A 57,671-nucleotide genomic window follows, 5' to 3' on the forward strand; every position below is an offset into this window, starting at 1 on the left:
CGAAGCGGCTGGCGATCCGGGGGCCGAGCGCGGGCGGGTTCACGGCCCTGCTGTCGCTGACCGGGGACACGTTCGCCTGCGGGGTGTCCTACTACGGGGTGGCGGACCTGCTGGGTCTGGCCGAGACCACGCACGACTTCGAGTCGCGGTTCCTGGACTCGCTGGTGGGGACGTTGCCGGGGTTCACCGAGCGGTACCGGGAGCGGTCGCCGATCAACCGGATCGACGAGATCGACGTGCCGGTGCTCCTGCTCCAGGGGACCGACGACCGGGTGGTCACGCCCGACCAGGCGTTCACGATGGCCACCGCCCTGGGCAAGCGGGGGGTGCCGTACGCGCTGCTGGAGTTCGAGGGCGAGGCGCACGGGTTCCGGTCGGCGGCCTCGCGCGTGCGCGCGCTGGAGGCGGAGCTGGCCTTCTACGCGCGGGTGTTCGGCTTCGACGCGGACGTGGCGCCGCTGACCCTGGAGACCGAACCGCCCGCGCCGCGCCCGGAGCCGGAGGCGCCCGAGTCGGCGGAAGGCGCCGAGGAGCCGGGCGGGGCGCCGGCCGCGGACGAAGCCGGTGCGGCCGGGGACGCGCGGTCCCCGGAAGCCGAGGCGGCTCCGGACACCGCCGACGCGCCGGTCGCGGACACAGCCGCGCCGTCACCGGCCGAGGGCGGCGGGACCGCCGGCTGACGGCTGTCCACAGGCAGGGGCGCGGTCCGGGACCATGCGCCGACTGGCGGCTGTCCACAGGTACGGGCGCGGTCTGGCGGGACGAGCGGACCGCGCCTACGCTCGAATCGGGGGACGTGCTCCACCCGTGGGCGTGTGATGCGCCCCCAGTTCCAGTATCCCCCTGGAGTGCGCCGATCCGCCGAACGAGTTCCGCCCTGTGGACGACCGCGGACGGGCTCCGCCCTGTCGGCTGCTGGGGACAGGCGGCCGTCCCGTCGTGCCGGGATTCCTCAACCGGGCCGGGGAAGGCCGGACCCCGCGCCGCGCGTGGCCCGGTCTCGCCGTGGCCCCGGTGGTGGCCTCCGGAGACGTGCGTGGGATCGGTGGCGAGCCCGTCCCGGCCTGGCAGCGGTCAGAGCTCCGGATCGTCCGATTCGGCCTCGACGCCCTCGCGCTCCAACTCCTCCCGCACCACCCGGTAGGCCAGTCCGGACGAGTACCCCTTGCGGGCGAGCACGCCCAGGGCCCGGCGGATCCGGGTGTCGCGGTCCCTGCCCCGGGACATCTCCAGCCGTCGGCGGGCGAGGTCGCGGGCGGCCTCCACCTCGTCCTCGTCCGACAGGTGGGCGACGGCGTCGCGCACGGTGTCCTCCTCCACCCCGCGGGTGCGCAGTTCCCTGGCCAGGGCCCGCCGGGACAGGCCCCGCCCGTGGTGGCGGGAGGTCACCCACGCGTTCGCGAAGGCCGCGTCGTCGATCAGCCCGGCGTCGCCGAAGGCGCCGAGCACCGACGCGACGGTCTCCTCGGAGAACTCCCGGCGCAGCAGAGCCCGTTCCAGCTGGGCCCGGGTGCGCGGGGAGTGGGTGAGCATTCTCAGGCACAGAGCCCGCGCCCTGGCCTCGGGGTCCTCCCCGGGCGGGCGGGACCCGCCCGGGGAGATCTCGTCCTCGGGTGGCACGGAGCGGTCCGCGGACCGGCGCCGGTCACGCATCAGGGGCGGGCGCCTTGGTGGGCTTGGCCGGGGCGCGCTTGGCCGGAGCCTTGGCGGCGGTCTCCTTGGCCGGAGTCTCCTTCGCCTCGGAGTCCTTGGCGGGGTCGGCGACGTCGGAGGCGGAGGAGCTGTCGTCACCCGCGCCGGGCACGCCCAGCTTCTCCTTGATCTTCTTCTCGATCTCGTTGGCCACGTCGACGTTCTCGCGCATGAACCGGCGGGCGTTCTCCTTGCCCTGCCCCAGCTGGGTGCCCTCGTAGGTGTACCAGGCGCCGGACTTGCGCACGATGCCGTGCTCCACGCCCAGGTCGATGAGGCTGCCCTCGCGGGAGACGCCCACGCCGTACAGGATGTCGAACTCCGCCTGCTTGAACGGCGGCGCGACCTTGTTCTTGACCACCTTGACGCGGGTGCGGTTCCCGACCGCGTCGGTGCCGTCCTTGAGGGTCTCGATGCGGCGCACGTCCAGCCGGACCGAGGCGTAGAACTTCAGCGCCTTACCACCGGTGGTCGTCTCGGGAGATCCGAACATCACACCGACTTTTTCACGAAGCTGGTTGATGAAGATCGCGGTGGTGCCGGTCTGGTGCAGCGCGCCGGCGATCTTGCGCAGCGCCTGGGACATCAGCCGCGCCTGGAGGCCGACGTGGCTGTCGCCCATCTCGCCCTCGATCTCCGCGCGGGGCACCAGGGCGGCCACGGAGTCGATGACGATGATGGAGACCGCGCCGGAGCGGATCAGCATGTCGACGATCTCCAGCGCCTGCTCGCCGGTGTCCGGCTGCGACAGCAGGAGGTTGTCGGTGTCCACGCCGATCTTCTTGGCGTAGGCGGGGTCGAGCGCGTGCTCGGCGTCGACGAACGCGGCGATCCCGCCCGCCTTCTGCGCGTTGGCCACGGCGTGCAGCGCGACGGTCGTCTTTCCGGAAGACTCGGGACCGTAGATCTCCACGATCCGCCCCTTGGGGAGTCCCCCGATGCCGAGCGCGACGTCGAGCGCGATCGCCCCGGTGGGGATCGACTCGATCGGCGGGCGCTCGTCGTCGCCCAGGCGCATGACGGAGCCCTTGCCGAACTGCCGCTCGATCTGCGCGAGCGCTGTTTCGAGAGCCTTGTCTCGGTCACCAGATGCCACGGGGTACCCCTGTTGGGTCGATGCCTTCTTCTTCATGATGCGCACGACGCTACGCGGTCGGTCCGACAAACGAGACGCCCGACCTTCGTCTGTGGACAACCCACCCTACCCGAACCTCTGTTCGATTGTTCGAACGAGTGCCGCGTCCGCCGACGGCCGCTCCCGGGCGGCCTCAGCGGACGGACTGGGGCAGGCCGAACGCCTCGCACACGGCGCGCCACACGTCCTTGGCGGCCACCCCGTCGGCGAGCGCCTGCTGGACGGTCCGCGAACCGAGTCCCTCGATGACGTAGTCCTTGGCCAGGCTCTCCGCGTAGGCCTCGCCGAACTGTTCGTGCATGTTCCGCCAGAAAACCGTGAGTCTCATCGGTCCCAGTATCGGCGATCGGAGCCTCCTTCGCGCCCCTACCGGGGGAACGTCCCCGCCGAGGGGAGTACCGCGCCAAAGGCGTCGCCACCCCTCCGCGCAGCGGCCCCCTGTGCGTCCCGCCGGGGGAACGTCTCCGCCACGGGGCACACTCAACCTATGAGCCACGCCTCACACTCCCTGGACCGCTTCGCGCCCGCGACCCGCGCCTGGTTCGACCAGGCCTTCCCCGCGGGGCCGACCGCCGCCCAGGCCCAGGCCTGGTCCGCCGTCGCCGAGGGCCGGAACGTGCTCGTGGTCGCCCCCACCGGGTCCGGCAAGACCCTCTCCGCCTTCCTGTGGTCCCTCGACCGCCTCTCCTCCACGCCCCCGCCCGAGGACCGCTCCCGGCGCTGCCGCGTCCTGTACGTGTCGCCGCTCAAGGCGCTGGCCGTGGACGTCGAGCGCAACCTGCGCGTCCCGCTCGCCGGGATCTCGGAGCGGGCCGAGGCGGCGGGCGTCCCGATCACCCCCGTCACCGTGGGCGTCCGCACCGGCGACACCCCCGCGAGCGAGCGCCGCCGCCTGGCCACCCACCCGCCGGACGTGCTCATCACCACGCCCGAGTCCCTCTTCCTCGTCCTCACCTCGCGCGCCCGCGAGGGCCTGGCCGGGGTGGAGACCGTCATCGTCGACGAGGTGCACGCCCTGGCGGGCACCAAGCGCGGCGCCCACCTGGCGCTGAGCCTGGAACGGCTGGCGCAGCTCCTCGACCGGCCGGCGCAGCGCATCGGTCTGTCCGCCACGGTGCGCCCCCGCGAACTGGTCGCCGGGTTCCTCGGCGGCGCCGCGATCGTCGCCCCGCCGGACACCCCGCACATGGACCTGGGGGTGGTCGTCCCCGTCCGCGACATGGACGAACCCGGCCCCGCCCCCGGCGCGGGGGACCGCGGGCTCTCGCGCGGGTCGATGTGGCCGCACGTGGAGCGCCGGGTCCTCGACCTAGTGGAGCGGCACACCTCCACGATCGTGTTCACCAACGGCCGCCACACGGCGGAGAAGCTGTGCGCCCGCCTCAACGACCTGCACGCCGAGCGCGTCGGGGCACGGCTGCCGCCCGAGGAGGTCCCCGCACTGGTCATCGCCCAGTCCGGGAAGTCGCGGGGCGCCGAGCCGGTGGTCGCGCGCGCCCACCACGGGTCGATGTCCAAGGCCGAGCGGGCGCTGGTCGAGGACGACCTCAAGTCGGGCCGCCTGCCGTGCGTGGTGGCCACGTCCAGCCTGGAGCTGGGGGTGGACATGGGCGCGGTCGACCTGGTGGTGCAGGTGGCCGCTCCCCCGTCGGTGGCCAGCGGCCTGCAACGGGTGGGCCGGGCGGGGCACCGGGTCGGCGAGGTCTCGCGCGGGGTGTTCCTGCCCCAGCACCGCGGCGACCTGCTCGCGTCGGCGGTCGTGGCCGAACGGATGCGCGCGGGCGGCATCGAGCCGCTGGAGATGCCGCGCGACCCGCTCGACGTGCTCGCCCAGCAGATCGTGGCCATGGTCGCGATGGACGAGTGGCCGGTGGCCGACCTCGCGGCCCTGGTCCGCCGCGCGGCCCCGTTCGCGGACCTGGCGGACCCGGTGCTGGAGTCGGTGCTGGACATGCTGTCCGGCCGCTACCCCTCGGACGAGTTCGCGGAGCTGCGGCCGCGCGTGGTCTGGGACCGGGAGGCCGACGTGCTCCGGGCCCGGCCGGGCGCCCAGCGGCTCGCGGTGATCAGCGGGGGCACCATCCCCGACCGGGGGCTGTACACGGTGCACCTGTCCGACGCGCCGACGGGGTCGCGCGCCCCCACCCGGGTGGGCGAACTGGACGAGGAGATGGTGTACGAGTCGCGGGTGGGCGACGTGTTCGTGCTGGGGTCGTCGTCCTGGCGGATCGACGCGATCACGGCCGACCGGGTGCTGGTCAGTCCGGCGCCGGGGCGGCCGGGGCGGATGCCGTTCTGGAAGGCGGACGCGATCGGCCGCCCTGCCGAGCTGGGCCGGGCGGTCGGCGAGCTGACCCGGGAGCTGGCCGCGGCCGACCCGGCGGAGGCGCTGAAGCGCGCCGCGGCGGCGGGGCTCGACGACTGGGCCGCGGACAACCTGGTGGCGTACGTGGCCGAGCAGCGGGAGGCCACGGGGCAGGTGCCGGACGACCGGACGGTGGTCCTGGAGCACTTCCGCGACCAGGTGGGCGACTGGCGGGTGGTGCTGCACTCACCGCTGGGCGCGCGGGTGCACGCGCCGTGGGCGCTGGCGATCGGCCAGCGGCTGCGGGAGGAGCTCGGGCTGGACGCCCAGGTGGTGCACGGGGACGACGGGATCGTGGTGCGTCTTCCGGACGTGGAGCACGACTCCCCGGTGTTCGCGCGTGAGCTCGCCGGACTGGTGTCGCTCGACCCCGACGGCGTGGAGGCCCTGGTGACGGAGGCGCTGACGGGATCGGCCCTGTTCGCGGCGCGGTTCCGGGAGTGCGCGGCGCGCGCCCTGCTGCTGCCGCGGCAGCGCCCGGACCGGCGGATGCCGTTGTGGCAGCAGCGGCTGCGGTCGGCGCACCTGCTGTCGGTGGCGGGGCGGTACGGGTCGTTCCCGATCGTGCTGGAGGCGGTGCGTGAGTGCGTGCGGGACGTGTTCGACGTGCCCGCGCTCGTGGCGTTGTTGACCGACATCCGCGCGCGGCGGGTGCGGGTGGTGGAGGTGCGCACGGAGTGGCCGTCGCCGTTCGCGCGGTCGCTGTTGATGGAGTACACGGCGGCGTTCCTGTACGAGGGCGACGCGCCCGCCGCGGAGTCGCGGGCGCGGGCGCTCACCCTGGACCCGACCCTGTTGGCCGACCTGCTCGGCCAGGCGGACCTGCGGGAGCTGTTGGACCCGCGTGTGGTGGAGGAGGCCGACGCCCAGCTGCAACGGCTGTCCTCGCCGGTCCGGGACGCGGAGGGGGCGGCCGACCTGCTGCGGGAGGTGGGCCCCCTGACCACGGGCGAGGCCGCCGAGCGCGGTGTGGCCGCGGGTTGGCTGGGCGGGTTGGAGGCCGCCGGGCGGGTGGTGCGGGCCCGGGTGGCGGGCGCGGAGCGCTGGTGCGCGGTGGAGGACGTGGCGCGGCTGCGGGACGGTGCCGGTGTGGAGCCGCCCGCCGGAGTGCCCGAGGCGTTCCTGGAGCCGGTGGCCGCGCCGAGGCGCGACCTGGTGTCGCGGTACGCGCGCACGCACGGCCCGTTCGTCCCGGCGGAGGCCGCGGCGCGTCTGGGGTTGCCGGAGGACTCCGTCGTGGCGGAGTTGCGCGCGCTGTCCTCGACCGGGCGGGTGGTGCGCGGAGGCTTCCGGCCGGGTGGATCCGGGACCGAGTGGTGCGACGCCGAAGTGCTGCGCCGTCTGCGGCGCGGGTCGGTGGCCCGGTTGCGCCGGGAGGTCGAACCGGTCGACCCGTCGGCCCTGGCGCGGTTCCTCCCGTTGTGGCAGAACGCGGTTCCGGGCGAGCGGCTGCGGGGGCCGGACGCGGTGTTCGCGGCGGTGGAGGCCCTGCGCGGCGTGCCCGTGGCGGCGTCGGCGCTGGAGTCGCTGGTGCTGCCCGCCCGGGTGGAGGGGTACGCGGCGACGGGTCTGGACGAGTTGACCCAGGCCGGGGAGGTCGTGTGGGCGGGAGCGGGCTCCCTTCCGGGTGGGGAGGGGTGGGTCGCCCTGGCGCCCGCGGACGAGGCCGCGCTGCTCCTGCCCGACCCGGTGCCGCCCGGACCGGGCACGCTCGCGGACACCGTCCTGGGCGTGCTGCGCGAGGGCGGGGCCCTGTTCTTCCGCGACCTGGCCGACCGGGCCGCGCGCGCGACCGGTGGCGCGGCGCTCGCGGACGCGGACGTGGTGGCGGCGCTGTGGGAGCTGGTGTGGTCGGGCCTGGTGACCAATGACGGCGTGGCGCCGCTGCGGGCGCTGCTGGGCTCGGCCCCCGCTCCCCGGTCGCACACCCGGCGGCGGCCGGGGCGGCCGGGGAGGCCCGTCATGCCCTCGCGTACGGGTCCGCCCACGGCGGCCGGGCGCTGGTCGGCACTGCCGGACCGGGAGACGGATCCGACGCGGGTGGCGTTGGCGCGCGTGGAGGCGCGGCTCCAGCGGTCGGGGGTGTGGGTGCGCGGCCAGCGCCAGGGGGTCCAGGACGAGTACCGGGTGCTGCGGTCGATGGAGGACGCGGGCCGGGTGCGGCGGGGGTACTTCGTCGAGGGGCTCGGCGGCGCCCAGTTCGCGCTGCCGGGTGCGGTGGACCGGCTGCGGGCGCTGACCGGTGACGGGCCCGGCGGGTCCCTGCCGCCGGTGGTGCTGGCGGCCACGGACCCGGCCAACCCGTTCGGTTCGGAGCTGCCGTGGCCCCGGGGCGCGGAGGACGTCCACGTGTCCCAGCGTCCGGGGCGGACGGCCGGCGCCGTGGTGGTGGTCGACGGCGGGCGGCTCACGTTGTTCGTGGCCCGGGGCGGGCGGTCCGTGCTGACCTTCGGTTCCCCTCCCGCGTCGCTGGAGCGGGCCGCCCGGGCGTGGGCGGAGGTCGTGCGCGCGGGCGCGCTCGGTACGGTCACGGTGGAGCGGGCGGACGGCGTGGAGGTGTTCGGCACCCCGCTGGACGCGGCGCTGGTGGCGTCCGGGTTCCACGTCACGCCCAAGGGGCTGCGGATGCGCCCTGGATAGCATCCGAGCGGCCCTCCGCGGGGGAGGGCGGTGCGACGTACGGGAGGTGGACGTGGACGCGGAGATCCGTCCGATGCGGCCGGAGGACGTGCCCGACGTGGTGGCGACGTCGCTGGCGGCCGACACGGTGTTCGCCGACGCCGGTGTGGTGCTGCCGCCGGACGATCCGCGTGAGCTGGTCGGGCACGCCGACCGGATCCTGGTCGCGGGCGAGCCCGTGTGCGGACTGGCCGCCACGGTCACGGTGGACGGTCACACGCACCTGGAGCAGCTGGCCGTGCACCCGGGCCACGGTCGGCGCGGGCTCGGCTCGGCCCTGCTGGAGGCCGTGTGCGCCGAGGCGGTCGGGCGCGGCGACCGGGAGCTGACCCTGACGACCTTCCGCGACCTGCCGTGGAACGGGCCCTGGTACGCGCGGCGCGGGTTCGTCCCGTTGGCGCGCGGGGAGTGGGGACCGGATCTGGAACGGGTGTGGGAGGCCGAGGAGCGCGCGGGGATCGGGGTCCTGCCCCGGATCGCGATGGTGCGCCGACTGGTCTGAACGGGCCGGGGCCGAGGTCTGGGAGGATGGGCGACCATGGGCCCCAACCTCCCCTCAGACCCTGCCGCGAATCGTGAGTCCCCCGCGCGCCGCGGCTCCGTCGGACGGTACGAACTCCGCGCCGAGCTCGGCAGCGGCGGCATGGGCACGGTCTGGCGCGCGTTCGACCCGGCGCTGGAGCGGGAGGTGGCCGTCAAGGAGGTGCACCTGCCCGCCGAGCTTCCGCCGCGGGAGCGGGAGCGCGCCCGCGCCCGGGTGGTGCGCGAGGCGCGGGCGGCGGCGCGGATCTCGCACCCGTCGGTGGTCACGGTGCACGACGTGCTGGAGGTGGACGGTACGCCGTTCATCGTCATGGAGCTGCTCGACGGCGGGTCGCTGCGGGAGCGGCTGCGCCGCGCGGGCCCGTTGTCGGCGGCGGAGGCGGAGCGGATCGCCCGGCCTCTGCTGGGCGCGCTGCGCGCCGCGCACCGGGCCGGGGTGATCCACCGGGACGTCAAGCCGGCCAACATCATGCTGTCCGAGGACGGGCGGCGGCCGGTGCTGACCGACTTCGGCATCGCCAACCTGCACGACGGCGGCGCGACCGCGCTGACGGGGACCGGGGCGATCCTCGGCACCGCCGAGTACGCCGCGCCCGAGCGCCTGGACCGCGACGAGACCACGCCCGCCTCCGACCTGTGGAGTCTGGGCGCCACCCTGTTCGCGGCCCTGGCCGGAACGTCGCCGTTCAAGCGGGAGACGCTCACCTCCACGCTCACGGCCGTGCTCACGATGCCCGTGCCGCCCGCGCCGGCCGGCGGGCGGGTGGGCGCGGTGGTCGGCGGACTCCTGGACCGGGACCCGCGCCGGCGCCTGACCCCGGACGGCGCGCTGGCGCTGCTCGACGGCTCCGGGCCGGGTCTCGCCCGAGGGTCCGCCGGGCCGCACGGGGACCCCGTGCCTCCGACCGCGCGCCCGCCCCGGTCCGCGGCGCCGCTCCCCGCGCCTCCCGTGGTCGCGCCGCCGTCCCAGCGGCCCCCTCGGCCGTCGCCGTCCCGGCGGTCGCCGTGGCGGGTGGCACCGTGGGTGGCCGCGGCGGGACTGGCCGTCGTGTCGACGGGCGCGGCGGCGACCTGGGCGCTCACCCGGGACGCGGCCGGCACCGGCGACGGTGCGGTGGTCGCGGTCGAGAGCGGGGGACCCGCCGCTGGCGCCTCCGGGACCGGGAGCGTCCCCGAGGGGTTCACCGTCCTGGAGGACGACTCGGTCCGCCTCGCGTACCCCGAGGACTGGACCCCCGTGGACGTCAGGGACGGCGACGACGGGAGCACGGCGACCCTGCGCCTGGCCGAGTACGACTTCGAGACGGGCGTGGACACCGCGACGGTCACGGTCAGCGCGACCGACCAGGAGGTCGTCCTTCTCGGCCCCCGGGACTCGCACCTGCGGATGGAGGAGATCCTGACGGACGGGGCGGAGTACACCGAGGTCGAACGCGTCCGTCTGGAGGACGAACCCGCGCCGGAGGGCTTCGAGAGCGCCGTGTACGAGGTGACCTTCCGCCACGGGGAGCGCGAGATCCCCGAACGCTGGCTGCTGGCCCGGGAGATCACCGACCTGGAGGACGCGGTCACCTACCGCGTCACGCTCAACCTCCCGGCCACGGCGCGGGAGACGCACGCGGAGGTCGTGGAGGAGGTCGTGGACTCGTTGGCGCCGACCGGCGGCTGAGCCGGCGGCCGCGCCCCGTCGGGTGAGGGGGCGGGGCACGGCGCGAGGGCTCAGACGGTGGAGGAGAAGACCTCCTCGCGGGCGCGCTCCAGGGCGTGCAGGAGCGCGCCGCGCACCACGGGGCTGCCCTCGACCGTGCCCAGCCGGACCTCGGTCTCGTTGGGGGCGATGCGCGCGGTGGCGGCCTGGATCCGCTCGGCGAGCTTCTCCCCGCCCGCGCGGGCCACGTCCCCGCCCAGCACGACGAGTCCGGGGTCGAGGATCACGCTGACCGCCGCGACACCGCGTGCCAGGCGCTCGGCGAACAGGTCCAGGAAGGCGTCGGCCTCGGCGGTTCCCGCACCGGACGCGGCCGCGACGACCTCGGTGACGTCCCTTCCCCCGACCCCGTGCTCACGGGCGAGCGCGACCACCTGCTTGGCCTTGACCAGGGCTTGGAAGCCGTGCGGGAGCTCTCCCTCCGAGGCCGGAGACTCGTAGCCGCCGGACACGCCGGCCTCGACCGGGGTGGGCGCTCCGGGCACCGGGAGGTAGCCGATCTCGCCCGCCCCGCCGGAGCGGCCCCGGTGGATCCGGCCGTCGATCATGGTGGACATGCCGACCCCGCCCGCGGCGCTGAGCCAGATGAGCACGAACTCGTCCACGCCGGAGGCGGCGCCCGAGTCGTGTTCGGCGAGCGCGGCCAGGTTCACGTCGTTCTCGATCACCACCGAGCGCTTCAGGTCGGCGCGCAGGGCCTCCAGGACGCCCTCGTGCCAGGAGATCAGGTCGAAGGAGAAGCGGATGTCCCCGGTGCGCGGGTCCACCACGCCGGGGGTGCCGATGACGCACGCCCGGACGCGGTCGAGGGGCACCTCGGCCGTGTCGACCAGGCGCATGACGGCCGTGTGGACGAGGGCGACGGGGTCGTCGGAGGCGCTCGGGTCGACGGTGACGCCCCCCACGACCTCGCCGGTGATGTCCGCGATGGTCGCGGTGACGCGGTGCGCGCTGACGTCGAGGGCGGCCACGTAGGCGCTCTCGGGCACGACGGCGTACAGGGCCGCGTTCGGCCCCCGCCCTCCGGCCTGGCTGCCCACGACGCGTACGAGGTCGCGTTCCTCCAGCCGCGCGAGGAGTTGTGAGGCCGTTACCTTCGAAAGGCCGGTCCTCGTCCCGAGCTGCGTCCGGGTCAGCGGACCGGCGGACAGCAGCAGTTCCAGTGCCGCGCGGTCGTTGAGCTGGCGCAGCAGCCGGGGAGTCCCCGGACGTTGAGACATAACCGTGACACCTCACCCTGTTTTTATTAGGAAAGTTTCCTGTTAATTTAGCTCACAACCTCACAGGAGGTCACGTCCCGGCAGGTCCGACCTACGATCGGACTCCCCGGTACCCGCGCCGGCGGGGCGGCCAACGTGCTATCCGAGCACATCCCCCAGTCAAACGTCGAGGCGGCGGGATCAGTCCATGATCCCAGGCCCCCTCGAGCACAGGCGTCGTACCCGGCGCGTCGTGCGAAGGGAGACAGGTACACATGAAGTTCCCGAAGATCGCCGCGGCCACGGCCGCGGTGCTGCTCGCGGCCGCGTGCTCCGGCGGTTCCGACGACGGAGACGGCAGCGGCGGCACGGGCGACGCCCCGGAGACCCTCACCGTCTGGCGGATGGGTGACGCCACCGAGGCCCAGACCGCGTTCATGGACACGGTCTCCGCCCAGTACCAGGAGCAGTACCCCGACACCGAGGTCGAGGTCCAGTGGATCCCGTGGGGCGAGTTCTCCCAGCGGTTCCAGACCGCCCTGGTCAGCGGCGGCCCGGACGTCGTGGAGATCGGCAACGACCAGGTGTCCACCTGGGCCGACGCCGGCGCCCTCTACGACGTCGCCGAGCTCGCCGAGGGCTGGGAGGACCGCGAGGACATCCTCGAGGGCGCCTACGCCAACGGCACCTTCGACGACGCCCAGTACAGCGTTCCGTGGTACAGCGGCGTGCGCGCGCTCTGGTACAACGCCGACTGGCTCCGCGAGCTCGGCCAGGAGCCGCCGGAGACCTGGGACGACCTCGTCGAGGTCTCCGAGGCCATCGAGGCCGAGTACGACGTCCCCGGGTTCGCGGCACCGACGGACTTCATGAACGGCATCGCCAGTTTCGTGTGGTCCAACGGCGGTGACTTCGCCACCCTCGAGGGCAACGAGTGGGTGGGCCGACTCGACTCCGACGCCACCGCCGAGGCCCTGGAGTTCTACGCGGGTCTGACCGTCGACGGCGTCTCCCCGAGCGCCTGCATCGGCCTGAACGAGGTCGACTGCGCCCACGCGGACTTCGCCAACCGCGAGCTGGGCATGTTCATCGACGGCCCTTGGGCCCGCGCCCAGATCGAGGACATCAACGACGAGTACGCCGACCAGTGGGCGACGGCGCCGATCCCGGGCGCCGAGGGCATGGCCCCGGCCTTCGGCGGCGGCTCCGACCTGGCCGTGTGGAACACCACGGAGTACCCCGAGGCCGCGTTCGACTACATCACCACGCTGAACAGCAAGGAGAACGCGCTCCCGTACAACGAGGTCTCCTCGATGTTCCCGACCTACGGGGACGTCCTGGAGAGCGAGGAGTTCCAGACCGACCCGGTCCTGGCCGGCGCCGCCACGCAGGCCGCCGGTGACCTGCGGCTCTTCCCGGAGACCCCCAACTGGGGCCACGTCCAGTGGGAGCTGACCACCGTCCAGACCGCCGTGCAGCGCCTGGCCGAGGGCGAGTCGGCCGACGACGTCCTGCCCGAGTTGAACGAAGAGCTCACCGAGGCGCTCAACCGCTCCACCGAATAGTCGCGTCCGCGTGCCCGGAGCACACGGCAGGGGGGTGGTCGCCGCCGACCGCGGCGGCCGCCCCCGTCCTACCGCCAGGTGAGAACTTCCCATGACACAGACACTGGAACGCCCCTCCGCCGTGAACGAGAGCAGGGGGAACGGGGCGCGTACCGGTGGGCTGGCGACGCGGACCCGCCGCCGGCTCGCCCCCTACCTGCTCATCCTTCCCGCCCTGTTCGTGCTGTCGCTGGTCCTGCTCTGGCCGATCGTGCAGATGGGCTGGATGTCCCTGCACGAGTACGGCCTGCGCCAGCTCCGGGGCGACGAGGCCGAGTGGGTCGGATTCGGCCACTACGCCTCGGTCCTCACCGACACGCGCTTCTGGACGATCTTCCGCAACACCATCGTGGTCTGCCTGGCCATGGTGGTCCTGACGATGGTGCTCGGCACCCTCGTCGGCATCCTCCTCGACAAGCTCCCCAAGTGGGCCTCCACGGTTCTGGGCCTCGGCCTGATGCTGGCCTGGGCGACGCCGGTCATCAGCGCCGCGATCGTCTACCGCTGGCTCTTCGACACCCGGTACGGGCTGGTCAACACGATCCTGAGCGGCCTGCCGGACTGGCTCGTGGGATCGGGCTGGGACGAGTTCAACTGGTTCAACGAACCCGCGACCCTCTTCCCGATCCTCATCCTCACCGTGGTCTGGCAGTCGTTCCCGTTCGTGGCGGTCAGCGTGCTGGCCGGGCTCAAGAGCATCCCGAACGAACTCTACGAGGCCGCGCGGATGGACGGCGCGAGCGCGTGGAAGAGCTTCTGGAACGTCACCGTCCCGATGCTGCGCCCGCTGTTCGCCCTGCTCCTGGTCCTCCAGGTGATCTGGGACTTCCGCATCTTCACGCAGCTGTTCGTCCTCGCCGACGGTGTCGACAACCGCGACGTGGCGCTGCTGCCCGTGTACATCTACCAGCTGGGTTTCGCCTCGACCCCGCCGAACTACGGCATGGGGTCCGCGATCGCCGTGATCATGACCGTTCTGGTCCTCGCGATCACCGCCTACTACCTGCGCGTGATGATCCGCCAGGGGGAGGTCCGATGAACAACGTCTACCGGCTGCGCAGGACCGCCGGAACCATCGGCATGTACGTCGCCGCCGTCGCGGTGTTCGTCTTCGCGGTGTTCCCCGTCTACTGGGTCCTGGCCACCGCGCTGCGCCCCACCGGAGAGATCTTCACCCGCGAGCCCACCGTGCTCCCGCGGGAGATCACCTTCGAGCACTTCGAGCGGGTGATCTCGGGCGTCCTCATCCCGGGGACCTCGTTCTGGTCCTTCCTGGCCAACAGCCTCGTCCTCACCGTCGGCTCCGTGCTCTTCGCCGCGCTGGTGTCGCTGCTCGCCGCCGTCGCCGTCGCCCGGTTCCGGTTCCGGCTGCGCTCGGCCTTCATCGTCATGCTGCTGGTCATCCAGATGGTGCCGGTCGAGGCCCTGATCATCTCCCTGTTCGTCAACTTCTTCCACCTGGGCCAGACCCTGGACGTGGAGCTGATCAACAACCTCTCGGGCGTGTTCGTCGTCTACGTCGCCGTCGCGCTGCCCGTCACCATCCTCATGGTCCGCAACTTCGTGGCCGCCGTGCCCAAGGACCTGGAGGAGGCCGCCGCGATCGACGGCGCCAACGGGTGGACCGTCTTCTGGCGGATCCTCATGCCGCTGGTCGCCCCCGGTCTGGGCGCGTCGAGCGTCTTCGCGTTCATCACCGCCTGGAACGAGTTCCTGGTCGCGTTCACGTTCCTCCAGAACAACCCCGGGGCGTACACCCTGCCGATCTCCCTCCAGTACTACTTCGGCGCGGTGTCCATCGAGTGGGGCTCGATCATGGCCGCCTCCACTCTGCTGACCGTCCCGGTGATGGTCTTCTTCCTGTTCGTCCAGCGACGGATGGTCTCCGGCCTGACCATGGGCGCGGTCAAGGGCTGACCCGCCCGGCTCCCGGCGCGGGCCCGCGACGGCTCCCCGCGGGCCCGCGACGGCTCCCCGCGGGCCCGCGCCGTCCTCCTTCACGTATCGTCCCGCCCTCCTCCCCGCCACACGTCTGCCCTGCCCTGGGCACCCTCGTTCACCGAACGGAGTTCGCCATGCCGAACGACCCGACCCTGGAGCGTCTGGCCAACGCCACCCTCCTGGTGCCCTTCGAGTCCCACCACGCCCCGCGCTGGGTGCTGGAGGGCCTCGCGGACGGCATCGCGGGCGTCTGTCTGTTCCACAACAACCTGGACGGCCCCGCACAGGTGACCGCCCTCAACGCGCGTCTGTCCGAGGCCGCCGACACCCCGCTGATCTCGCTCGACGAGGAGGGCGGCGACGTCACCCGCATCGGGCAGGCCCGCGGCAGCGACTACCCGGGCAACGCCGCCCTCGGCGCCGTCGACGACCCCGACCTGACGCGGGCCACCCACCGCTCCCTGGGCGGGCGCCTGGCCCGGCTCGGCTTCAACCTCGACCTGGCGCCGTCGGTGGACGTCAACGTCGCCGACGACAATCCCGTGATCGGCACCCGCTCGTTCGGCTCGGACCCCGAACTCGTGGCCCGCCACGGCGCCGCCGCCGTCCTCGGCCTCCAGGAGGCGGGCGTGGCCGCGTGCGCCAAGCACTTCCCCGGCCACGGCGCCACCTCCCAGGACTCCCACCACGTCCTGCCCCGTGTGGACGCCGACGCCGACCTGCTGCGCCGCCGTGAGCTCCTGCCCTTCCGCGCGGCGGTGGACGCGGGCGTCCAGGCGGTCCTGACCGCGCACATCGAGGTCCCCGCGCTCGGCGGGCTGGGCCCGGCGACGCTCACCCCGAACGTCGTCACCCGACTGCTGCGCGAGGAGCTGGGCTTCACCGGCGCCGTCGTCAGCGACGCGATGGAGATGCGGGGTGTCAGCGAGCGGATCGGCATCCCCGAGGCCTGCGTGCGTGCGGTGGCCGCGGGCTGCGACCTGCTGTGCCTGGGCCGGTTCGTCTACGCCGACGAGATCGCCGCCGTGCGGGCCGCCCTGGTCTCGGCCGTGCGCGAGGGCCGCCTCCCGGGCGAACGGCTTGAGGAGGCCGCCGCGCACACGCTGCGGCTGCGCGCCTGGATCCGCGAGTCGGCCGTCCACCGCGCCGCGGCACCGGAAGCCGACGGTATCGGGCTCTCGGGCGCCCGCCGCGCGGTCCGGGTCGACGGCGATCTGCCGCCCCTGTCCGACCCGTACGTGGTCGAGGTGGACGCCCCGGCGGGCATGGCCGTGGGCGAGGTGCCGTGGGGCCTGAGCCCGTGGTTCCCCCGCACGGAGCGGGTCTCCCCCGACCCCGCGCACGCCGAGCGGCTGCTCGCCGAGGCGCGGAACCGGGACCTGGTCGTGGTGGTCCGCGACGCGCACCGCTACGCGGAGGCGCGGGAGCTCGTCACGCGCCTGCTCAGCGCCCGGCCCACCGCCGTGGTGGTGGAGATGGGGCTGCCCGTCTGGCGGCCCGACCGCGGCACGCACGTGCGCACCTACGGCGCCGCCCACGTCAACGGGCGCAGCGCCGCCGAACTGCTGGGCGCGAGCGGCGTGATGGACGCCGCCCCCTCCGGCGGCGCGTGACGGCCCGGCCCACCCGGTGGCCGCGCGTGCCGCCCAACCGCCTCCGGACCGGCTCCGGCTTCCCTCCCGGAGCCGGGCCGGAGCCCCGCGCGTCACCCCGCGGCCTCCGGTGACGGGACCGACCTCACGAATGTCCCCGAAAGCCGGTCGGAGAAGTATTCTTAGCGTGTAGCACCCCGGGCGCGGACGGTCCCGTCGGCTCCCGGTGCCCCATTCGCCCTTCTAACCACGGCATAATCACAGCATGCGCCTTTCAGCCCGGGTCGACTACGCGCTACGCGCGGCCGCAGAACTCGCTGTCGCCAGTGAGGGGCCGGTGACGGCCGAGCAGCTCGCACGCGCCCAGGCCATCCCCGGAAAATTCCTGGAGAACATCCTCACCCAGCTGCGCCGCGCGGGTCTGGTCCGCAGCCAGCGGGGCCCGGTCGGGGGCTACTGGCTCGCCCGCCCGGCCGAGGAGATCTCCCTCGCAGACATCATCCGCGCCGTGGACGGACCGCTGGCCAACGTGCGCGGGGAGCGCCCGGAGCACGTCGACTACGACGGGGCCGCACGCAGCCTGCAACAGGTGTGGATCGCCCTGCGCGCCAGCGAGCGCGCCATCCTGGAAGGCGTCAACCTCCAGCACCTGGTGACCAACGAGCTGCCCGAGACCGTCCGCGCCCTGGCTGAGGACCCCGACGCCTGGGTGAACCACACCCACCCCTGAGCCGCGGCGCCGCCCGACACGGTGAAGGAGCCGACCACCCGGGGGTGGTCGGCTCCTTCACGCGGTCACGGTGTTGAACGGATGGATCCGAGGGGGTCAGACCCCCACCATGTCGGCGACGTGGGGAACGCGATCCGGTACCGGTTCGATGCCGAGTTCCTGGGCGGGGACGGGGTCGCTCGGGACCGCGTCCCCCAGGAGCGCGGCCTCCTGGAGCTCAGCGAGGGCGAGCTGGTCGGAGACCTCACGCAAGACCTGAGAAAGCGGGACACCGAGTGCCCCGCAGATCGAGGAGAGCAGTTCGGAGGAGGCCTCCTTCTGCCCCCGTTCGACCTCCGACAGGTAACCGAGGGACACACGGGCATCGGCCGACACCTCGCGGAGGGTGCGGCCCTGGCGCTGTCGCAGCCGCCTGAGCACGTCACCAAGTAGGTGACGAAGCAGGACCATCATTCGCGCTCCCTCCCACCGGTAGCGACCTTCATATACAACACCGTACCTGCCCCCCGCCCGATTCGGGCACCTCTTGCCATCCTGTTCGCTGGAGGGGGAACGGCCACGTCAGGTGGTTTTGTTCCCTCGGAGCGGGCGACGGGAGCCGACCGCGGGGGTCAGTTCCGGGTGTCTCCCGCTCCCCTTCCGCGGACGACCGAGTCCAGGAGCGCCAGGGCGCCCTCGACCGTGTGGTAGCGGATACCCGAACGATCCCCGGTGAAACGGAACTCCCTGACCTCGCAGGTCCCGGAGGGTGCGGCGACGGCCGCGAAGACCGTGCCGACGGGCCTCCCGTCCTGGGGATCGGGCCCGGCGACGCCGGTCACCGCGACCCCGTAGTCGGCGCCCAGCAGGCGCCGCACGCCGAGGGCCATGTGCGCGGCCACGTCGGGGTGGACGGCGCCGTGGGCGGCCAGCAGGCCCCCGGGGACGCCCAGCAGTCCCGCCTTGGTGTCGGTGGCGTAGGTCACCACCCCGCCCCGGTAGGTGTTGGAGGCGCCGGGGACCGAGGTCAGGTGTGCGCCGACGAGCCCTCCGGTGAGGGACTCGGCGGTGGCGCAGGTGGCGTCGGCCTCCAGCAGCGCCCGGTGGACCGCCTCGGCCGCGGCCAGCGCGTCCCCAGCGGGTTCCGGCGCCGCGTCCGCCGCGCTCACTCCGAACTCTCGTCCTTGGCGCGGATGAGCCGCGCGGCGTCGACCACGTAGGCGAGCCCGGTCCAGAGGGTGACCGCCAGGGCCGCGCCCATGACGACGTGGGCGGCCCAGGTGAACACCGCGCCGAACGGCAGCAGAGCCGCCGGGAACAGGTAGAGGCTGATCGCCACGACCTGCAGGACGGTCTTGAGCTTGCCGCCCTTGCTGGCGGGCATGACGCCGTACCGCAGGACGGCGAAGCGCAGTGCGGTGATGCCCCACTCGCGCACGAGGATGGCGATCGTCACCCACCACCACAGGTCGCCCTGGAACGAGAGCACCACCAGCGCCGCCCCGGTGAGGGCCTTGTCCGCGATCGGGTCGGCGATCTTGCCGAAGTCGGTGACGAGGTTGCGGCGGCGGGCGAGCTCACCGTCGATCCGGTCGGTCACGGCGGCGAGCACGAACACCGCGAACGCGGCCAGGCGCCACCACGGGCCGTCCAGGAGCATGAACCACACGAACAGCGGCACCATGACCAGGCGGCTCATCGTGAGGATGTTCGCGATGTTCCACAACGGGACGTGGGGGGCGGGCGACGCCGCGGAATCGTGGGTGCTCATCTGTCTCCGGTTTCCCCGTCCGGCGCGGTGTCGTCCTGCTCCGCGACGAGGTCGGCGCCCGCCGCCTGGATCACGGTGGCCCTGACGAGGTCGCCCACGGCCAGGCCCTCGCCGTACAGGATGGTGCTGCCGTCCACCTCGGGCGCCTGGTGCTCGGCGCGGCCCTCGTACGCGCCGTCCTCCAGGACCGACTCGACCAGGACGGTGACCTCGGAGCCGATCCGCTCCTCGGCCCGCTGGACCATGAGCTCCTCGGCGAGCCGGTTGAGCCGGTCCACCCGCGCGTCGATCTCCTCGGCGGGCAGCTTGCCCTCGTGGCCGACGGCCTCGGTGCCGTCCTCGTCGGAGTACCCGAAGACGCCGATGGCGTCCAGGCGGGCCTCGCTGAGGAAGGCGGCCAGCTCCTCGAACTCCGCCTCGGTCTCGCCGGGGAAGCCCACGATGAAGTTGGACCGGGCTCCGGCCTCGGGGGCGCGCTCGCGCACCGTGCGCAACAGCTCCAGGAAGCGCTCGCGGTCGCCGAAGCGGCGCATCCGCCGCAACAGCGTTCCGCTGGCGTGCTGGAAGGACAGGTCGAAGTAGGGGACGACGCCCGGGGTGGAGGTGAGCACGTCCACCAGGCCGGGGCGCACCTCGGCGGGCTGGAGGTAGCTGACGCGCACCCGGTCCAGACCCTCCACGGCGGCCAGGCGCGGCAGGAGCTTCTCCAGCGCGCGCACGTCGCCGAGGTCCTTGCCGAAGGACGTGGAGTTCTCGCTGACCAGGAAGACCTCGCGCACGCCCTCGCTCGCGAGCCACTCGGCCTCGCGGACGATCTCGTCGGGGTGGCGGGAGATGTAGGCGCCGCGGAAGGCGGGGATCGCGCAGAACGTGCACCGGCGGTCGCAGCCGGAGGCGATCTTGAGGTTGGCGACCGGTCCGCCGGTCAGGCGCCGCCGGGGGACCGCCGCACGGTAGGGCAGCGCGGTGCCCTCGGCGCCCTGTGCGTCGGCGAACGCGGCGTGGCCGGGCACGTGGACGTCGGCGGCGTCGCGGTCCACGGGGCTGATCGGCAGCAGGGTGCGCCGGTCCCGGGGGTCGTGCGGGACGAGCGTGCGCCCGGCGACGACGTCGTCGAGGCGGTCGGTGATGGCCGCGTAGTCGTCGAAGCCGATGACCTGGGCTTCGGGCAGCGCCTCGGCGAGCTCGGAGCCGTAGCGCTCGGCCATGCAGCCCGCGGCGACGACCCTGCCGCCGTTCTCCGCGGCGTCCAGGATCGTCTGGATGGAGTCCTGCTTGGCGGCGTCGATGAACCCGCAGGTGTTGACGACGGTCACGTCGGCGTCGCCGTCCACGAGCTCCCATCCGCCTTCGGAGAGGCGTCCGGCCAGCTCTTCGGAGTCGACCTCGTTACGCGCGCACCCCAGGGTGACGAGCGAGACAGTACGGCGCGATGACATGGCTTCCAAGCGTGTGGGAGAGCTTCGACGTGGTGTGCGGGGCGTGCCACGGCGGATCCGGTCCGGCCCGGCGCGCGGCTCGGCGCCTGACGGCGCCGCCCACGACCCACCACACTACCGTGGACGGCCCACCCGCCCGTACCGAGCACGCTTCGGACCTCCGGGTGCGAGGGCTCCGGAAGGAGCGCTACCCTCCGACGCCGTCGGCGCCGATGGTCACGGACTTGACCTCTCCGGCGAGCCCGAGCGAGCCGAGGTCCTCGCCGTCGACGGCGACGCTGACCACGCCCGCGTTGCCGACCCACAGGTCGATGGTGTCCTCGGTCACGTACTCCTCGGTCTCCCCGTCGAGGAGGAAGCCCGTGAACAGGTCCTCGCCGTCGCCTCCGGTGACCTTGACCCAGCTGCGGTCGGAGGCGGTGAGGGCGATGGTGACCTCCTCGGGTTCCACCGGGGCGGGTTCGTCGAGCGAGGGCCGTTCCGCGGGCGGCGGCGCGTCCGCGCCGGGCGCGGCGACAGCGGAGTCGACGGTGTCCGACCTCGTGTCGAAGGCCGCGCGCAGCGGGTTGGCGCCCTCCCACTCCAGCCAGGCGTGCGCCCCCACCAGGACGCCCAGGAGGAGGATGATCCCCACGACGGCCCAGGGCCAGTGGCGGCGGACTCCGCCGCCCCGCCCGGCCCGGGTGTCGCTGATCGCCGCGCGGGGCCGGGGAGCGGTGTCGGACCGGTTCCGGCGCCGTCCCGCGCCGGAACCGCGCCGGTCCCCCTCGGCGCTGCGACGCGGGCCGGGCACGGCGCCGGCCGCCCGTCCGCGCGGCCGACGGCCGCCGCGGACACGGGAGCGCACGTGCTGCCGGCGTTCGAAGTGGCCCCAGCGCTGCGACGCGTCGGCGGGGTCGTGGTCGCCGCCGATCCGCCGCGGCGCCGTGCCGGCCTCGGCGAGGCCGTCGTCCCAGCCCTGACCGCGCGCGGCCTCCGTCGCGGCGCGGGCGGCCGAGGGCCCGGCGGCGGGGTGCTGCGCCAGCGGGACGAAGGCGCTGTCGTCGCGGTGGGCGTGTTCGCGGTCGAACTCCGCGATGAGCGGGGCGGCGTCCAGCCCCAGGGCCCGGCAGACGCCCCGGATGTGCCCCCGGGCGTAGAAGTCGCCGCCGCACGGGACGAAGTCCTCCTGCTCGATACCGCGAAGCACCTGCATCCGGATGCGTGTACGGGTGCTGAGATCCGTGATCGTGAGTCCCGACGCCACTCTGGCCGCCGCCAGGGTCTGACCGATCGTCGCCATGCGCACTCCCCCGCTACTCTCTGCGCTCACACGGAACCACTCTGCTCTTCCGTGCGCGCACACGCAGGCCACCACGCCCAAGGACGCCCCAAAGATCACGCCAAATCGGACAGATACCCGAGTACCGGTCTCCGCCGGGTAGCGTCAGCCGCCGCGGATGTCGGCCAGGACGGCGGGCAGGTCGTCGGGGGTGACGAGGACGTCGCGGGCCTTGGACCCCTCGCTGGGGCCGACGACGTCGCGGCTCTCCATGAGGTCCATGAGGCGGCCCGCCTTGGCGAAGCCCACGCGCAGCTTGCGCTGGAGCATGGAGGTCGACCCGAACTGGGTGGTGACCACCAGCTCGACCGCCTGCAGCAGCAGGTCGAGGTCGTCGCCGATCTCCTCGTCGATCTCCTTCCTCTTCGTCTCCCCCGCTGCGACGTCCTCGCGGTAGTCGGGTTCGGACTGCTTCTTGCAGTGCTCGACGATCGCCCGGATCTCCTTCTCCGACACCCACGCGTTCTGGAGCCGGATGGGCTTGCCCGCGCCCATGGGGAGGAAGAGCGCGTCGCCCTTGCCGACCAGCTTCTCCGCGCCGGGCTGGTCGAGGATGACGCGGCTGTCGGACAGGCTGGAGGTGGCGAAGGCCAGCCGGGAGGGCACGTTGGCCTTGATCAGCCCGGTGACGACGTCGACGCTGGGCCGCTGGGTGGCCAGCACCAGGTGGATTCCGGCCGCGCGGGCCAGCTGGGTGATGCGCACGACCGCGTCCTCGACGTCGCGCGGGGCGACCATCATCAGGTCGGCGAGCTCGTCCACGATCACCAGCAGGTAGGGGTAGGTCCGGTACTCGCGTTCGCTGCCGGGCGGAGCCTTCAACTCCCCCGTGCGGACGGCGGCGTTGAAGTCGTCGACGTGCCGGTAGCCGGAGGCGGCCAGGTCGTCGTAGCGCCGGTCCATCTCCCCCACGACCCACTGCAGCGCCTCGGCGGCCCGCTTGGGGTTGGTGATGATGGGCGTGATCAGGTGCGGGATGCCCTCGTACATCGTCAGCTCGACCCGCTTGGGGTCGACGAGGATCATCCGCACCTCCTCGGGGGTGGCGCGCATCATCAGCGAGGTGATGAGCCCGTTGATGCACGTGGACTTTCCGGCGCCGGTGGCGCCCGCGACGAGCACGTGCGGCATCTTGGCGAGGTTGGCGACCACGTTGGCGCCCTCGACGTCCTTGCCCAGGCCCACGAGCATGGGGTGGTCGTCGGAGGTGGCCGCCGGTGAGCGCAGCACGTCGCCCAGGCTGACGATGTCCTTGTCGGTGTTGGGGATCTCCACGCCGATGGCGGACTTGCCGGGGATCGGCGACTGGATGCGCACGTCGGCGCTCTTGACCGCCAGGGAGATGTTCTTGGCCAGGGCGGTGACCTTCTCGACCTTGACCGCCGGACCCAGTTCGATCTCGTAGCGGGTCACCGTGGGGCCGCGGGTGAAGCCGGTGACCTCGGCGTCGATGGCGAACTGGGTCAGCACGCCCGAGAGCGCGCCGACGACCTCGTCGTTGGCCCTGGTGCGCGGCTTGGACGGGCTCCCGGGCTTGAGCATGCCCGGGGCGGGCAGGTCGTAGTCGCCGTCGACCACCCGGGAGGGGAGGGACAGCTGCTCGCTCGTGGCGGGCGGCGGCGAGGGGTCGGGGGTCCGTTCCCGGTCGGCCCGTTCGGGCTCGCCCCTCCGCTTCGGACGGGGCCGCTCCCGCGTCTCCTCCTCGTCGCCGAGGGCGGGGGCGAGGGGCACGGCGGCGTCGGGGCCGACCGGCAGGACGGGACTGTCGTAGGGGCGTTCGTGGTCGCCGGCGACGGTCTCCTCGGCCTTCCTCCTCCTCGGCCCGCGGCGCTGCTTGGCGCGGTCCGGTTCGGGGTCGGCGCCCAGGATTCCCAGACCCGAGTCGGGGCCGGTGTCGCGTTCCATGAGGGCTCCGAAGAGCGTCTGGAGCCGTTCGGGGACGCGTCGGATGGGCGTGGCGGTGACCACGAGGACGCCGAAGACGAGGATGAGCGCCAGGAGCAGGCCGGTCAGCCACGGGGTCACGATGGCGCTGAGCGGCCCGGCCGCGACGTAGCCGATGAGCCCGCCGGAGTCCATGAGCGCCTCCAGCCCCTCGGAGGGCTGGGGGACGCCGTGGCCGATGTGGATGAGTCCGAGCAGGCCGAGCATGATCGCGCTGAAGCCGATGAACAGGCGTCCGGCGTCGCCCTCCCGCGCGGTGGAGGGGGTGCGCATGAGTCGGACGGCGATGGGCAGGAAGAGCAGGGGCAGGATCGGCGAGAAGGTCCCGAAGCCGCCGACGACGACGGTCCGCGTGGCCCGCAGCAGCAGCCCCTCGCTCTGCCACCACACCGCCCCGGCAATGAGGACGCCCGCCGCGAGCAGGATCAGTCCGGCGCCGTCCCTGCGCAGGTCGGGGTCGAGATCGCGGGCGCTGCGGCCCACGGCGCGCGCCGCGCCGCCCGCGGTGTGCGCGACGATCTTCCACAGCACCAGCAGGAACTGCCCGAACAGGGTGACGACGAAGGCGATGGGACCGTCGGGCATGCGTGCGGGGGCCGACCTGCGCGCGGCGGGCTTCTTCCGGCCGGAACGCCCGGAGCCTCCGGAGGACTTGGCACGGGCGGCCATCGGGGGGACACCTCCAGGGGTGCGGATCGTTCGGTCCGGCGGGCAGGACGGCACGCCACGGCGGGCAGCCTACTAGGAAGTCCAGGCACGGAGCGGATTTCGGGTCGGCGTGTCGCGGACGGTCCGGAGGCCCGGGACGACGAACGGCCCGAGTGCGCCGGACGCGCCTCGGGCCGTTCGTGGAGTATCAGACCTCGACCAGGACCGGGATGATCATGGGACGACGGCGGTAGGTCTCGTTCACCCACCGGCCCGCGCTGCGGCGGATGAGCTGCCGGAGCTGGTGCGGGTCGTTGACGCCGTCGGCTGCGGCCTTGTCCAGGGCCGCCTGGAGCTTGTCCACGACGTCGTCGTAGGCGTCCGGGGCGATGCCGGCGCCGCGGGTGTGGATCTCGGGTTCGCCGAGGATCTTGCCGGTGGTGGAGTCCACGGCCACGACGACGGAGATGAACCCCTCCTCGCCGAGGATGCGGCGGTCCTTCAGCGAGGCCTCCGAGACGTCGCCGACCGACGAGCCGTCCACGTACACGTACCCGGCCTGGACCGCGCCGACGATCTTGGCCCGGTTCTTGTACAGGTCGACGACGACGCCGTCCTCGGCGATGACGATCCGGTCCTGCGGGATCCCGGTGGCCTTGGCCAGGTCGGCGTGGGCGCGCAGGTGCCGCCACTCGCCGTGCACCGGCATGAAGTTGCGCGGGCGCACCATGTTGAGCACGTACAGCAGCTCGCCGGCGGACGAGTGCCCGGACACGTGCACCAGCGCGTTGCCCTTGTGCACGACCCTGGCGCCCCAGCGGGTCAGGCCGTTGATCACCCGGTTGACGGAGTTCTCGTTGCCCGGGATCAGCGAGGACGCGAGCAGGACGGTGTCGCCCTCCTCGATCCGGATCTGGTGGTCGCGGTTGGCCATGCGGCTCAGCGCCGCCATCGGCTCGCCCTGCGACCCCGTGCACACCATCAGCACCTCGTGCGGCGGCATCTGGTCGAGCTGCTTGGCGTCGATGACGGTGTCCCCGGGCACGCTCAGGTAGCCCAGGTCGCGGGCGATGTTCATGTTGCGGACCATGGAGCGGCCCACGAACGCGATCTTGCGGCCGTGCTTGACGGCGGCGTCGATCACCTGTTGGACCCGGTGCACGTGGGAGGCGAAGCAGGCCACGACGATGCGCTTGTCCGAGGTGCGGAACACCTTGTCGATGGCCTCGTTGAGGTTGCGCTCGCTGACCACGAAGCCCGGCTGCTCGGCGTTGGTGGAGTCCGACAGCAGCAGGTCCACGCCCTCGTCGCCGAACCGGGCGAAGCCGCCCAGGTCGGTGAGGCGCCCGTCGAGCGGCAGCTGGTCCATCTTGAAGTCGCCGGTGTGCAGCACCGTCCCGCCCGGGGTGCGGATGCCGATCGCCAGCGCGTCGGGGATGGAGTGGTTGACCGCGAAGAACTCCAGGTCGAAGGGGCCGAAGTCGTGCCGCTCCCCCTCCTCGACCAGGACCGTCTCCGGCTTGATGCGGTGCTCGCCCAGCTTGGCGGTGATCAGCGCCAGGGTGAGCTTGGAGCCGACGAGCGGGATGTCCTCGCGCTCGCGCAGCAGGAAGGGCACACCGCCGATGTGGTCCTCGTGCCCGTGGGTGAGCACGATCGCCTCGACGTCGTCGAGCCGGTCCCGGATGTAGTCGAAGTCCGGCAGGATCAGGTCGACGCCGGGCTGCTCCTCCTCGGGGAAGAGGACGCCGCAGTCGACGATGAGCAGGCGGCCGCCGTACTCGAAGACCGTCATGTTGCGGCCGATCTCGCCGAGCCCGCCCAGGGCGACGACGCGCAGCGCGCCCTCGCCCAGCGGGGGCGGCGGCCCCAGTTCGGGATGGGGGTGGCTCATACGGACCCCTCCGCCAGACGCTCGACGTTGACGGCGCTGGCCGGGACGGCCTGGTGGGGCGCGAGGCCGATCGGGCCCTTGACGCCCGCCGCGGCGAGGTCCTCGCGCAGGAGGGCCTGGAGCTCGGCGGAGGCGTCGGCCAGCGGTGTGCGCACCGGGCCGGACGGCAGGCCGAACAGGTTGAGCACGGCCTTGGTGGTGATGACGCCCTGGGTGCGGAACATCCCCGTGTACACGGGCGTGAGGCGGCGGTGGATGGCCAGCGCCTGGTTGACCTCGCCCGCCTCGTAGACGTCGATCATCTCGCGCAGGTCGGCGCCGACGATGTGGCCGACGACGCTGACGAACCCGGCGGCGCCCACCGACAGCAGCGGCAGGTTGAGGATGTCGGTGCCGCAGTAGTAGGCCAGGTCGGTGCGCTCCATGACCCAGGAGCTCGCGCCGACGTTGTCCTTGGCGTCCTTGTTCGCGACGATGCGCGGGTGCTCGGCCAACCTGACCAGGGTCTCGGAGGCGATCGGCGTCCCGGTGCGGTGCGGGATGTCGTAGAGCATGACCGGCAGCCCGGTCGCGTCGGCGATCGAGGTGAAGTGCCGGATCAGGCCTTCCTGCGGGGGCTTGTTGTAGTAGGGGGTGACGGCCAGCAGACCGTGCGCCCCCGCCTTCTCCGCGGCCTTGGCCAGGCGGATGCTGTGGCGGGTGTCGTTGGTGCCGACTCCGGCCACGATGGTGGCGCGGTCGCCGACGGCCTCCAGGACCGCGCGGAGCAGTCGGTCCTTCTCGTCGTCGCTCGTCGTGGGCGACTCACCGGTCGTGCCGCTGATCACGAGACCGTCGTTGTGCTGCTCGTCCACCAGGTAGGTGGCGAGTCGGGCCGCGCCCTCGTAGTCGAGTTCGCCGTCCTCGAGCATGGGCGTGACCATCGCGGTCAGCATCTTGCCGAATGGGCGGTTCTTGGTGTCCACCATCGCTGTGAAAGGCGTTCGGGCCGCCGCTGCGGGGCGGGCGGTCCCGGGTGTGCCCCTCCTCCTCTCGGTGTGCGTCAACAGCTGGACGTGCCCGCGGTCCGGACGTGTCCGGGCACGGGCGGGCGGCGCTTCGCGTCCGCCACCGCGACCGGCGGAAACCGTTCCGGTCGCGGGAAAGATCTGGTGTGCCCCGCGCGGGGGTCACGGGGTCAGGCCTGCGCGGGCCGCCGTCCTCGTGGGTCGAGGTGGATGGCCCGGAATGTGAACCTACCCTTCCCGGACCCGCGCCACGCGGGCGGGTCCGGGGTCCGCTCGCAGGTCAGCGCGGCGGGACGGGGGTGGACGGTCAGTCGTCGGCGCCGTCGGGGAGGAACAGGCTGGCCAGCCAGCTCACGATCGAGATGACGAGCGCCCCCCAGAACGCGGGCCAGAACCCGTCGATGCTGAACGGGAGATCGAAGAGTCCGGCGATCCAGTTCGTGAGCAGGAGCAGCAGCGCGTTGACGACGAGCCCGATCAGTCCCAGGGTCAGGACGTAGAACAGGCACCCCACCGTTTTGACGATCGGTTTGATGACCGCGTTGACCAGGCCGAAGATCGCGCCGACACCAAGGTAGACGAGGATCTGCTCGGTGGTGTCCCGGGTCGCGACCTCGATCCCGTCGATCAGGAAGACAGCCGCCCAAAGGGCGAGCGCGTTCACGATAACTCTGATAATGAGGCTCACGACGTAGATGTTCCCATGCCATGGCAAGGTCCGGAAACTCCGGCGTTGGTCATCTTGCCGATCGAGGAGGCCCGACCGTGTCCCGTGCCCAGTTCGTCCGCCCCGCCCGCACCGCCGATGTGGACGCCGTGGTGGCCGTCCAGGTGGACTCGTGGCGGGCGGTGTACGGGACGCTGCTGCCCGACGACGTGCTCGCGGAGATGGCGGGCGAGGAGGCGCGCGGCACGTTCCGGGAGCAGTGGACCGCGGCGCTGGCGTCGCCGCCGACCTCGCGGCACCGGTTGGTCGTGGCCACGGACGAGGAGTCCGGGGTGCGGAGCGTGGTGGGCTTCGCCGCGTTCGGCCCCGCGGGGGACCCGGACCTGTGGCCCGGCAAGGACGCGGAGGTGTTCGCGTTGCACGTGGCCCCGGAGCGCACCCGCCAGGGGCACGGGAGCCGGTTGCTGAACGCGTGCGTGGAGCAACTGGTCGAGTCCGGTTTCGGGACCGTGTACGTGTGGGTGCCCGAGTCCGGCAACGCGTTGCGGGCCTTCTTCGAGTCCTCCGGATGGCGTCCGGACGGGGCCCGCCGGGAGATCGACCTGGGACGGCCGCTGACGATGGTGCGCCTGCACGCCGCGATCGGCGCGTAGTCCCCGGTCCTGCGCCTCGCTTCGGCCCGCCCGCCGCCGCCCCGGGGAGTCACCCCTTCGGGCCCCGAACCCCGGGCGGCGGCGCGACCCGCCCCGGGTGGGGACTACCGTGGGGAGGCGGTGCGCCCGGCGGGCGGGCGCCGTCGAGTGTGGAGGGACCGCGCGTGGCCACGGTCAGTGAATGGGTCTCGGGGACGCGCCCCCGTACGCTGCCGAACTCGATCGTGCCGGTGGCGGTCGGCACCGCCCTGGCGTTCGCCCTGGGCGGGTTCGTGTGGTGGAAGGCGCTGCTGGCGATGGCGGTGTCGCTGGCGCTCCAGGTGGGTGTGAACTTCGCCAACGACTACAGCGACGGCGTCAAGGGGACCGACACCGCCGAACGGACGGGCCCGGTGCGGCTGACCGCGAGCGGGCTGGCCCCCGCCAGGCAGGTGCTGTCGGCGGCGCTGGCGAGCTTCGGCTTCGCGGCCGCGGTGGGCCTGGTGCTGGTCGCGACGTCCTCGTGGTGGTTGCTGCTGGTGGGCGCCGCCGCGATCGCCGCCGCGTGGTACTACACGGGCGGGCGTTCGCCGTACGGGTACCGGGGCCTGGGCGAGGTGTCGGTGTTCGTGTTCTTCGGGCTCGTGGCCGTCGTGGGCACCGTGTTCGTCCAGGTGGGCTCCGCGCCGTGGCAGGCGTGGGTGGCGGCGGTACCGGTGGGTCTGCTGTCGTGCTCGGTGCTGGTGATCAACAACCTGCGGGACATCCCGACCGACCGGGAGACGGGCAAGATCACGCTCGCCGTACGGTTGGGCGAGGCGGGCACGCGCCGTCTGTTCGCGGCGGCGATCGCGGCGGTCTACGTCGTGGCGCTGGTTCTGACGCCGGTGTTCTGGTGGGTGCCGCTGGTGGTGCTGTCGGCGCCGCTGGCCGTGCCGCCGATCCGCCGTGTCCTGGCCGGTCAGGTCGGCCGCGACCTGGTGCTGGGGCTGGGCGAGACCGGAAAGCTCCAGCTGGCCTTCGGCGTGCTGTTCTCGGTCGGACTGGCCCTGGGCTGAGGGGCCGGGCTCTCCGGCGTCCCCGGGGGACCGGGGCGGGTGCAGGGCATGGCCTAGGGTCGGGGGCGTGACCGAGGAGGAGTTCTACGCGAACCTGCCCGCGACCCGGGGCGCCGCGGGGGCCGTGATCCGCTCCGCGAGCGGCGGGGTGCTGCTGGTCGAGCGCACGTACGCCCCCGAGCGCCCCTGGGGGATCCCCGGCGGGATCATCGAGGCGGGCGAGTCGCCGCTGGCGGCGTGCCGGCGCGAGCTGCGCGAGGAGTTGGGCGTCGAGGCCCGCATCGCGCGCCTGGCGGTGGTGGACTGGGTCCCGGCGCGTCCGCCGCGCACGGCGGCGCTCCACTGGCTGTTCACCGCGGACCTGCCCGAGTCCGCCGAGCTGCGGCTCCCCGAGGACGAGCTGTCGGGGTGGGCGTGGCACGAGCCGGACGACCTGTACCGGGTCCTGTCCCCGCACGTGGCCCGGAGGATGCTCGCGGCGCTGACCGTGGCGGACGGCGGGGGGCCGCTCTACCTGGAGGACGGCGGGCCGGTCCTGCCGCCGACCGGGTGACCGCGGGGCCGGGCCGCCCCGTGTCCGGCGCGGCCCGGGACACCGCGTGCTACTCCAGGCCGAGCAGGGGCTCCAGGCCCAGGGTCAGCGGCTCGGGCAGGTCGGCGACCCTCCGGACGCCCAGGAGCACGCCCGGCATGAAGGACGTGCGGTTCATCGAGTCGTGCCGGATCTTGAGGGTCTCCCCGTCGGTGCCGAACACGACCTCCTGGTGGGCGATGAGCCCGGAGATGCGCAGCGCGTGCACGCGGACGCCGTCGACGTCGGCGCCCCGGGCGCCCGGGATCTCGGAGGTGGTGGCGTCGGGCATCGGGGCGGCGCCCGCCTCGCGCCGGGCCTCGGCGACCAGTTCGGCGGTGCGGTAGGCGGTGCCGCTGGGCGCGTCGGCCTTGTTGGGGTGGTGCAGCTCGATGATCTCGGTCGAGTCGAAGTACGGGGCGGCCTTGCGCGCGAAGTGCATCATCAGCACGGCGGCCACACCGAAGTTCGGCGCGATCAGGACCTTCGCGCCCGGCTTGGCCTCCAGCAGGGCCCGCACCCGCGCGAGCTTGGCCTCGTCGAACCCGCTGGTGCCGACGACGGCGTGGATGCCGTGGCCGATCAGCCACTCCAGGTTGTCCATCACCGCGTCGGGGTGGGTGAAGTCGACGACGTAGTCCGCCCCCAGGACCGCGTCGCGGTCGGCGGCGCGGTCGATCCCCGCGACGAGTTCCATGTCGTCGGCGCCCTGAACCGCCTTGACGACCTCTGATCCCATGCGCCCATCGGCGCCGAAAACTCCTACCTTGAACACGGCACAACCGTACCGGAGTCGCTGACCGCCCCCGGCCCGGCCACGTGCGACGATGACGCCATGGCACGGCCAGGACCCGAACCCGGGCCCGACGGGGCGGACGGGAAGCAGAAGCGGCTGGGGTCACTGCTGAACCGTCTGCGCGCGGCGGTGCTCGGCGCCAACGACGGCATCGTCTCCATGGCGGGCCTGGTCGTCGGGGTGGCCGGAGCGACGCCGAACCGCGGGGCGCTGCTGATCGCGGGGGTGGCCGGCACCATGGCGGGGGCGTTGTCGATGGCCGCCGGGGAGTACGTGTCGGTCAGCACGCAGCGGGACACCGAGCGGGCGGCGATCGCCCGCGAACGCCGGGAGTTGGCCACCGATCCGGTCGGCGAGCTGGAGGAGCTGACCGGTCTCTACCGCGCCCGGGGTCTGGACGAACGGCTCGCCCGCGAGGTGGCGCGGGCGCTGACGGCGCACGACGCGCTCAGCGCCCACGCCGAGGTGGAGCTGGGCCTGACCCGCTACCGGGTGGACCCGTGGCAGGCGGCCGGGTCGAGTCTGGTCGCCTTCGTGCTGGGCGCCCTGGTGCCGCTGTCCGCGATGCTGCTCAGCCCGGACGCGTGGCGGTTGGCGCTCACGGTGACGGCGGTCCTGGCGGCCACCGGGGCGTTGGGCGCGGTCAGCGCGCGGCTGGGCCGTGCGGCGCCGTCGCGGGCGGCGGTGCGGTCCATGGCGGGCGGGGCGTTCGCGATGCTGGTGACGTACCTGGTGGGGTCCCTCCTGGGGAGGATCACGGCGCTGTGAGCCGTCAGCGGGCGGTGGCCAGGGCGAGGGCGAAGTCGTCGGCGGGGTCGGTCCACCAGTGCGTGGGGGTGAACCCGGCGGCGACCAGCTCCCCTCCCAGGCGCTCGCGGCGGAACTTGGCGGAGATCTCGGTGCGCATCTCCTCACTGGCGCGGAAGTCGACGGTCAGGTCGAGGTCGGCGACGTGGACCCGCTGGTCGACCAGGGAGCGCAGGCGCATCTCGATCCACTCCTGTTCGGCGTCCCACAGGGCGACGTGGCCGAAGGCGTCGGGATCGAAGTCCGCGCCGAGCTGCTGGTTGATCACGGAGAGGACGTTGCGGTTGAAGGCGGCGGTGACGCCCCGGGCGTCGTCGTAGGCCGTGACGAGGCGTCCGGGGTCCTTGACGAGGTCGGCGCCCAGCAGGAGGGAGTCGCCCGCGTGCAGGACGCCCCGGATGTCGCGGAGGAAGGCGGCCCGGGCGAGGGGTTCCTGGTTGCCGATCGTGGAGCCGAGGACGGCGAGGATCTGGCGGCCGCGGTCCTCGCTGACGGGCAGCAGACCGAGGTGTTCCTCGAAGTCGCCGACGACGGCGTGGACGTCCAGGCCCGGGTAGTCCTCGGCGAGCCCGGAGGCGGAGGCGGCGAGGAAGTCGCCGCTGACGTCCACCGGCACGAACCGGGTGAGGCGGCCGTGGCGGCGCATCGCGTCGAGCAGGAGCCTGGTCTTCACTCCGGATCCGGAGCCGAGTTCGATGAGCGCCTCGGCGTCGGCCGCGTCGGCGATGTCGTCGGCGCGTTCCTGGAGGATCGACCGCTCGGTGCGCGTGGGGTAGTACTCGGCCAGCCCGGTGATCTCCTCGAAGAGGGCGCTGCCGCGTTCGTCGTAGAACCACTTGGGCGGGAGCTGCTTGGGCCGCGCGGTGAGCCCCTCGGCGACGTCCCTGCGGAGTGCCTTGTCAAGATCGTCAGCGGTCAAGTTTCGGTCAATCCGGAACATGCTGCCTCCTGTGTCCCTAAGTGGTGTACCCAGGGCGCGAGGTGACGGTGGGGGTGGAGTGCCGCTGGAGTCCGCTCAGCGGAGCGGCGTGGTCTCGGTGCCCTCGGCGGTGGCCACGACCAGCGCGTCGTCGGGGATCGGATGCCATCCCGGCTGGTCGTCGAAGGGTTCGGAGGCCAGGAAGACCCCGCCGCCGGGCTCGCGCAGGGTGAACAGGGTGTCGCCCGCGGCGGTCCCGACGATCGACCGGCCGTCGCTGGCCAGCAGGTTGTACCGGCCCTCGGAGTGCTCACGGGCGTGGGCGACCACGGCCGCGAGCGTGCCCGGCAGGTCGCCCGAGGAGCGCCACAGCCGGACGGTGTGCGCGAACAGCGGCGCGGAGTCGACCGGTGAGCGCGCGTCCAGTGCTCCGGCGGGCGGGGGCGCGGCGAGGGCGGCGGTGAGCGCCTCGTCGTCCTTGACCGCACCGTTGTGGCTGAACAGCAGGCGGTCCGCGCGGAACGGTTGGGCGCCCGACTCCTCCGAGCCGAACCCGACGGTGGCGTCCCGGACGGCCGCCACCACGCATCCGGAGGTGATCGCCCGGGCGGCGTCGGCGAACGACGCGTCACCCCAGATCGGCATGGCGCGCCGGTAGCGGAGGGGTTCGGGCGCGTCGCCCCGGGGGTACCAACCGACCCCGAACCCGTCCGCGTTGACGGTGCCGTACCGCTGGCGGCGCGGCGCCCAGGACTGCGTGTGCAGCGAGTGGGGCGCCGCGTACAGCAGCTCGTGCAGCGTGCGCGCCGGCCCCAGGTAGGCGAGATGGCGGCACATCAGACGGGCTCCGCGTCGCGGGCGCAGCGGATTCCGCTGAAGATCTGCCGGCGGATCGGGTGGTCCCAGTTGCGGAACGTCGAACGGACCGCCGTGGGATGGGTCGCCCACGAACCGCCGCGCAGCACCTTGTACCCCTCGTCGAAGAACACCTCGGAGTACTCCCGGTACGGGAAGGCCCGGAACCCCGAGTAGCCGCCGAAGGTCGTGGACGTCCACTCCCACACGTCGCCGATCAGCTGCTGCACACCCAGCGGGGAGGCCCCGTCGGGGTGGCGCCCGGCCGGGGAGGGGCCCAGGCGGCGCTGGCCCAGGTTGGCGTGGCGGGGTTCGGGTTCCCCGTCGCCCCACGGGTAGCGCGTCGACCGCCCGGTGGCGGGGTCGAAGCGGGCGGCCTTCTCCCACTCGGCCTCGGTGGGCAGGCGCTTGCCCGCCCAGCGCGCGTAGGCCTGCGCCTCGTGGAAGCTGACGTGCTGGACGGGTTCCTCCGACGGCACCATCTCGTGGCGGCCGAACCGGCGGCGGGACCACTCCTGCCCCTCACGGTTCCAGAACGCCGGGGAGACCGCGTTGCGCCGGTGCCGCCACTCCCAGCCCTCGCGGCTCCACCAGTGCCGGGTCTGGTAGCCGCCGTCGTCCATGAACCGCAGGTACTCGGCGTTGGTGACGAGCCGGGTGTCGATCCAGAAGGCGGGGAGGTCGACGGTGTGTGCGGGGCGCTCGTTGTCGTAGGCCCACGGATCGTCGGTGGCGCCCATGGTGAACGGCCCCGCGGGCACGAGCACCTCGGGCGCGGCGGGCGGGCTCAGCGGGGCGACGTCCCCGGACGCGTCCAGGAGCACCGGTTCGCCCTTGCGCAGCTGGTGGGTGGCGAGCATGGTCTCGTCGTGCTGGTGTTCGTGCTGGATGACCATGTGGAAGACGAACCCGGAGTCGAGCAGGGCCCGGTGGACGTCGGAGCCGTCGGGCTGGCGGGGCACGGCCGGGGAGATGTCGACCGCGTCCAGGACGTCCAGGACCTGGCGGCGGACCCGGTCGTTGTACTCGGCGGCCTCCTCCGGGGTGAGCAGCGGCAGCGTGACCCGTTCGGCGCGCGGGTTCTCGAAGGCGTCGTAGAGGTGGTCGATGTCGGGGCGCAGGGACTCCCGGCCACCGGCGGCCCGCAGCAGCCACTGCTCCTCGTAGTTGCCGATGTGCGCGAGGTCCCAGACCAGCGGCGACATGAGCTTGGAGTGCTGGGCGAGCAGCCCCTCGTCGTTCAGGGCGTCGAGTGTCAGACCGTTGCTGCGCCGGCGGCTGCGTTCGAGTTCGACGGCGATGCGCTCCTTGGCGAGCTCCTGTTCGTGGTTCACCGCGCTCCTCCACTGGGCTCGGAGTGGTGTGTCGGGTCCGGACCCGTCCTGGACGCCCCGGCGCCCGCGCCGCGGGGACCGGGGATCCGCGGACCGTCGTCGGCCGGGGACAGCCCCCGCCGCGTGTACCGGTCCGCGTAGTCGTCGACGAGGGAGGCCAGGTGCGCGGCGCCCATCCGGGGCAGGGCGCGGACAGCCGCGTCGACGCAGGCGTTGGCGCACTCCGCGACGTCGGGGTCGGCCATGCCCCGTTGGGCGGACCGCAGCCACAGACGGGGGACGGGGACTCCTGGTCCGCACAGCCGCTCCACGGCCTCCTCCGCGGTGGAGCGGGCCGCCGGGTCGTCGAGCAGGGCGGCGGTGAGGGCCAGGGGGACGGGCCACCAGCGGTGGGGCAGCGCGTCGATCATGCGCAGCTCCCACCAGCCGCGCGGGCGGACGGGCGGGAAGAGCGTGCTGAGGTGGAACTCCAGGTCGGCCAGGGTGGCCGCACGGGGTCCCGTGCCGTCGAGCCACTCGGCGAAGGTGAACCCGGGGTCGGCGGTCCAGCGGCCGTCCCCGCCGGGGGTCTCGGGGATGGCCATCACCCGGGCGGCCAGCGCGTACTCGGCCCAGGCGGACGCGGGGTCGGGCCGGCGAGCACCGTCCAGGACCGGCCGGGTACGGGAGGCGTCGGTGGCAGCCCAGATCACCCACCGGGTGGACTTCCATCCGGTCGGGCGGCCCCGCCAGTGGGCGGAGTTGGCGAACGCGGCGACCAGCACCGGGCCGAGGCGGTGTGCGAGTTCCCAGCGGGCGCGCAGGTCGGCGCCGTCGGAGCCGGTGTCCAGGCACACCTGGACGGAGGCGGTGCTGCACATCATGGTGCGGCCGCTGGTCTGGCCGTGATTGGCGAAGAAGCGCTCCATCGCCGCGTAGCGGGGCGAACGGAGCTGGCGGCGGGGCGGACGGACCGGGTCGAGGGCCGCGCCGGAGAGCTGGAGTCCGGCCTCGGCGAGGTTCTTGGCGACGTGGTCGAGGTCCGCGGCCAGGGCCTCGTGGGCCCGGGCGGGGCCGGGTAGGGCGGGAGAGCTGAGTTCGAGCTGTCCGCCGGGTTCGAAGGTGACCCTGCTTCCCTCGGGCAGGGTCGTCGTGGTGTCCAGCGCACCCGCGAGGCGGTCGAGCCGGACGCTTTCGGTCGGCCGGGCGGGGTCCGTGACGAGCCATTCGGTCTCGACCCCGACCTTGCCGGGAGGTCCGGTCTTGAAGCAGACCCCGTTGATGTAGTCGTGTACGTCGTCCGTGGTGATGCCTGCCATGGGACGCCCCTCTCGGTGCACCGAGCCTCGATGACACCTCAAGGGTCCTGCCCATCAGTCAGTGAGGTCGAACATGGGAAATGACCAGAAATCAGATGAACAATCCGCATACGCCGCACCACGTCCGATCAACCTCTGACGACACGCCTGGTGACTCCGGGTGCCGCGACGCATGCGGAGAGCGCACATTCTGAGCGTGACGTACGTCACTCCTTGGCGAACTCCCGGAGGCGCTCCTCGACGACGGCGCGCTCCTGGGCGTCCAACCCGATGCCGAACACCTCGTCCAGGACGTCGGCGGCCTCCTCGACCGGCACCTCACGGTCGACGACGGAGCCGTCGGCCGTGGTCGTGGTCAGCCGAGTGTCGACGAGCACGTGCTGGACTCCCGGGGCGATGCGCTGCGCCATCAGGCGCCCTTTGAAGGGCGAGCGGGGGTGGCTGGTGAGGTAGTGGCTGAAGACCGTGTAGTCCTGGGGCAGCTGCGCGGTGGTCGTGAACGAGTACATGACGCGCCACTCCCTCCCGTTGTGGGAGCGGAGCAGCCACTCGTCGGCGCCGACCACCTCGGTGCGGTCGAGACGCAGCGGCCATCCGCCCTGGACCTCCTGGTGGCCGTCGGCGAGAGGGAAGGGCTCCAGCAGCCCGCCCCCGCCGAAGCCCACGTCCGCCAACCACGGTGAGCCCTCCAGGTCCACCTTCAACAGGGCGTGCGTGGCGGGCCGGGCGCTCCCCTCGGCGCCCACCAGGACCCGGGCCGCCAACGCCGTGAACGTGAACCCCAGGCGATCCAGCACGGCGGCGAACAGCAGGTTCTGCTCGTAGCAGTAGCCACCGCGACGGTTCCTGACCATCTTGTCCGTCAGGGACGCGATGTCGAGCCGGACGGGTCGGTCCAGGACGATCTGGAGGTTCTCGAACGGGATCGCCGCCAGGTGCGCACGCTGGAGCGCGCGCAGCGTGTCCAGGGTGGGGGGAAGCTCGCCCTCCAGGCCGACGCGCTCCAGGTAGGCGTCGAGGTCGAGCTCCCGACCGTGCCAGAAGTCGCGTTCGGTGACGACCGGTCCAGGCGCGGGCGCCGCGGGGGCGGGTGCGGTGCGGTCGGCGCTGTCCGGGGCGATGTGAAGAGGTGTCATGATCACCGGGAACCAGCCCGTGCCACGCGTCATTCCATCGCTTCACACGCTCCCAGGTGGCCGGATCCGGCCACTGTTGGCGGCACTCCAGTGGCACGCGACGTGGTAGCCTTCGCGACCCGCCAGGACCCCCGGATCCGCAGTCCGGCAGCGGTCGGCCACCCCCGCGCGCTCCGCCTCGCCCGAGGCCAGCACCGGGCAGCGCGGATGGAAGCGGCAGCCCGGGGGGACGTGACGCGGGTCCGGCGGCTCCCCCGACAGCACCGTCGGCTCCTCCCCGGTCTCGGGCAGCACCGACAGCAGAGCGCGGGTGTAGGGGTGGGCGGGTGCGGCGAGCACCTCCTCCACCGGACCGGCCTCCACCACCCGCCCCAGGTACATCACGGCGACGCGGTCGGCGATGTTCCACGCCAGGCCCAGGTCGTGCGTGGCCACCAGGGCCGACAGCCCCAGGTCGGCACGCAGATCCAGCAACAGGCGCAGGATCTCCCCGCGTACCGACGCGTCCAGGGAGGCGACCGGCTCGTCGGCGACGAGCACCTCCGGCTCCAGGACCAGCGCTCCCGCGATCACCACGCGCTGGCGCTGCCCGCCGGACAGCTCGTGCGGGTACCGGGCCAGGAACCGTTCGGGCGGACGCAGCCCGGCGCGGGCCAGCGCCCGGTTCACCCTCTCCGCCTCGTCGGCCGTGGTCCCCTCGTGGACGCGCAGCCCCTCGGCCACCGACTCGTAGACGGTACGGCGCGGGTTGAGCGACCCGGTGGGATCCTGCTGCACCAACTGCACCCTGCGCCGGAAGTCGCGCAGGTGGCGGCTTCCGTAGCGCAGCGGCTCGCCCTCGAAGGCCACGTGGCCCCGCGTGGGGCGCTCCAGACCGAGCAGGACCCGCCCCAGGGTGGTCTTGCCGCACCCGGACTCCCCCACCAGCGCCACGATCTCCCCCGCGCCGACGTCGAGGTCGACCCCGTCGACCGCACGGGAGGTCCCCCGGCCGCCTCCGGGGGCGATGCCCGCTCTGAAGGCGACCTCCACCCCGCGCGCGCTCAGCACCGGGCGGGCGCCCGGCACTCCGGCGGGTTCGTGCCCGGGTGGCGGCGGCGTGTGGGCGTCGGTGCGCACGGTGCTCAGGCGGCGGCCCTCCTCGACGGGTGTGCGGGTCATGGGCGCTCCGCGGCCACGGGAGCCGGTCGGGCCGGGCCGACGTGCACGCACGCCGCATGGCGGGCGGAACGGCCCTCGTGGTCGGGGTCGACCGGCCACAGCGGCGGGTCGACGGTGGCGCAGACGGCCTCCGCCGCGGCGCAGCGCGGCCGGAACACGCACCCCGGCGGCGGGTCGGCCGGGTCCGGCGGCTCGCCCGGCAGGCCCCGAGGCGCCAGACGGGAGGCCGGGTCCCCGATCCGGGGGAACGCGGCGCTCAGCGCGCCCGCGTACGGGTGCGCCGGGCTGTCCACGACCTCGGCCGCGGGTCCCTGCTCGACGATCCGGCCCGCGTACATCACGGCCAGCCGGTCGCACTGCGCCGCGAGCACGGCCAGGTCGTGGCTGATCATGATCATGCCGATGCCCTGGTCGGCGGTGAGCCTCCGGAGCAGCGCCAGGACCTGGGCCTGGATCATCACGTCCAGGGCGGTGGTGGCCTCGTCGGCGACGATCAGGCGCGGCTCGCACGCCAGCGCCATGGCGATCATGACCCGCTGCCGCTGGCCCCCGGAGAGCTGGTGCGGGTAGTCGCCCGCCCGCGACGCGGGCAGACCCACCCGCTCCAGGAGTCCGGCGACCCTGCCCCGCACCTGCCCGGAGGGGACCGTGCGGTGGATCAGCATGGGCTCGGCGATCTGGTCGCCGACCCTGTGCACCGGATTCAGCGAGTGCGACGCGCCCTGGAAGACGACGGCGGCGCCCGTCCACCGCACCGCGCGCAGCCGGCCCCACCGCATCCCGAGGACGTCCTCGCCCGCCAGCAGGATCTCCCCGGTGGTGCGCGCGGATCCCGGGAGCAGCCGCAGCAGGGCCAGGGCGACGGTGGATTTGCCGCTGCCAGACTCCCCCGCCACCCCGAGCGTGCTCCCCGCGTCGAGGGTCAGGTCCACCCCGCGCACGGCCGGGACGTCACCGCGCGCGGAACGGTAGGTGACGCGCAGGTCGCGCACGTCGAGGAGGGTGGTCAACGCGCCTCCCGCGGGTTGAGGACGGACTCGACCGCGCGCCCGCACAGGGTGAACGACAGGGCGACGACGGCGATCGCCAGCCCCGGCGGGAGCATGTACCACCAGATCCCCGCGCTGATCGCCCCCGCGTTGCGGGCGGCCTCCAGCACGCCGCCCCACGACACCGTGGCCGGATCGCCCATGCCGAGGAAGGACAGGGTGGACTCGGCGATGATCGAGGTGGCCACCAGCAGCGTGGTCTGGGCGAGCACCACCGGCATCACGTTCGGCAGGACGTGCCAGAGCATGACGTGGGCGTGGCCGCCGCCGAGCGCGCGGGCGCGCTCGACGTAGGGTCTGGCCTCCACGGCGAGGGTCTGGGCACGCACCAGCCGGGCCGTGGGCGGCCACACCGTGAGTCCGATGGCCAGGATGACGGTGCCGACGCCGCGCGGCAGGACGGCGGCGAGCGCGACGGCCAGCACGAGGGTGGGCAGCACGAGGAACCAGTCGGTGACGCGCATCAGGAGCGTGGACACGGCCCTTCCGCCCAGGCCGCCGTGGGAGCCGAAATGTCCCGCGCTGACCCCGACGAGGGTGCCCAGCGCGACGGAGACGAACGTGGCCAGGAACCCGACCGAGAGCGAGACCCGCGCACCCCAGACCACCAGGTCGAGGACCGACCGGCCGAAGTTGTCGGTGCCGAGCGGGTAACTCCGGCTGGGCGGCTCGTAGGGGTTCCCGGGCGCCTGGGTGATCGACAGTGCGGCCTCGTCCACGAACAGGGGCGCGGTCAGGGCCACCGCGCCGATGGCGAGCAGGACCGCCAGCCCGACCACGCCCGAGCGGTGGCGGGCGTAGTCCCGGGCGAACGCGGCGAGGGCCGCCCGGCGACGGCGCCAGGCCAGGGCGGCGGGCCTCGGCGGAGCCGGGACGGGGCCGGTCCCGGCGTCCGACGCGGGTCCGGTGGCGGAGTCGGGCCGGGCGCCCGGCCCGGTGGGGGCGCTCACGGCCGTACCCGGGGGTCGAGCAGCGGGTAGACCAGATCGGCGAGGAGGTTCATGAGGATCACCGAGGCCGCGAAGACGACGAACAGTCCCTGGACGAGCCCGAGGTCGGGCACGCGCAGGCCGGAGTAGAAGAGCTGGCCGAGTCCGGGCCAGGAGAAGACGGTCTCGACCAGGATGACGCCGGAGACCACCTGGCCGAGGTTGAGGAAGACCAGCGTCACGGTGGGCAGCAGCGCGTTGGGCACGGCGTGCCTGCGGCGGACCAGACCGTCGCGCAGGCCCTTGGCGCGGGCGGTGGTGAGGTAGTCGGCGCCCCGCTCGTCCATGAGGGAGGAGCGCATGATCATGAGGTACTGGGCGTAGATCACCGCGACCATGGTGGCGACGGGCAGCACCATGTGCCGCGCGACGCTCAGAGCGGTCTCCAGGGTTCCGCCGGTGGCCCCCGGGTCGACCATGCCCCCGGTGGGGAACAGTCCGGGCACGAACCCGCGCCCCGAGGCGAGCACGACGATGAGCAGCAGCCCCAGCCAGAACGTGGGCACCGACCACAGGAACAGGGCCACGGCGGTGTGCGCGCGGTCGGCGCGCCCGCCCGGCCGCCACCCCGCGCGGGCGCCGAGGAACAGGCCGAGGACCGCGGCCACGACCGTGCCGGTCCCGGCGAGCAGGACCGTGGGGCCCAGCCGTTCGAGGACGAGGTCGGCCACCGGTTCCCGGTACTGGAAGGACGTGCCGAGGTCGAAGCGGGCCAGCCCCGCGCAGTAGTCGAGGAACTGCTGCCACAGCGGCTGGTCCAGCCCGAACTGGCGGCGCAGCTCCTCGCGCTGCTCGGCGGTGACCTCGCGCCCCTCGGTCATCGCCCGGACCGGGTCGCCGGGCAGGATCCGGAAGAGGAAGAAACCGGCGACGACCACCGCGAGCAGGGAGACCACCGCGGTCGCCAGCTTCCCCGCCACGTAGACGAGCACGCGCCAGGCGCGCCCGGGGCCCCCGCGGGCGCGCGGTGCGGGGGTGTCCGGCGCCCCCTGGGCGACCGGACCACCCGCCGTGGTGGGGCTCGAGGTCACTCTCGGTCCTCCATGGTGGCGCGGCGGCGGACGAGGACGAGCGCGCCGACGGCCACCGCGACGGCCGCGACCGCCCCGGTGCCTACCAGGACGCCGGTGGACAGGCCCGCGCCGGGCAGTCCGGATCCGGCCGACGCGACGGGTCGGGCCGACCAGAACGCCCAGTAGCCGTCCTGGCCCCAGATGTTGCCGCCCGGGTCCGGCTGGATCTGGATGCCGCTGGCCTGGTCGCTGCGGTAGGCCTCCATGATGTCGGGGTAGGCGAGGACGTTGACGACCGCCTCGCGGTAGAGCACCTCCTGGAGTTCGTGGATGATCCCGGCGCGTGTGGGGCGGTCGTACTCGGCGAGCTGGGCGGCGTAGAGCTCGTCGTACTCCTCGTCGCAGAAGTAGGCGTCGCCCTGCATGGTGCCCGGTTCCTCGGGCAGGGCGTCGCAGGTGTGGATGCCGAGCACGTAGTCGGGGTCGGGGTTGACCGTCCACCCGGTGAAGATGAGGTCGTACTCGCCGGCGTACAGGGCGTCGCTGAGCACGCCCGGGTCCACGGTCAGGTTCTCGACCTCGATGCCGATGTCGGCCAGGCGTTCGACGAGGATCAGCCCGGCGTTGACGTTGGCGGGGCGGTCGCGGTGGACGTGCATGCGCAGGTCGAGCCGGTCGCCGTCCGGCGAGACCCGTACGCCGTCCTCCCCGCGCTCGTACCCGGCCTCGTCGAGCATCGCGTTGGCGGCGTCGGGGTCGAAGGCGAGGATGTCCTCCTCCGCCTCCGGCGACCAGTGGAAGTCGTCGTAGCGGGCGGGGATGTATCCTCCGGCGGCGACGGCCTGGCCGCCGTGCGCGAGTTCGACGATCTCGTCGTTGTCGATGGCCATGGCGATCGCCTGGCGCAGGGTGCGGTCGGCGAGGGCGGGGTGGCCGTCGCCGAACTCCTCGCCGTCCTGGGTGCGGGCGCCGGGGTTGACGGTGAAGGCCTGGAAACGCTTGCCCTCGGCCCGGTTGACCGTGATTCCGTCGACGCCCTCCAGGGAGGAGGCCTGGGCCTCGGTGAGCTCGTAGACGAACGAGACCTCGCCGCCGCGCAGCGCCTCGACCGCGGCGTCCTTCTCGGAGTAGTACCGCAGGACGATCTCGTCGAAGCCGGGGGCGCCCCGCCAGTGGTCCGGGTTGGCCTCCAGGGTGATGGACTCGCCCGCTTCGTGGCCGACCAGGACGAACGGCCCGCTGCCGACGACGGGGAACGCCTCGTTGGTGTAGTCGGAGAAGGCGTCGCCCTCCTCCTCCAGGATGGGTTCCCACACGTGTCTGGGGACGATGGGGACGGCGAGGGACTCCATGGTGGCCTGGGGTTCGGCGAGCTCGACGACGACGGTGCGGTCGTCCTCCGCGGTGACCGACTCGAACCCGGCGACGTAGCTGCCCGAGGCGACGGCGGCGGCGCTCTCCTCCATGATCGTGGTGAGCGTCCACACCGCGTCGTCGGCGGTGAGCGGCTCGCCGTCGGTGAAGACGACGTCGTCGCGCAGCCGGAAGGTCCAGGTGAGGCCGTCCTCGCTGGCCTCCCACTCCTGGGCGAGGGCGGGGGCCGGCTCGTTGGTCTCGGGGTCGACGGTGACCAGGGTGTCGTAGACGTGGCCGAGGACGTTGGTGGTGACCGCCAGCTGGGCGACGAAGGGGTTGAACGTGTCGACCTGCTGGGAGACGGCGATCGTGAACGTGTCACGGCCGTCGGTCCCGGCCGCGGCCGGCGCCGCCGCGGTGCCCCCGACCAGGAGGAGCGCGGCGGCGGTGGCCGCGGCGCGCCGGAGGAGGATGCCGGGAGTGCGGGGGTGGGTGTGCATGGCGGCCCCTGTCGGGATCGTGGGCTCGGTGGCGTGCCACCGGGGGGTTGGTTGGTTGTTTACCAACCGGAGGAGACGAGCGTCAATGACCTCCGGGGCGAGCTGTGGATATCGGAACCGGATCGCCACGGAAGAATGGCGTGCGCGGGCGCGACGGCGCCGGGGGTCGAAAGCGGCGGCCCGGAATAGCCCCTCCGATTCGCGGTGAATGCGGTACTCCGCTACGGTTCCGGCCATGATGGGGCACTCTCACGCCATGAGCGGCGTGGTCGGTTGGATGGCGGTCGTTCCGCTCGTGCAGGGGACGGAATTCCTCGGGCTCAGCTTCGACCTGGGTCCGGGTGAGATCGTCGCCGGTTCGCTCGTGTGCGCGGGAGCGGCGCTCCTGCCCGACCTGGACCACCGGAGCGCCACGGTGACCAAGACCTACGGAAAGGTCACCGAGACCCTGAGCGGGATCCTCTCGTGGGCGTTCGGCGGGCACCGCGTGGGCACGCACTCGTTCCTGTTCGCGGTCCTCATGGGCGTCCTGGTCCAGCTGCTGGCCCTGTGGTCGGAGCTGGCCGTGCAGGTGTTCGTCTTCCTGCTCATCGGCATCGCGCTCCAGGGGCTGGGTTTCGGCCTGGACAAGAACCGGGCCGCGTCCGGGATCATCAACGCCCTGGGCACGGCGGCGATCACCATCGCCCTCTTCACATCGGGCGTGAACTACACGTGGCTGGGCCTGGCGGTGGCCTTCGGCTGCGTCCTGCACTTCGTCGGCGACATGATCACCAAGATGGGCGTCCCGCTCTTCTGGCCGTTCAGCAAGAAGAAGATCGGCCAGGGCCAGGGGTTCGTGACCGACGGCCCCGTGGAGAAGAAGGTCGTCACGCCGCTGCTCACCGTCGGCGTGATCGTCTACTCGATCTACCTCTTCGACTGGCCCGAACTGCTCCCCGCGTACTGACGCCCGGCCCCCGCCGACGACGCGCCCGCCCGGACCCCGGGGGACCCCACCGGCCCGGTCGTACCGCACCGAGGCGCTCGCGGACACACGGGAAAGCGGTCCGCGCACGTTCCGTCATGGCCATCCCTTGATCGATATCTCAGATCTCCCCAAACTGATATCGCGTCGATGTCGTGCCAACGCAGGGGAGTCATCATGTCCCGAACCGTCATCGACCTGGACGACGAGCAGGTCGAGGAGTTGATGAAGCTCTACGGAACCCGCACCAAGGCGGAGACCATCCGCAGGGCGGTCACGGAGGAGATCAAGCACTTCCGCCGGATCGCGTTCATGGACGCGATCGACAGCGGCGAGATCGACCTGACCTACGATTCCCGAACCGCCTGACCGGCCCGTGTACCTGATCGACAAGTCCGCGCTCGCCCGACGCGCCAAACCGGCGGTCCGCACGGTCCTGGACCCGCTCGTCAACCGGAGGCTCATCGCGGTCTGCGGCGCCGTCGAGATGGAAGTCCTCTACTCGGCGCGCAACGCGGCCGAGTCCGACCGGCTCCGCGACTTCCTCTACGGCTTCGCCTACCAGCCCGCCCCGGACGAGGTGTGGGACCGGGCCAAGCAGGTACAGGCCGCGGCCGTCCGCAAGGGCAACCACCGTGCCCTGTCCATGGCCGACCTGCTGATCGCGGCCACCGCCGAACGCCACGGCGTCAGCGTCCTGCACTACGACGAGGGCTACGAGCAGATCGCCGCGATCAGCGGACAGCCGCACCGCTGGGTCGTCCCTCCCGGTACCGCCGACTAGTGTTGCCCCCGTGACACGATCGACGGAGACCATCACCCCGGAACTGCACTCCTACCTCGTCGCCCACAGCGAACCGGTCGACGACGTCCTCACCGACCTGGCAGCGGAGACCGAACGGCTCTTCCCCGGGTTCGCGGGCATGCAGATCGGCCCCGAGCAGGGCGCGTTCATGACCCTCCTCGCGCAGGCGGTCGGCGCGCGCGACGTCGTGGAGGTCGGCACCTTCACCGGATACTCCTCCATCTGCCTGGCCCGCGGCATCCCGGCCGACGGCGCCCTCCTGGCCTGCGACATCAGCGAGGAGTGGACGTCCGTCGCCCGCCGCTACTGGGAACGCGCCGAGGTCGCCGACCGGATCACCCTCGAACTCGGCCCCGCCCTGGACACCCTGCGCGCCCTGCCCCGGGAGCCGCGGTTCGACCTGGCCTTCCTCGACGCGGACAAGCCCGGCTACGTCGGCTACTGGGAGGAGCTGGTGCCGCGCATGCGCCCGGGCGGCCTCCTCCTGGCCGACAACACGCTCTCGCACGGGCGCGTCGTCGACCCCGCCAGCACGGACGCCTCGGTCCAGGGCATCCGCGACTTCAACGACCGCCTCGTCGCCGACGACCGCGTCAGCCAGGTCCTGCTGCCCATCGGCGACGGCCTCACGCTCGCCAGGAAGCGCTGACGCCCGGTTGTCCACAGGTCGACCGGTTCTCCCGGCGGACACGCCCGCGCCTTCGGTAATGTCCAGTTCCATGCGCCTGCTGCACACATCGGACTGGCACCTGGGCCGTTCCTTCCACCGGGAGAACCTCGTCGACGCCCAGGCGGCCTTCCTCGACCACCTCGTCGGCACCATCGCCACGCACCGCGTGGACGTCGTCGTGGTCGCCGGCGACCTCTACGACCGCGCGCTCCCCCCGGTGGACGCCGTCCGCCTGTTCGACCGCGCGTTGAGCCGGATCCGCGCCACCGGGGCCCGCGCGGTCCTCATCAGCGGCAACCACGACTCCATGGCCCGGATGGCCTTCGCCACGGAGCTCATCGACGCCTCCGGGGTCCACCTGCGCAGCACCCTGGACGGCGTCGGCACCCCGGTGGTCATCGACGACGACCACGGCCCCGTCGCCTTCTACGGCATCCCCTACCTGGAGCCGGAGATCGCCCGCCACCACTGGGACCTGCCCGAACGCGGCCACCCCGCGGCGATCGGGCACGCCATGGACCTGGTCCGCGCCGACCTCGCGAAGCGACCGGGCACCCGCTCGGTCGTCCTCTCGCACGCCTTCGTCACCGGCGGCGAACCCTCCGACAGCGAGCGCGACATCGCCGTCGGCGGCGCCGCCCACGTCCCCGCGTCGATCTACGACGGCGTCGACTACGTCGCCCTCGGCCACCTGCACGGCCGCCAGACCATCACCCCCTCGGTGCGCTACTCGGGGAGCCCGCTCGCCTACTCCTTCTCCGAGGAGAGCCATGTCAAGGGCTGCTGGCTGGTGGACCTGGACGCCGACGGCCTGGCCGACGCGGAGTTCGTCCCCTCACCCGTCCCCCGCCCGCTCGCCAGGATCCGGGGACGCATCGACGACCTGCTGTCCCGACCCGAATGGGGCGCCTACACCGGTCACTGGCTCCAGATCACCCTCACCGACCACCGCCGCCCCGCCCACCCCATGGACCGGCTCCGCGAACGCTTCCCGCACACCCTGCTGCTGGACTTCGCCCCCGAGGGCGGCACGCCCGAGACCCGTCCGGTGGCCGCCGCCGTCGCCGACCGCGGAGAACGGGAGGTGGTGACCGACTTCGTGGAGTGGGCCCGGGGCGCCCCCGCCACCCCGGAGGAGGCCGAGCTCGTCACCAGGGCGGTCGAACAGGTCCGGATCCAGGAGGGGACGCGCTGATGCGCCTGCACGCACTCTCGGTCCAGGCGTTCGGCCCCTTCGCGGGGACCGAGCACGTCGACTTCGACCGCCTGAGCGCGGGCGGCCTGTTCCTCATCCACGGGCCCACCGGCGCGGGCAAGACCTCCGTGCTGGACGCCGTGTGCTTCGCCCTCTACGGCAGGGTTCCCGGTGCGCGGCGCGACGACCGCTCCCCCAAGAGCGACCACGCCCCGGTCGACCGCGTCCCCGAGGTCACCCTGGAGTGCACGATCCGGGGCAGGCGCGTCCGGATCGAACGCCGTCCGCGCTGGGAGCGCCCCAAGAAACGCGGTACGGGCACCCGCACCGAGAACGCCAAGGTGGTGGTGACCGAACACGTCGACGGCCGTTGGGAGGGCGTCACCACCCGCCCCGACGAGGCGGGACAATTCGTCGGCGACCTCCTCGGGCTCACCCTCGACCAGTTCTGCCAGGTCGCCCTGTTGCCCCAGGGCGACTTCGCGCGGTTCCTGCGCGCCAAGGCCGAGGACCGCCGCGAGTCCCTGGAACGCATCTTCAACACCCGCGTCTTCCGCGACGTCGAGGAGTGGTTCAAGGGGCACGCCAACCGCCTCCGGCTGGAGGTGGAGTCCGCCAACGAACGCGTGCACGCCGTGGCCGGACGGATCAGCGAGGTCGGCCGGTCCCCCGCACCCGACCTGCCGGAGGAGCTCTCGGCGTGGGCGGCCGAACTCGCGTCGGTCACCGCCGCGACCGCCCGGGACGCCGCGGTCGTGGCCGCCGGGGCCACCGGGCTCCGCAACCGCGCGCAGGACGCGTGGACGGCGGGCCGTGAGGTCAGAGCCCGCCAGGAGAGGTGGGCCGCCGCCCGCCGCCGCCAGGAGGAACTCGCCGGGGGTGCGCGGGAGCGCGCGCGGATCGAGGCCGGACTGGCCGCCGCCGAGCGGGCCGCGTCGGTCCTGCCCCTCCTGCGCGCCCGCGACCACCGCCGCACCGAACTCGACAAGGCCGGGCTCACCGTCGCCGAACGCACCTCCCTCGTGGCGGGCCTGCCCGGCGTCGGGCGCCTGGACCAGGACCCGCTGCCCGTCCTGGACGCCGCCGAACGCGAGCGCCGCGACGAACTCGCCCGCCTGGAGCTGCTGCGCGACGACGCCGAGCGCCGTGCCTCGCTCGGGCGGTCGATCGCCGCGTTCACCGGCCGTCTCGCCGGTGTGCGGGGCGAGCTCGACCGTGTCCGGGAACGGATCGCGTCCCTGCCGCCCCAGGTGGAGAACGTGACCGGAGAGCTGCGCCAGGTCCGCGACCTCGCTCAACGGGTGGAGACCGCCGGGGCGGCGCTGGACGCGGCGGAGCGGCGCCGGGGCGCCGCCGACCTGTACGAGCTCCTGGGCGAGCGGCTCGTCGAGGCCGAGGACCTCCACCGCGCCGCCGTCGACAGCGCCCAGAGCGCCCACGACCGCGCGCTCGGCCTGCGCGAACGGCGGATCACGCACATGGCCGCCGAGCTGGCGGGCCAGCTCGCCGAAGGGAGCCCCTGCGCGGTGTGCGGGTCTGTGGAGCATCCCGCGCCCGCGCGGCCCAGCGCGGAGGGGCTGGTCTCGGCTGAGGAGGAGAAGGCCGCCCAGGCCGCCGCCCACACCGCCGACGCCCGCCGCGCCGAGGCCGGCAACGCCGTCACCGCGCTGCGGGAACGGCGCTCCGCCGCCCTGGAGCGTGCCGAGGGGCGCACGGTCGAGGCCGCCCGGGAGGAGGCCGCCGCCCACGCCCGTGCTCTGGAGGAGGCGCGCGGCGCCGCCGTGGAGGCGCGCCGGTTGGAGGAGACCCTGGAGCAGCTCACCGCCGACCTCGACCGGGCCAGATCGACGGAGGGCGAACTCACCCGGCTGGAGACCGGGGTCGAGACCGACCGCGCCAACGCGGTCGCCGAGCACGCCCGGCTGACGGAGCTGCTGGACGCGGCGCGCGGCGACGACCCCGGCATCGGCGAGCGGATCGCCCGCCTGGCCCGCGAGGCGGACCTGGTCGGCGCCGCGGCGGACGCGGTGCGGGCCCGCGACCGCGCGGGCGAGGAGATGCGGATGGCCGTGGCCGAGGCCGAACAGCACCGCGCGGACGCCGGGTTCGCCGCCGAGGCCCAGGTGTGGGAGGCCGCACTCGACGAACCCCGGCGGCGCGAGCTGCGCGAACGCGCGCGTTCCTATGACGACGACCGGGCGGCGGTGGCGGCGGCCCTGGCCGACCCCGACCTGGTCGCGGCCGGTGCCGCGCCCGTGCCCGACCTGGACTCGCTGTCCGGTGCGGCCGAGCACGCCTCGGCCGCCGCCGACCACGCCGTGGCCTGGCGGAGCATGCTGGAGGACCGGGCCCGTCGGCTGGCCGCCCTGCGCGGCGAACTCGACCGGGCGCTGGCCGGCTGCGAGCCGGTGCTGCGCCGCTACGCCGTGGCCGAGGGCATGCGGTCCCTCACCGCGGGAACCTCCGCCGACAACACCGACGGCGTCCGCCTGTCCGCCTACGTCCTGGCCGCGCGGCTCGAACGGGTGGTGGCCGCCGCCAACGACCGCCTGCGGACGATGTCGGACGGCCGCTACGAGCTGCGGTACACGGTCGACAAGGCGGCGGGCGACGGGCGGGCGCGTTCGGCGGGCGGGCTGGGCATGCGGGTCGTGGACGCCTGGACGGGTGTGGAGCGCGACCCCGCCACCCTGTCCGGCGGTGAGGCCTTCTTCAGCTCGCTGGCGCTCGCGCTGGGCCTGGGGGACGTGGCCAGCGCGGAGGCGGGCGGCACCGACATCGACACCCTGTTCGTGGACGAGGGCTTCGGGACGCTGGACGAGGACACCCTGGAGGAGGTGCTGGACATGCTCGACCGGTTGCGCGACGGGGGCCGCGCGGTGGGTGTCGTCAGCCACGTCGCCGACCTGCGTCAACGGGTCAGCACGCGGCTCCGGGTGGTCAAGGGCGCGTCCGGCTCGCGGGTGGAGCACACCGGCTGACGGCGCGCACCCACCCCGGATAGGTCCACGCCGGTGGCGGTGCGACAATGACCAGCGTGAATTCGCTGGTCAACATCGCCGTGTTCGGAATCGGGGGCGCCGTCATCACGGCGGCCCTCATCGGTCTCCTCCTCGTCGTCGCCGGAAGCGGCAACGGCACCTCGCCGCGTGTGCGCACCGTGTTCGGCGGCGCCTCGGTCGCGCTGCTCGTGCTGCTGCCGACGCTCGCCGCGGCCAACGTCCTCGCGGGCGGCGCGGGGTTCTGGACGGCGTTCGCCACGGCGGTCTGCGTGGCCGTGGTGGTGTGCGCCGTGAACATGACCCTGCTGCCCCTGGCGATGCGCCGCCAGGCCGCGGCGGGCGGGGCCGGCGCCCTCGCCGCCCTGCGGCCGTCCCTGCCGGTGGCCGCCGTGGGCCTGGTGATCTGCCTGATCGTGGGGCTGCTGGGTGCGGGTGTGGCGGCCCTGACCGTGTAGTCCGGACCTCGGTGGGGGCGGGCCCGGGCGGGCTCGCCCCCACCGTCGTCCCAGGGCCGGCGCTCCCCGGGCGCCACCCGCGGGGCGGTCAGTTCCGTCCGTCGGCCGCCGGGCCCGGGCCGCCGTCCGGGCCGGCGGCGTCCCGCTCCGCGTCGACGGGGTCCGCGACCGCGGTACCGCCGCGCGCACGGCGGTCCAGCTCGGCGAGGTAGGCGTTGTAGGCGTCCATGTCGGCGTCGTCGGAGCCGCCGCGGGCGCTGTGCCGCTGGCGCCTCCGCTCCTGCTTCATGTCGTCCTGGAACCACTGCCGGACCATGGCGACCGTGACCAGCAGCGTCGGGATCTCGCCCAGCGCCCAGGCCACGCCCCCGCCCATGTACTGGTCCTCCAGACGGCTCTCCAACCAGGGAATCGCGATCTGGTCGTAAAACTCCGGGGCGATGGGATCCGTCTGCTCCATGATCGCGATGCCGAAGAACGCGTGGAAGCCCATGACCAGCAGCAACAGCAGGAAGCGCAGCAGGTAGGGGACCTTCCTGGGCGCCGGGTCCACGCCCGCGATGATCCAGTAGAACAGGAACCCCGAGAGCAGGAAGTGCACGCTCATGAACAGGTGGCCGAGGTGGTCGTTCATCAGCGTGCCGAACAGCGGTGTGAAGTACAGCGCGTACGGGCTGAGCACGAACATCGGCGCGGCGAACGCGGGGTGCGTCACCACCTTGGAGAACCGGCTGTTGAGGAACAGGGTCAGCCACTCGCGCGGCCCGCGGTCCCCCCTCCGCCGGGCCGGCTTGAGCGCGCGCAGCGCCAGGGTCGCCGGAGCGCCCAGCACCAGCAGGATCGGCGCGAGCATGGCCAGCATCATGTGCTGGATCATGTGCGAGGAGAACAGCACCGCGGCGTAGGTGGCGAAACCGCTGAGCTGGGTGGCGACGATGGACAGCAGTCCCAGTCCGAACAAGGCGGTGCGACCGGCCGGCCACGTGTCGCCGCGGCGCCGCAGCCGGACCACGGCCGCGCCGTACAGACCGCCCGCGACGGCGACGAGCATGATGAAGAACAGGTCCGGGCGCCACAGCGTGAGCAGGTTCCAGGCGTCCATGGGCGGCGGCACGGAGAAGCCCAGGATCGCCGCGGCCGGGTCGACCTCGCTCTCCAGCGGCGGCGGGGGCGCGGTCCGCCCGAGCCCGACCGAGATGCCGACGACCGCCGCCATGATGAGGATCTCGACCCCCGACACCAGCAGGAACATCGACCGCTGGAACGAGGCGCCCTCGGGCCCGTCGGGCGCCGCGTGGATCCTTCGGAGCGCGTAGCGCCGGTTCATGTACCCGAACGCGCCGAGGACGCAGAACAGCACGAACTTGACGACCATGATGAGGCCGTACTCGGTGAGGACGAGCTCGTCGATGGTGTTGAGCCGGGCCAGCGCGCTACCGAGACCGCTGATGGCCACGCCCGTGAACAGCCACAACGCCATTCGGCTGAACCGCGCGACCGCCACCTCCGGGTCCTGCCCGTCCACGCGCGTGACGTGGTAGGTCACCGCGGCCAGACCGCCGACCCACGCGGAGATGGCGATGACGTGCATGGCCAGGGCCGTCACGGCCAGCTCGTGCGCTCCGGAGGAGGCGGAGTGGCCGGTCAGACCGGGGGGCGTGACGGCCACCAGGGCGGCGGCCGTCAGCCAGATGCCGCCGGTCGCGGAGGTGACCGTGCGGCCGAACAGCGCGACGCCGGTCGTGATGAGGATGACGAACATCAGCGCGACGCCGCCGGAGACCGATCCCGCGTAGGCGGTGACCTCGTCGACGCTGACCTGGCCGAAGGACACGGCCAGGAACTCCGACGCCTGGAAGTACATGGTGAACACGGCGGCGACCGCCCACGCCAGCGCCGTCCACGTGCCGCCGCGCACGTAGTACTGCGCCTGTTCCGACAGGCGGCCCCTGTCCGAGGGCAGCAGGACCGTCGCGAGCAGCAGGAGGCCGATGGTCAGGACCGCGGAGGCGTCCATCACCACCTTGGCCAGGGGCAGGCCCCAGCGCACGCCCTGGCCCGCGTCGGGCAGCCCCGGGATGAGCACGGGGAAGGCCGCCCCGCCCAGGATGAGCGTGAGGATCAGGGCCAGGACGCACAGGACCGCCGCCGCACCGGCGAAGAGCGGTACGCGTCGGGTCCCGGGCGAGTCCCGGTCGGCCTTGGCTGGGGTCGTGTTCTGTGCGGGAGGAGCCACGCGTCACTCCGTCGTCGACGTCTCTTGGATGGCTGGTCAGCGCTGGTGGCCGTGGTGACCGCCTCGCGGCTGTCCGAAGTCGGTCCGAAAGGGCCCGCACGGGGACACCGCGCTCCAGGTTAAACCGTTGACCACACGGCGTCGTCCCAGGGTGGCGTGAGCTGGATCCGCTGCGCGCGGGCCCGCGCCCCCAGGCTGGGAATCGTCGTTTCCCCCTTCCGCAGGGGCCCCGCGCGATACGCTCGGGTCCTGGCGGAACCGCGTCCCTCCGCCACCGGGCGCCCACGGTTCCCTCCCGTCGCACGGCGCCCGCGCCCCGCAGGCCCCTCTCATCGCGAGCCCTTCGAAGGGACGAGCATGATCGAGTTCGACAGTGTGGTCCGGTCCAGGTGCGTCGTCACGCCCGAGGGCGTCGGTCCGCTCAGCGTCGGGATCCGCGACGGCCGGATCGAGGCCCTGGACGACTACACCGCGCCGATGCCCGCGCGCGAGGCCACCGACCTGGAGGAGGTGGCGCTGCTGCCGGGGTCGGTCGACGTGGGCACCGGCGTCCACGAGCCCGGACGCGGCCTGGCCGCGTGCTACCGGGCGGCGGGCGAGGCCGCACTGCGCGGCGGGGTGACCACCCTGGTCGCCGCCCCCGCACCGGCGCACCCCCCGGTGACCTGCGCGGCCTCGCTCCAGGTGCACCGCAGCGCGGCGGCGGGAGCGGGCGTGTCGGTGTACTTCCTGGGCGGGGTGACCCAGGGCAGCGGTCCCCTCGATCTGGCCGATCTGCGTGCGGCGGGAGCGGTGGCCTTCCACTGTTCGCTGTCCGACGGCGGCGCCCCGGACCTGGCCGCCCTGGACGACCCCCAGCTGCGCAAGGCCATGGCGGAGCTCGCCACCCTCGACGCCGTGCTGCTGGTGCACGGCGAGGACGCCGCCGAGCTGGGCACGCCCCCGGTGTCCGCGGAGCAGCGTCCGGCCACGGCGGAGCGGCGCGGAATGGAGCGGGTCGTCGCGGCGGCCCGGGTGGCCGGGGCCCGCACGCACGTGACCCCCTTCTCCGCGGCCGAGTGCGCGGCGCTGCTGGCCGCGGCGGGGTCGGTCGGCGTGGGACTGACCGCGCAGACCTGTCCGCACTACCTGTGCCTGTCGGCGGAGACCCCGGGCGCGGAGCCGTGGGCGCACGTGTGCCGTCCGCCCCTGCGGTCGGACGCCAACCGCAAGGCCCTGTGGAGCGCCCTGCTGGCCGAGGGGGCGCCGCCCGGGGGGTCGGCGATCACCACGGTGGGGTCGGGGCACCTTCCGTCGCACGGCCTGTTCACGCTGGCGTGGAGCCTGTCGGCGCTGTGGACGGCCGCGCGGAGGCGGGGCCGGGGGTTGGCGGAGCTGGCCCGGTGGACGGCGGGCGCTCCGGCCGAGCTGCTGGGTCTGGCGGGCAAGGGGCGGATCGCGGTGGGGTGCGACGCCGATCTGGTCGCCTTCGATCCCGTCCGCCGGGTCACCGTGCCGCCGACGGATCCCGGACCGTACGCGGGCCGGGAGCTGACGGGGGCGGTGGGTCCGGTGTGGGCCTCCGGGCGGCGCGTGCCCGGCCCGGAGGCGCTCACCCGGCCGGAGCCGACGGCCTGATCGTGCCCTCCCACGCGCACCCTCGTGTCCCACCCCACACACTGTCCTTACACGATGTCAACATGGCTGCCCATGGCCATGCATGTTGCCGATGGCGGATCGGCACCGCCCCAGGTCACAGTGGGGATATCAACGGAGATACCAGTTGGAGGAACCGTGCGCATCGGCGTGCCCCGCGAGATCAAGAACCACGAGTACCGGGTGGCCATCACCCCCGCAGGAGTCCACGAGCTGGTCCGCCGCGGCCACGACGTGGCCGTGGAGCGCGACGCCGGCGTGGGCTCCTCCATCACCGACGAGGAGTACCGGGCGGCCGGGGCCGCCATCCTCGACACCGCCGACGAGGTGTGGGGCTACGGCGACCTGATCCTCAAGGTCAAGGAGCCGATCCCGGCCGAGTACCACCGCATGCGGGAGGGCCAGACCCTCTTCACCTACCTGCACCTGGCCGCGTCGCGCGAGTGCACCGACGCGCTCCTGGAGCGCGGGGTCACCGGTATCGCCTACGAGACCGTCCAGCTCCCCGACGGCTCGCTGCCCCTGCTGGCCCCGATGTCCGAGGTCGCGGGCCGTCTGGCCCCGCAGGTCGGATCCGTGACGCTCCAGCGCCCCAACGGCGGCCGCGGCGTCCTCATGGGCGGCGTCCCGGGTGTGCGTCCGGCGCGCGTCACCGTCATCGGCGCGGGCGTGTCCGGCCTGAACGCGACGCAGATCGCGGTGGGCATGGGCGCCGACGTGACCGTCCTCGACCTCAACGTCAACAAGCTGCGTCACGTCGACGCGCTGTACCGGGGCCAGGTCAAGACCGTCGTGTCCAACGCCTTCGAGCTTGAGCGGTCGGTCCTGGAGTCGGACATGGTGATCGGCGCCGTCCTGGTGCCGGGCGCCAAGGCCCCCAAGCTGATCTCGAACGAACTCGTCTCGCGCATGCGTCCGGGCGCGGTCCTGGTGGACATCGCGATCGACCAGGGCGGCTGCTTCGAGGACTCGCGTCCCACCACGCACGCCGACCCGACCTTCACCGTGCACGACACCGTGTTCTACTGCGTGGCCAACATGCCGGGCGCGGTGCCGAACACCTCCACGCACGCCCTCACCAAGGACACCCTCCGCTACGCCGTGGCGCTGGCGGACAAGGGCTGGCGTCAGGCACTGCGCGACGACGCCGCGCTGGCCGGCGGTCTGAACACCTTCGGCGGCGAGGTCGTCTACGCGCCGGTGGCCGAGGCGCACGGTCTCAAGAACGTCGAGCTGGACGACGTCCTGTCCCAGGGCTGACCGGGCTCGCCGGGGACCCATCCGACCGTGGCCCGAGGGGCCGGCCGCCTCCGACGCGCGTCGGGGCGGTCGGCCCCTCGGCGTGCGCCGGAGACGGCCGCCGGGCCGATCAGGTGGTGCTCGCCTCGCCGCTCGGGGTGGTCGGTCCGGTCGGGCGCGGGTACCGTCGAAGCGACAGACCACGACCGGCCGGGGCTCCCCCGGGTCGGCGGGAGTCCAGACACCGAGGTGGGAGAGCGTGGCACACACCGGATCGGCGACCGTGACCAGGATCGTCGAAGTCGAACTGGTCCGGCTGCGCGCCCCGTCCGGGGGGCGCGGTTCCGGTGGTCCGGTCCTGGTGCGCGTGGCCGACGGCGAGGGGATCAGCGGCTGGGGCGAGATCCCGTGCGCGACCCCCGCGCAGTGGGACGGCCTGGCGGCGTCCTTCGCCCCGGCCCTGCTCGACCACCTGTGGCGGCGCCCGACCGAGGTGGGTGACGCGTGGGCCGACCTGCCGTGGGACCCCGCGGTGGTCGGCGCCCTGGACACCGCGTGCTGGGACCTGTGGAGCCACCAGCGGGGAACGCCGTTGGCGCACGCCCTGGGCGGGGAGCGCACCGCGTTGACCGCCGGGGTGACGCTGCCGCCCCAGGCGACGGTGGAGTCCCTGGTGACCGAGGTGAACCGCCAGGTGGGGGCGGGTTTCCGTCGGATCAGGCTCTCGGTCGGCCCCGGGTGGGACTCCGACGCGGTGCGCGCCGTGCGCGCCGCGTTCCCGTTCCTGGTGCTCCAGGTGGACGCGGGCGGACGCTACACCGAGGACCCCGCCGACCTCGACGCGCTGCGCGTGTTGGACGACCTGGACCTGCTGGCCATCGAGGATCCCTTCGCCCCCGACGACCTGTGCGCCCACGCGCGGTTCGCGGCGACGGCCCGGACCCCGGTTGCGCTGCACCGCTCGCTGGAGTCGGTGGAGGACCTCAGCGAGGCGATCCGCATGGAGGCCGGCGGCGCGGTGAACGTGGACCCGTCCCGGCTGGGCGGGCTGACGTCCGCCCGCCGTGCCGTGGACCGTGCCGTGGACGCCGGCTGGCGGGTCTGGTGCGGTTCCTCCGCGGTGACGGGTGTGGGCCGCGCGGCGACCGTGGCGCTGGCGTCGCTGTCGGGCGCCACCCTTCCGGTGGAGGCTCCTCCCGCCGGGTCCCGGGGACGGGACCTTGTGGTTCCTCCGGTCCGGGCGCACGACGGTGTCCTCCCGGTGCCGTTGACCGAGAGCGGTCTGGGGCACGGCGTGGACCGGGCGACGGTGGCCGAACGCACGACGCGGGCGGTCCTGGTGGACGCCCGCGGGGTGCGCGAGCTCACGGTGGACCGCCGTGAGGGACGCGGGGCGCGCCGGGCGGAGCGGCCACGCGGTTCGGGTCATCCGGATGCCGCCGCCCCATAACCGAACAGCGTTAGGTAGAGTGGGCGCACCGTCCGGTCCCCCCGATCGCCGGACCCGAACGCCAGGAGGCGTCGTGCGCGTTTTCGCCGACATCGACGAGGTGACCGCCGCCAAGGGCGAGCACCTCGGCCACACCGACTGGATCGAGATCGACCAGGACCGCGTCGACCTGTTCGCCGACGCGACCGGCGACCACCAGTGGATCCACATCGACCGGGAGCGCGCCGCGGCGGGCCCGTTCGGCGCCACCATCGCCCACGGGTACCTGTCGCTGTCGATGCTCGCCTACTTCGCCCCGCGCGTCATCTCGGTCACCCGCAAGCCGAGCATGTCCATCAACTACGGGTTGAACCGGGTGCGCTTCCTCCAACCCGTCACCGTGGGCTCGCGCATCCGGGACGGCGTCGTCCTGTCCGACGTGCGGCAGACCCCCAAGGGCGTGCTCGTCACCCTGTCCCACACCGTGGAGATCGAGGGTGAGGAGCGGCCCGCGCTCGTGGCCGACTCCCTCGGTCTCTGGGTTCCGTAGGACCGCGGGGACGGCGGGCACGGCCTCGACGGCCCGCACGTCCGGTCGCACCATGCGGCCGTTGGGGCTCGGAGCAGCACGTTCGTCACTCCATGCCATGTCGGCGCGTGTGTGTCGGCGGACGGGCGGATCACCCGGGACGGCCCGTGCGCACGC

General features: G+C 73.4%; 49 protein-coding genes (1 of these 49 cut by a window edge). 24 read left to right on the top strand and 25 right to left on the bottom strand.

Going from position 1 to position 57,671, the window contains the following annotated elements; all coding sequences use genetic code 11:
- On the top strand, positions 1-680 hold the 3' portion of the coding sequence (locus ACIBFB_RS03920) for a S9 family peptidase (RefSeq protein WP_397225899.1). 1,483 nt of this gene lie to the left of the window's left edge; 680 of the gene's 2,163 nt are visible here — the last part of the coding sequence; its start codon lies off the left edge, out of view; its stop codon occupies positions 678-680.
- Between the two features lie 394 nt (positions 681-1,074).
- On the opposite strand, the gene recX is transcribed toward ACIBFB_RS03920, so the two are convergent.
- From recX to ACIBFB_RS03935, 3 genes are all read right to left on the bottom strand, one after another.
- Positions 1,075-1,653, bottom strand: a complete 579-nt coding sequence (gene recX, locus ACIBFB_RS03925) for a recombination regulator RecX (protein ID WP_397225901.1) — start codon at positions 1,651-1,653, stop codon at positions 1,075-1,077.
- Complete coding sequence (gene recA, locus ACIBFB_RS03930) at positions 1,646-2,788, bottom strand: recombinase RecA (RefSeq protein ID WP_397226427.1); 1,143 nt, start codon at positions 2,786-2,788, stop codon at positions 1,646-1,648. The genes recX and recA overlap by 8 nt, the downstream gene beginning before the upstream one ends.
- A gap of 172 nt (positions 2,789-2,960) precedes the next feature.
- Positions 2,961-3,155: a DUF3046 domain-containing protein gene (locus ACIBFB_RS03935; protein ID WP_397225903.1), complete on the bottom strand. Its 195-nt coding sequence runs from the start codon at positions 3,153-3,155 to the stop codon at positions 2,961-2,963.
- A gap of 159 nt (positions 3,156-3,314) precedes the next feature.
- Here ACIBFB_RS03935 and ACIBFB_RS03940 point away from each other — a divergent pair, with 159 nt between their 5' ends.
- From ACIBFB_RS03940 to ACIBFB_RS03950, 3 genes are all read left to right on the top strand, one after another.
- On the top strand, positions 3,315-7,832 hold the full coding sequence (locus ACIBFB_RS03940; protein ID WP_397225905.1) for an ATP-dependent helicase: 4,518 nt from the start codon (positions 3,315-3,317) through the stop codon (positions 7,830-7,832).
- Positions 7,833-7,905: 73 nt separating this feature from the next.
- The gene (locus ACIBFB_RS03945; RefSeq protein ID WP_397226429.1) at positions 7,906-8,373 is read left to right on the top strand and encodes a GNAT family N-acetyltransferase; all 468 of its coding nucleotides are present in this window, start codon (positions 7,906-7,908) and stop codon (positions 8,371-8,373) included.
- A gap of 36 nt (positions 8,374-8,409) precedes the next feature.
- Positions 8,410-10,083, top strand: a complete 1,674-nt coding sequence (locus ACIBFB_RS03950; protein ID WP_397225907.1) for a protein kinase — start codon at positions 8,410-8,412, stop codon at positions 10,081-10,083.
- 50 nt (positions 10,084-10,133) lie between these two features.
- Here the strand turns inward: ACIBFB_RS03950 and ACIBFB_RS03955 are convergent, their stop codons facing one another.
- On the bottom strand, positions 10,134-11,342 hold the full coding sequence (locus ACIBFB_RS03955; protein WP_397225909.1) for an ROK family transcriptional regulator: 1,209 nt from the start codon (positions 11,340-11,342) through the stop codon (positions 10,134-10,136).
- Between the two features lie 254 nt (positions 11,343-11,596).
- Here ACIBFB_RS03955 and ACIBFB_RS03960 point away from each other — a divergent pair, with 254 nt between their 5' ends.
- The 5 genes from ACIBFB_RS03960 (at position 11,597) to ACIBFB_RS03980 (ending at position 17,188) form a co-directional block, all read left to right on the top strand.
- On the top strand, positions 11,597-12,886 hold the full coding sequence (locus ACIBFB_RS03960) for an extracellular solute-binding protein (protein WP_397225911.1): 1,290 nt from the start codon (positions 11,597-11,599) through the stop codon (positions 12,884-12,886).
- Between the two features lie 91 nt (positions 12,887-12,977).
- Positions 12,978-13,964, top strand: a complete 987-nt coding sequence (locus ACIBFB_RS03965; protein ID WP_397225913.1) for a carbohydrate ABC transporter permease — start codon at positions 12,978-12,980, stop codon at positions 13,962-13,964.
- On the top strand, positions 13,961-14,842 hold the full coding sequence (locus tag ACIBFB_RS03970; protein WP_397225915.1) for a carbohydrate ABC transporter permease: 882 nt from the start codon (positions 13,961-13,963) through the stop codon (positions 14,840-14,842). Before ACIBFB_RS03965 ends, ACIBFB_RS03970 begins: the two co-directional genes overlap by 4 nt.
- Positions 14,843-15,000: 158 nt before the next feature.
- Positions 15,001-16,479 (top strand): glycoside hydrolase family 3 protein, encoded by a 1,479-nt coding sequence (locus ACIBFB_RS03975; protein ID WP_397225917.1) that lies wholly within the window; start codon positions 15,001-15,003, stop codon positions 16,477-16,479.
- 244 nt (positions 16,480-16,723) lie between these two features.
- Complete coding sequence (locus ACIBFB_RS03980) at positions 16,724-17,188, top strand: RrF2 family transcriptional regulator (protein WP_397225919.1); 465 nt, start codon at positions 16,724-16,726, stop codon at positions 17,186-17,188.
- 96 nt (positions 17,189-17,284) lie between these two features.
- Here the strand turns inward: ACIBFB_RS03980 and ACIBFB_RS03985 are convergent, their stop codons facing one another.
- The 9 genes from ACIBFB_RS03985 to ACIBFB_RS04025 form a co-directional block, all read right to left on the bottom strand.
- Positions 17,285-17,641, bottom strand: a complete 357-nt coding sequence (locus ACIBFB_RS03985; RefSeq protein WP_397225921.1) for a helix-turn-helix domain-containing protein — start codon at positions 17,639-17,641, stop codon at positions 17,285-17,287.
- A 158-nt stretch (positions 17,642-17,799) separates the two neighbouring features.
- Positions 17,800-18,336, bottom strand: a complete 537-nt coding sequence (locus tag ACIBFB_RS03990) for a CinA family protein (protein WP_397225923.1) — start codon at positions 18,334-18,336, stop codon at positions 17,800-17,802.
- Complete coding sequence (gene pgsA / locus ACIBFB_RS03995) at positions 18,333-18,938, bottom strand: CDP-diacylglycerol--glycerol-3-phosphate 3-phosphatidyltransferase (RefSeq protein ID WP_397225925.1); 606 nt, start codon at positions 18,936-18,938, stop codon at positions 18,333-18,335. The genes ACIBFB_RS03990 and pgsA overlap by 4 nt, the downstream gene beginning before the upstream one ends.
- Entirely contained in the window at positions 18,935-20,377 is a 1,443-nt protein-coding gene (gene rimO, locus ACIBFB_RS04000; protein WP_397225927.1) for a 30S ribosomal protein S12 methylthiotransferase RimO, read from the bottom strand. The genes pgsA and rimO overlap by 4 nt, the downstream gene beginning before the upstream one ends.
- Before the next feature lie 187 nt (positions 20,378-20,564).
- A complete protein-coding gene (locus tag ACIBFB_RS04005) occupies positions 20,565-21,659 on the bottom strand; it encodes a helix-turn-helix domain-containing protein (protein ID WP_397225929.1) in 1,095 nt (364 codons plus the stop codon).
- A gap of 144 nt (positions 21,660-21,803) precedes the next feature.
- The gene (locus ACIBFB_RS04010) at positions 21,804-24,311 is read right to left on the bottom strand and encodes a DNA translocase FtsK (RefSeq protein ID WP_397225931.1); all 2,508 of its coding nucleotides are present in this window, start codon (positions 24,309-24,311) and stop codon (positions 21,804-21,806) included.
- A gap of 187 nt (positions 24,312-24,498) precedes the next feature.
- Positions 24,499-26,184: a ribonuclease J gene (locus ACIBFB_RS04015; protein WP_397225933.1), complete on the bottom strand. Its 1,686-nt coding sequence runs from the start codon at positions 26,182-26,184 to the stop codon at positions 24,499-24,501.
- Positions 26,181-27,152 carry a 4-hydroxy-tetrahydrodipicolinate synthase gene (dapA, locus tag ACIBFB_RS04020; protein WP_397225935.1) on the bottom strand — a complete coding sequence of 324 codons (972 nt, stop codon included), beginning with the start codon at positions 27,150-27,152 and terminating at the stop codon, positions 26,181-26,183. The genes ACIBFB_RS04015 and dapA overlap by 4 nt, the downstream gene beginning before the upstream one ends.
- 346 nt (positions 27,153-27,498) lie before the next feature.
- Positions 27,499-27,879 (bottom strand): phage holin family protein, encoded by a 381-nt coding sequence (locus tag ACIBFB_RS04025; protein ID WP_397225937.1) that lies wholly within the window; start codon positions 27,877-27,879, stop codon positions 27,499-27,501.
- Between the two features lie 77 nt (positions 27,880-27,956).
- Here ACIBFB_RS04025 and ACIBFB_RS04030 point away from each other — a divergent pair, with 77 nt between their 5' ends.
- The 3 genes from ACIBFB_RS04030 (at position 27,957) to ACIBFB_RS04040 (ending at position 30,101) form a co-directional block, all read left to right on the top strand.
- Positions 27,957-28,511 carry a GNAT family N-acetyltransferase gene (locus tag ACIBFB_RS04030; RefSeq protein WP_397225939.1) on the top strand — a complete coding sequence of 185 codons (555 nt, stop codon included), beginning with the start codon at positions 27,957-27,959 and terminating at the stop codon, positions 28,509-28,511.
- A 164-nt stretch (positions 28,512-28,675) separates the two neighbouring features.
- Positions 28,676-29,548 (top strand): 1,4-dihydroxy-2-naphthoate polyprenyltransferase, encoded by an 873-nt coding sequence (locus ACIBFB_RS04035; protein ID WP_397225941.1) that lies wholly within the window; start codon positions 28,676-28,678, stop codon positions 29,546-29,548.
- 67 nt (positions 29,549-29,615) lie between these two features.
- Complete coding sequence (locus ACIBFB_RS04040; protein ID WP_397225943.1) at positions 29,616-30,101, top strand: NUDIX domain-containing protein; 486 nt, start codon at positions 29,616-29,618, stop codon at positions 30,099-30,101.
- Positions 30,102-30,150: 49 nt separating this feature from the next.
- Here the strand turns inward: ACIBFB_RS04040 and dapB are convergent, their stop codons facing one another.
- Positions 30,151-30,894: a 4-hydroxy-tetrahydrodipicolinate reductase gene (gene dapB, locus ACIBFB_RS04045; RefSeq protein ID WP_397225945.1), complete on the bottom strand. Its 744-nt coding sequence runs from the start codon at positions 30,892-30,894 to the stop codon at positions 30,151-30,153.
- 60 nt (positions 30,895-30,954) lie between these two features.
- Here dapB and ACIBFB_RS04050 point away from each other — a divergent pair, with 60 nt between their 5' ends.
- The gene (locus tag ACIBFB_RS04050) at positions 30,955-31,683 is read left to right on the top strand and encodes a VIT family protein (RefSeq protein WP_397225947.1); all 729 of its coding nucleotides are present in this window, start codon (positions 30,955-30,957) and stop codon (positions 31,681-31,683) included.
- A 4-nt stretch (positions 31,684-31,687) separates the two neighbouring features.
- Here ACIBFB_RS04050 and egtD read toward each other — a convergent pair whose 3' ends face one another.
- The 10 genes from egtD to ACIBFB_RS04100 form a co-directional block, all read right to left on the bottom strand.
- On the bottom strand, positions 31,688-32,662 hold the full coding sequence (gene egtD, locus ACIBFB_RS04055) for an L-histidine N(alpha)-methyltransferase (protein WP_397225949.1): 975 nt from the start codon (positions 32,660-32,662) through the stop codon (positions 31,688-31,690).
- A 75-nt stretch (positions 32,663-32,737) separates the two neighbouring features.
- The gene (egtC, locus tag ACIBFB_RS04060; protein WP_397225951.1) at positions 32,738-33,478 is read right to left on the bottom strand and encodes an ergothioneine biosynthesis protein EgtC; all 741 of its coding nucleotides are present in this window, start codon (positions 33,476-33,478) and stop codon (positions 32,738-32,740) included.
- Positions 33,478-34,830: an ergothioneine biosynthesis protein EgtB gene (gene egtB, locus ACIBFB_RS04065; RefSeq protein WP_397225953.1), complete on the bottom strand. Its 1,353-nt coding sequence runs from the start codon at positions 34,828-34,830 to the stop codon at positions 33,478-33,480. Before egtB ends, egtC begins: the two co-directional genes overlap by 1 nt.
- Positions 34,827-36,128, bottom strand: a complete 1,302-nt coding sequence (gene egtA, locus ACIBFB_RS04070) for an ergothioneine biosynthesis glutamate--cysteine ligase EgtA (RefSeq protein ID WP_397225955.1) — start codon at positions 36,126-36,128, stop codon at positions 34,827-34,829. Before egtA ends, egtB begins: the two co-directional genes overlap by 4 nt.
- Before the next feature lie 206 nt (positions 36,129-36,334).
- Positions 36,335-37,264, bottom strand: a complete 930-nt coding sequence (locus ACIBFB_RS04075) for an arylamine N-acetyltransferase (protein ID WP_397225957.1) — start codon at positions 37,262-37,264, stop codon at positions 36,335-36,337.
- A gap of 42 nt (positions 37,265-37,306) precedes the next feature.
- A complete protein-coding gene (locus ACIBFB_RS04080) occupies positions 37,307-38,425 on the bottom strand; it encodes an ABC transporter ATP-binding protein (protein ID WP_397225959.1) in 1,119 nt (372 codons plus the stop codon).
- The gene (locus ACIBFB_RS04085) at positions 38,422-39,435 is read right to left on the bottom strand and encodes an ABC transporter ATP-binding protein (RefSeq protein WP_397225961.1); all 1,014 of its coding nucleotides are present in this window, start codon (positions 39,433-39,435) and stop codon (positions 38,422-38,424) included. The genes ACIBFB_RS04080 and ACIBFB_RS04085 overlap by 4 nt, the downstream gene beginning before the upstream one ends.
- Positions 39,432-40,424 carry an ABC transporter permease gene (locus ACIBFB_RS04090; RefSeq protein WP_397225963.1) on the bottom strand — a complete coding sequence of 331 codons (993 nt, stop codon included), beginning with the start codon at positions 40,422-40,424 and terminating at the stop codon, positions 39,432-39,434. The genes ACIBFB_RS04085 and ACIBFB_RS04090 overlap by 4 nt, the downstream gene beginning before the upstream one ends.
- Positions 40,421-41,494 carry an ABC transporter permease gene (locus ACIBFB_RS04095; protein ID WP_397225965.1) on the bottom strand — a complete coding sequence of 358 codons (1,074 nt, stop codon included), beginning with the start codon at positions 41,492-41,494 and terminating at the stop codon, positions 40,421-40,423. The genes ACIBFB_RS04090 and ACIBFB_RS04095 overlap by 4 nt, the downstream gene beginning before the upstream one ends.
- The gene (locus tag ACIBFB_RS04100; RefSeq protein WP_397225968.1) at positions 41,491-43,332 is read right to left on the bottom strand and encodes an ABC transporter substrate-binding protein; all 1,842 of its coding nucleotides are present in this window, start codon (positions 43,330-43,332) and stop codon (positions 41,491-41,493) included. The genes ACIBFB_RS04095 and ACIBFB_RS04100 overlap by 4 nt, the downstream gene beginning before the upstream one ends.
- A 235-nt stretch (positions 43,333-43,567) precedes the next feature.
- Here ACIBFB_RS04100 and ACIBFB_RS04105 point away from each other — a divergent pair, with 235 nt between their 5' ends.
- From ACIBFB_RS04105 to ACIBFB_RS04135, 7 genes are all read left to right on the top strand, one after another.
- Complete coding sequence (locus ACIBFB_RS04105; protein WP_397225971.1) at positions 43,568-44,281, top strand: metal-dependent hydrolase; 714 nt, start codon at positions 43,568-43,570, stop codon at positions 44,279-44,281.
- 195 nt (positions 44,282-44,476) lie between these two features.
- Positions 44,477-44,668 (top strand): type II toxin-antitoxin system VapB family antitoxin, encoded by a 192-nt coding sequence (locus ACIBFB_RS04110; protein ID WP_397225973.1) that lies wholly within the window; start codon positions 44,477-44,479, stop codon positions 44,666-44,668.
- A 7-nt stretch (positions 44,669-44,675) separates the two neighbouring features.
- Positions 44,676-45,083, top strand: a complete 408-nt coding sequence (locus tag ACIBFB_RS04115; RefSeq protein ID WP_397225975.1) for a PIN domain nuclease — start codon at positions 44,676-44,678, stop codon at positions 45,081-45,083.
- Between the two features lie 10 nt (positions 45,084-45,093).
- Positions 45,094-45,753 (top strand): O-methyltransferase, encoded by a 660-nt coding sequence (locus ACIBFB_RS04120; RefSeq protein WP_397225977.1) that lies wholly within the window; start codon positions 45,094-45,096, stop codon positions 45,751-45,753.
- A 58-nt stretch (positions 45,754-45,811) separates the two neighbouring features.
- Positions 45,812-46,969: an exonuclease SbcCD subunit D gene (locus ACIBFB_RS04125; protein WP_397225979.1), complete on the top strand. Its 1,158-nt coding sequence runs from the start codon at positions 45,812-45,814 to the stop codon at positions 46,967-46,969.
- On the top strand, positions 46,969-49,950 hold the full coding sequence (locus tag ACIBFB_RS04130; protein ID WP_397225981.1) for an AAA family ATPase: 2,982 nt from the start codon (positions 46,969-46,971) through the stop codon (positions 49,948-49,950). Before ACIBFB_RS04125 ends, ACIBFB_RS04130 begins: the two co-directional genes overlap by 1 nt.
- 47 nt (positions 49,951-49,997) lie before the next feature.
- Entirely contained in the window at positions 49,998-50,426 is a 429-nt protein-coding gene (locus ACIBFB_RS04135; protein WP_397225983.1) for a hypothetical protein, read from the top strand.
- 88 nt (positions 50,427-50,514) lie between these two features.
- Here the strand turns inward: ACIBFB_RS04135 and ACIBFB_RS04140 are convergent, their stop codons facing one another.
- Positions 50,515-52,662, bottom strand: coding sequence for a cytochrome c oxidase assembly protein (locus ACIBFB_RS04140; protein ID WP_397225985.1), 2,148 nt, complete (start codon positions 52,660-52,662; stop codon positions 50,515-50,517).
- A gap of 357 nt (positions 52,663-53,019) precedes the next feature.
- Here ACIBFB_RS04140 and ACIBFB_RS04145 point away from each other — a divergent pair, with 357 nt between their 5' ends.
- From ACIBFB_RS04145 to ACIBFB_RS04160, 4 genes are all read left to right on the top strand, one after another.
- Positions 53,020-54,279, top strand: coding sequence for an amidohydrolase family protein (locus ACIBFB_RS04145; RefSeq protein ID WP_397225987.1), 1,260 nt, complete (start codon positions 53,020-53,022; stop codon positions 54,277-54,279).
- A gap of 156 nt (positions 54,280-54,435) precedes the next feature.
- The gene (ald, locus tag ACIBFB_RS04150; RefSeq protein ID WP_397225989.1) at positions 54,436-55,557 is read left to right on the top strand and encodes an alanine dehydrogenase; all 1,122 of its coding nucleotides are present in this window, start codon (positions 54,436-54,438) and stop codon (positions 55,555-55,557) included.
- A gap of 238 nt (positions 55,558-55,795) precedes the next feature.
- Positions 55,796-56,986, top strand: coding sequence for an enolase C-terminal domain-like protein (locus ACIBFB_RS04155; RefSeq protein WP_397225991.1), 1,191 nt, complete (start codon positions 55,796-55,798; stop codon positions 56,984-56,986).
- 73 nt (positions 56,987-57,059) lie between these two features.
- Complete coding sequence (locus ACIBFB_RS04160; RefSeq protein WP_397225993.1) at positions 57,060-57,515, top strand: MaoC family dehydratase; 456 nt, start codon at positions 57,060-57,062, stop codon at positions 57,513-57,515.
- Positions 57,516-57,671: the final 156 nt, after the last annotated feature.

The organism is Nocardiopsis sp. NPDC050513, assembly GCF_044457925.1.
GTDB lineage: Bacteria > Actinomycetota > Actinomycetes > Streptosporangiales > Streptosporangiaceae > Nocardiopsis.

Bases quoted from the DNA above. Each gene is read 5' to 3' on its own strand.
- ACIBFB_RS04110 (WP_397225973.1), top strand. From the start codon at position 44,477: ATGTCCCGAACCGTCATCGACCTGGACGACGAGCAGGTCGAGGAGTTG.
- ACIBFB_RS03935 (WP_397225903.1), bottom strand. From the start codon at position 3,155: ATGAGACTCACGGTTTTCTGGCGGAACATGCACGAACAGTTCGGCGAG.
- recX (WP_397225901.1), bottom strand. From the start codon at position 1,653: ATGCGTGACCGGCGCCGGTCCGCGGACCGCTCCGTGCCACCCGAGGAC.
- ACIBFB_RS04105 (WP_397225971.1), top strand. From the start codon at position 43,568: ATGATGGGGCACTCTCACGCCATGAGCGGCGTGGTCGGTTGGATGGCG.
- egtC (WP_397225951.1), bottom strand. From the start codon at position 33,478: ATGTGCCGCCATCTCGCCTACCTGGGGCCGGCGCGCACGCTGCACGAG.
- dapA (WP_397225935.1), bottom strand. From the start codon at position 27,152: ATGGTGGACACCAAGAACCGCCCATTCGGCAAGATGCTGACCGCGATG.
- ACIBFB_RS03985 (WP_397225921.1), bottom strand. From the start codon at position 17,641: ATGATGGTCCTGCTTCGTCACCTACTTGGTGACGTGCTCAGGCGGCTG.
- ACIBFB_RS04125 (WP_397225979.1), top strand. From the start codon at position 45,812: ATGTCCAGTTCCATGCGCCTGCTGCACACATCGGACTGGCACCTGGGC.
- egtA (WP_397225955.1), bottom strand. From the start codon at position 36,128: ATGGCAGGCATCACCACGGACGACGTACACGACTACATCAACGGGGTC.
- ACIBFB_RS03965 (WP_397225913.1), top strand. From the start codon at position 12,978: ATGACACAGACACTGGAACGCCCCTCCGCCGTGAACGAGAGCAGGGGG.
- ACIBFB_RS03945 (WP_397226429.1), top strand. From the start codon at position 7,906: ATGCGGCCGGAGGACGTGCCCGACGTGGTGGCGACGTCGCTGGCGGCC.
- ACIBFB_RS03975 (WP_397225917.1), top strand. From the start codon at position 15,001: ATGCCGAACGACCCGACCCTGGAGCGTCTGGCCAACGCCACCCTCCTG.
- ACIBFB_RS04130 (WP_397225981.1), top strand. From the start codon at position 46,969: ATGCGCCTGCACGCACTCTCGGTCCAGGCGTTCGGCCCCTTCGCGGGG.
- ACIBFB_RS04075 (WP_397225957.1), bottom strand. From the start codon at position 37,264: ATGACACCTCTTCACATCGCCCCGGACAGCGCCGACCGCACCGCACCC.
- ACIBFB_RS03960 (WP_397225911.1), top strand. From the start codon at position 11,597: ATGAAGTTCCCGAAGATCGCCGCGGCCACGGCCGCGGTGCTGCTCGCG.
- rimO (WP_397225927.1), bottom strand. From the start codon at position 20,377: ATGTCATCGCGCCGTACTGTCTCGCTCGTCACCCTGGGGTGCGCGCGT.
- ACIBFB_RS04015 (WP_397225933.1), bottom strand. From the start codon at position 26,184: ATGAGCCACCCCCATCCCGAACTGGGGCCGCCGCCCCCGCTGGGCGAG.
- egtD (WP_397225949.1), bottom strand. From the start codon at position 32,662: ATGTTCCGGATTGACCGAAACTTGACCGCTGACGATCTTGACAAGGCA.
- ACIBFB_RS04010 (WP_397225931.1), bottom strand. From the start codon at position 24,311: ATGGCCGCCCGTGCCAAGTCCTCCGGAGGCTCCGGGCGTTCCGGCCGG.
- ACIBFB_RS03980 (WP_397225919.1), top strand. From the start codon at position 16,724: ATGCGCCTTTCAGCCCGGGTCGACTACGCGCTACGCGCGGCCGCAGAA.
- ACIBFB_RS04050 (WP_397225947.1), top strand. From the start codon at position 30,955: ATGGCACGGCCAGGACCCGAACCCGGGCCCGACGGGGCGGACGGGAAG.
- ACIBFB_RS04005 (WP_397225929.1), bottom strand. From the start codon at position 21,659: ATGGCGACGATCGGTCAGACCCTGGCGGCGGCCAGAGTGGCGTCGGGA.
- ACIBFB_RS04080 (WP_397225959.1), bottom strand. From the start codon at position 38,425: ATGACCCGCACACCCGTCGAGGAGGGCCGCCGCCTGAGCACCGTGCGC.
- pgsA (WP_397225925.1), bottom strand. From the start codon at position 18,938: ATGAGCACCCACGATTCCGCGGCGTCGCCCGCCCCCCACGTCCCGTTG.
- ACIBFB_RS04100 (WP_397225968.1), bottom strand. From the start codon at position 43,332: ATGCACACCCACCCCCGCACTCCCGGCATCCTCCTCCGGCGCGCCGCG.
- ACIBFB_RS03940 (WP_397225905.1), top strand. From the start codon at position 3,315: ATGAGCCACGCCTCACACTCCCTGGACCGCTTCGCGCCCGCGACCCGC.
- ACIBFB_RS03970 (WP_397225915.1), top strand. From the start codon at position 13,961: ATGAACAACGTCTACCGGCTGCGCAGGACCGCCGGAACCATCGGCATG.
- ACIBFB_RS04135 (WP_397225983.1), top strand. From the start codon at position 49,998: ATGACCAGCGTGAATTCGCTGGTCAACATCGCCGTGTTCGGAATCGGG.
- ACIBFB_RS04145 (WP_397225987.1), top strand. From the start codon at position 53,020: ATGATCGAGTTCGACAGTGTGGTCCGGTCCAGGTGCGTCGTCACGCCC.
- ACIBFB_RS03950 (WP_397225907.1), top strand. From the start codon at position 8,410: ATGGGCCCCAACCTCCCCTCAGACCCTGCCGCGAATCGTGAGTCCCCC.
- ACIBFB_RS03955 (WP_397225909.1), bottom strand. From the start codon at position 11,342: ATGTCTCAACGTCCGGGGACTCCCCGGCTGCTGCGCCAGCTCAACGAC.